Consider the following 44,602-nt stretch of genomic DNA (forward strand, 5'->3'; position numbering starts at 1 on the left):
TGCATAGCAAGTGGTTTTCTAAATACAAAAAAGATTGTTACAAACATATTTGTTTTGTAACAATCTTTAAAACTTCTATTCGTATAGTAAATCCTTTATATCATCGTCATCCATGTTGTCTTTATTATACCATTTAGATCCAGTATCTGTATCAGAAACTGTTTCTCCCTTATATGCTTTATATGCAAGAGCAACAGCATCATAACCAATTTGGTATGGATCTTGTGTAACTGATCCTAAGAACCAACCATTTCTAACAGCTGTAATTTGACCTTTACCTGAATCAAATCCAACGGCAACTATATCTTTATATTTTCCAGTTTCTTTATCGAAATCTTTACCATCATTAGACGCAGCTAATATACCATCAACTCCACCTTGATTAGAACCATATACTGCAATTAAATTATTTGTTGATAATACAGATTGAGCTGCATTTTGAACATCTGTAGCAGAAGTTGTTGGGGGAACATTTACAACGATTTTAACTATTTCATCTCCTGTAGCTGCTACATTATATGTTTCATGTCCTGAAACACTTACATTTCCTTCTCCTACTATCTCTTCACATTTAGCTTTCATTTCATCTATAAATCCTTGAGTTCTATCAATTAATGATGCACTTGTAGCATCTTGAGAAACTACCCCTATGGCAACCGGATTATCCTTAGTTGCAGCCTTTATCTTACCTAGTATATCTTCATCTTCAATTAACTTTTGAGCTGGAATTTGTGCTGCCTTATAGTTATCTGTTGATGCAGTAGCCGCAACTTGTCCATCTGGAGCTCCTGGAATACCTGAGTCAAATCCTATTACAGGAATACCTTGACTTTGAGCATCTGATAACTGTGATGATAATGATTTAGTATCAAGTGCTGCTATAGCTAAAGCTTGTGGTTTTTTTGCAAGTGCTGCATTAACCATATTTACTTGATCATTAATATCACTTTCAGATGCTGGACCTTCAAAAGTAATATCAACATTAAATTCCTTAGCTGCATCTTCTGCACCTTTTTTAACTACTTGCCAAAATTGATGTTGAAATCCCTTAGATATAACAGCTATATACGGTTTAGAACTTGTATCAGTTGTTTCTTCCGTTGTTGTATTATTAGTGTCTGACGTATCACTTGTGTCTTTTGAGTTTGATGAGCTACAACCAGCAATACTAGCTACTAAAGCAAGAGATGCCGCTAAGCAAACCATTTTTTTAATTTTTTTCATTGTAAAATCCCCCTTAAATTTTAATTTTATTACTAAGCAGTTTACTGCTCTAAAACTTTATTAACACTTTTACTAGCACTACTTTCAGTCTTATTATCTAATTTAATTTCATTTGATTTTTTATTTCTATAAATATCTAATAATACAGCGCAAATAACAACTATTCCTGTAAAAAATGTTTGCCATTGTCCTTGAAGATTCATTGACATTAATCCATTTTTTAATACACTCATAATATAAACACCTATCATAGTACCTACTACTGAACCAACTCCACCAGATAATGAAGTTCCTCCAATAACAACTCCTGCAATAGCTAATAATTCCAACCCATTTCCAGTACCTGGTATTATAGTTGTATACGCAGCTGCATAAACTATACCTGCAAGCCCAGCAAAAAATCCACTAATAACATAAACCATCATTTCCCATCTATCTACTCTTACACCTGAAAGCCTAACAGCCTCTTTATTACTTCCTATTGCAAAAGTATATCTACCTATACGAGTTTTATTTAAAATAACATATGCAAGCATAAAAAATATTAATAAGAATATTATTCCTGTTGGAAATCCATTTTCTGTCTTAAAAAATACAGATTTAAACCATCCAGCTTCTTCATAAGCTGTTGGAAAACGTTGTGTTTGAACTTTTGCAATAATTGCACCTAGACCTTGAGAAACTAACATTGTACCTAATGTTGCTATGAATGGAGGTAATTTTAACTTTGCTATTAAAATACCATTAATAAGACCAAATATTGTTGCGATAACTACTATTAATAATAAAGCTAGTCCAATTGGCCATCCCCATGAATTATGAGCAAGTCCACCAATAAGCGTAGCACACATCATTACTGTTCCTATTGAAAGATCAATCCCACCTGTAATTACTACAAAGGTAACACCAATTGCCATAAATCCAATATAATATGATGAATCTAGTATATTTATAAATGTAGCTTTACTAAAAAAGTTCTGTCCTAATAGTGAAAATGCTAATATTAATATTACTAATGCAGCTAACGAAAAAAACTTTTGTAATCCTTTTCCTTTGATATTTTCTTTTATCTTCCCCATTTAATATCCCTCCTACTTTCTATCTGTAGCATATTTCATAATTACTTCTTGATTAGCATCTTCAATATTAAGTATCTTTGTGAGTCTACCTTCACACATAACTACTACTCTATCACTCATACGTAATATTTCTGGCAACTCTGAAGATATCATTATTATCGATTTTCCTTCAGCAACAAGTTCATTCATTAAATTATAAATTTCACTTTTTGCACCAATATCAATTCCACGTGTTGGCTCATCGAATATTAATATATCAGCATTTCTAATTAGCCATTTCGCTATTACAACTTTTTGTTGATTTCCTCCCGATAAATTTTTAATTAATTGATTAATTGTTGGAGTTTTAACTTTAATTTTATCAACATATTTTAAGGTTTCTATTTCAACTTTTTTATCATCAATCAGTAGTCCTGATTGAAAATCTTCAAGGTGAGCTAAAACTGAATTTTCAGATACAGAAAGTCCAGTTGCTAAACCAAATCTTTTTCTATCCTCTGAAAGATATCCTATTCCTGCATTAACAGCATCACTAGTATTCTTAACATCAATCTTATTTCCCCTAACAAATATTTCTCCTGATATTTTAGGATCTGCTCCAAATAAAAGCCTAGCTGCTTCAGTTCTCCCTGCTCCCATTAATCCAGCAAAACCTAAAATCTCTCCTTTTTTAAGATCAAAGGATATATCCTTAACTACATGAGATTTAAGGTTTTTAACCTCTAATATTGTTTCTGCATCTTTTTTTACATTACTTTTTTCCTTTTTTTCTGTTGAAACATTTCTTCCTACCATAAGTTTAATTATTTCATTTAAATTTGTATCTTTAGTTTTTACTTCTTTTATAAATTCACCATCTCTCATTACAGTTATTCTATCTGTAATCTTAAATATTTCATCCATTCTATGAGATATATAAATCATCCCAACGCCCTTTGTTTTTAGTTCATTCATAATCCTAAATAACTCTTTTGTTTCTGATTCTGTTAATGCAGCTGTTGGTTCATCTAAAATAAGAATATTTGACTTAAATGAAATAGCTTTTGCAATTTCTATCATTTGTTGTTTTCCAACAGAAAGATTACCTACTATTTCTGTTGGTTTTATATTTAGTTTTAATTCCTTGAATAATTCAGCGGTCTTTTTATTTATAATTTTATCATTCAAAAAAAATCCATCTGATTCTCTTCCAATGAAGATGTTTTGTGCTGCTGTAAGATGATTCATTAAATTTAATTCTTGGTGAACAATAGCAATACCAGCTTCTTGAGCTTCCCTTGGATTCTTAAATACCACACTGTTGCCATTGTATGTAATCTCACCTTCATCTCTTTGATAAATTCCTGTAAGTATCTTCATCAAAGTAGATTTACCAGCTCCATTTTCTCCTGCTAAAGCATTAACTTCACCTTTTCTAAGGCTTAATGAACACCTCTTTAATGCATGCACCCCTGGAAATCTTTTATCAATTCCTTTCATTTCTAATACTACAGTTTCGTTCATGCAATCACTCCCTCCACCCATTTTTTATTTGTTTTTGTTGTTTTATTTTGTTTTTGTTTTTGTTTACGATTTCATTATACACAGATAATTTGGTTTATTCAAGTAATTCTTCCATATTCTTGATATATTTGGTTAATTATGTTAAACTTTAATAAAATCTACTTCATAAAGGAGATGTTATTTATGTTGAAAGGTATACCTCCAATTTTATCACCTGATTTATTAAAAATACTTATGGAAATGGGACACGGAGATAAGTTAGTTATAGCAGATGGTAATTTCCCATCTACTAGATGTGCTCAACGACTAATAAGACTTGATGGACATGCTGTACCAGAAATTTTAGAGGATATTTTAAAGTTATTTCCTTTGGATACTTACTCTAAAAAACCTGTTTCTCTAATGAGTATAGTCCCTGGTGATACTGTTGTTCCGACAATTTGGGAAACCTATGAAACTATTATCAAATCAAGCTTTAACACCTTTGATTCATTTGGTTTTCTTGAAAGATTTGATTTTTATGAAGAAGCGAAATCTTCATATGCAATTATAGCTACTTCTGAAAAATCTCTTTATGCTAACATAATTTTAACAAAGGGAGTTATTTAACTCTTATAAAATAAACATTTTAATAAAATCAACTTATTAAAGTCAAAAAAGTGACAATATAAAATTAGGATAATTTATATAATTATCCCCATTTTAAACTATCACTTTTTTACTTTAAATTTTAGCTTTCTAAAAACTTTTATTTTAAATTTTTACTAATATTTCATTTATATCTTCGCTAACCTTAATTCTTTCATTATAAACCCACTCAGCATCAAATTTTAAATTAAATATTTTAGAGAATGAATAGTACATATTAATTTTTTGATAATAAATTTCTAAGTCATCAAGATTTCCTGTAAAACAACTAGGTTTTGTTAATTCTTTAAGTTTAGCAATAAATACCTCATCAACATACTCTAAGAATTTATCCATTAATTCTTCATTTGAAACATCAAAAGGAACCTTTAGTAAATCCCACTGATCTTCTTCCTTTAATTTATATCTTTTTATTTTATCTAATATTAAAAGATATTCACTTATATCCATCTTTCTATAATAATCAATTTTTTCTTCTCTAGTTCTCCTAAGTACTAATTTTTCATTTAAAGGTAAAACTCTTAATAGTAAGTATAGCTTCTGATGGACCTATAACTGCCTGCTTTATTACTTCATCTTTTTCTTCAAGCTTTCTACTTATTATATTATGTGTATCAGAAACTCCTGCAACATATCCAATATCATATATACCTTTTCTACCTGCTCTACCTGCAACTTGTTTAATTTCTTGAGATGTTAATTCCCTGACCTCTTCCCCATCAAACTTTCTTATGGACATGAATATTATTCTTCTAATTGGCAAATTAACTCCCATGCCTATTGCATCTGTTGTTACTAAAACCTTATTTTCTTTATTTATAAATTGTTCATATTGCATTTTTCTAACTTCCGGTGGTAAGTCACCATAAATAATACTTGTCTTAACATTATTATTAGAATAACTTTGAGCTATTTCCAACACTCTCTTTTTAGAGAAAACTACTATAGCATCGCCTTCTTGAACATCATTATAACTAAAGTTTTTAGTTTCAACTTCTAAAGGAATATTTCTATGATATTCTTTAATCTCATAGTCATCTTCGCAATCATCTAACATTTTAATTAATAATTCTTTAGCATTCATTGCTCCACAAATATGAATTTCATTACATCTAAGACCAAGTACAGCTCTACTCCAAGCAATACCTCTTTGATTATCATTAATCATTTGAATTTCATCAATAACTGCAATATCATAATTTTGCTTTAAGTTTACCTTTTCTATTGTACAAGATATATGCGTAGCATTTTCCTTAATAATCTCTTCTTCACCTGTCATTAAATCACAAACTACACCTTCATTATTTAGCTTTTCATAATTTTCTAATGCAAGTATTCTAAGTGGCGACAAATAAACTCCTTTTTTAGCAGTTTTAAGCCTTTCTACTGCATTATAAGTCTTACCTGTATTAGTATCACCTAAATGAATATAAATCTTTCTTTTCATTCTTCTAGTTATCATATATTCATCTTTAGGATTATCAGGAAATGCTTCTTCAAAAGCCTCTCCAATTAATTTAGGTATATGTTGCTTTGTAAGCACCGTCATAAAACCTGAATTTAAAAATGTATTATAATTCCCTCTAACTACTTCATAAAAATCAAAATCTGTGTTGTTTTTCTTATTATAATCTTCAAGCATTCTCTTAGAAACATCTTCTAATAGCTCCTCATATCTTTCACACACAAATTCATATTCCTTGAATCCCTCTTTCTCCATTTCCTTTAATAGTCTAATTTTTTTTCTTATTGATGTTTCCTGTTCTATAAGTGCCCCTACTTTTGAATGATGTACTATTTCTTCTATTTGATTTATTTGACTCTTCAGCTTTTTAAATTCTCTAAGTGCTGCATTCTTTTTCATATATTACCTCCCATTAGTTCACTATTGATTTTGCCCATTTTGATACTTTTTCCAAACACTCTTCTTTATTACTATTAATAGCTCAAAAAAATCTATTTCACCTATAAATTTATTATTTGGAATTTTTTCTTTTATATTATTGTAAAATTTCAAAGCACCTCCACCACCATGACATGCAAATAGAGCTATTTTTTTATTCTGTATTTTATATTTTTCTAAAAAAGTATTATATGCTGGTGCGTATGTTCCTACCCATATAGGAGTTCCAATAAAAATATTTTCATAACTATTTATATTTTTATCTATTTCTTCAAGTTGTGGTTTTACCTTAAATAAAACGTCTTTACCACCAAAAAAATACTTTCTAAATCCTTTATCATAGTATTTCTTTTTAGTCCTTACCTCTAATATGTCTGCATTTATAGTTTTTGCTATCGTATTAGCTATTAATCTTGTATTTCCTTCTAAGGAATAGAATATAACCAAATTTTTCATAAATTCTCCTCCAAATTTAATTGCACTTTAATTTATTTTCCTTATAATACTAATACATTTTAATCTTTTATACATTCTACTATAACCTTATTATAAGTCACTTTACATTATTACCCAAAGCTTTTATTACAGATATCTATTTAAAATTTTAATTATCAATTGTAACAAAATTGACAAATTACTATAGTATACTATTACTTGTAGATAGATAAAAAATAATTTTCCTCTTAAAATAAAAGTTCCGAGAATACTACCTTCCCCCGGTAATATTCTTGGAACTTTTATTTTTACTTATTAATTGAAATAATTAAATTTCTGCTTATAAAAAATAAGGTCGGCTTACACCAACCTTATTTAAATGTTTAGTTATCAATTTTAATTAAAAGCTTGTCTTTTTCTATTCTATGCTTTATTTTGACAACCACAAACTTGTATTTTTTCTTTTACAAACTTCTTAACTTCTTCAAGCCCAGCTTTATTGTACTTTTTAGGATCTATTTCATTAGGATTACTCTTTAAATATTCATTAACCCCATGTGTAAATGCTATTCTAAGTTCTGTAGCATAATTCACTTTACATATTCCTCTATTTATAGCTTCTTGTACCTTTGAATCTGGAATTCCTGATCCACCATGTAATACAAGTGGAACTGATACTACTTCTCTTATTTCTGATAATCTTTCTAAATCTAATTTAGGTTCTCCCTTATACATACCATGAGCTGTACCTATAGCTATAGCTAATGAGTCAACGCCTGTTCTTTCAACGAATTCTCTAGCTTCTTGTGGATCTGTATATGCATCTCCTTCTCCACCATCTAAATCATCTTCTTTTCCTCCAACTTTTCCAAGTTCAGCTTCAACTGCAACTCCTGAAGGTTTACACATATCTACCACTGCTTTAGATACAGCTATATTATCTTCAAAACTTTCATGAGAACCATCTATCATAATTGAAGTATATCCTGCTCTTAATGCTTGTGCTGCTAAATCAAAGCTTGACCCATGATCTAAATGCATAACTACTGGTACACTTGCTCTACTTGCTGCAACCTTTACATTTGCTAAGAAATAATCTAATCCTGCATATTTTACTGTAGATGGAGTAGTTTGCATTATTACAGGTGCATTCATTTCTTCTGCTGCACTTATAACTGCCATTACCATTTCCATGTTTTCAACATTAAAAGCACCTATTGCATAATGTCCTTCTTGAGCCTTTTTTAATATGTTTTTTGTTGTAATTAGTTCCATAATAATTCTCCTTTTCCCATTAAATTTATCTTAAATAAAAATGTTTTTTATTTATTTTTCATTTTACTAAAAGCCACACCATTAATTATTGCTGAATAAATTCCATATATAGCCACTATGATACTTAAAGTCATAAATATCATATTATAATTTTGTTGTATAGCATTTATAACTATAAGTATGCTTAAAAGTACATAAGCACACAATTTCATCATAGTTTTCTCTTTTGCCTTACTATTAATAATAATCTCTAATTTTGAAAGCTTTCTTTCCCTTTTAAAATCTTTTATAGATTTTAATTTTTTCAGAAATATTACTCTAAAATATAATTCTGCTATAACCGTAGCTGCAACACCAACTAAAAGTGTGCTTTGAAATGTTTTAAAATAATCTCCTAATAAAATTAGAGCTATTATGATAATAGAATACCTATAATAAATTACTCTAAATTTTTGTCAACTTGTGGAGATATAATATATCCTTTTTTATCAAATGCGTTATAATAAACTGTATCTCCATACATATCTAGATAAATATTTTTGCCTGCTAAAGCTACAGTATTTTTATTCATTTACAACATCGCCTTCCCTAAACAATAAGTTTGATGAACTGAGTAATCATCATTAAGTACTACTAAATCACTATCATATCCAACACCTATTCTACCTTTACGATTATCAATCCCTAAACATTTTGCTGGATTAATAGTTCATGCATTTATAGCATAATTAAACGGTACCATAGCTTTTTCAACTAATATTCTAAGACCTTCATTCATTCTTAATGTTGAACCTGCTAATCCTTTTGTGCTAACTAAATGAGCACTACCATCTTCATATATTTCAATTTCATTTCCACCAAAAATGAATCTTGAACCTGGTTCAAATCCTTTTGCCATTAATGCATCAGTAACCATAATTCCATAATCAGGTCCCTTAGCATTAAAGAAATTATATAATGCTGCTGGAGTAGAATGGTTACCATCACAAATAATTTCCCCATACATTCCATTAACTCTTAAACTAAACCCAACTAGTCCATTTTGTCTATGATTAAATGGAGTCATACCATTATAAACATGAGTTTGAGATCTAGCTCCATGAGCAAAGGCAAATACTGCTTCTTCATAAGTAGAAGCTGAATGTCCTATACTTACAACTATTCCATTATCATATAAATATTCTGTTAATTCATAATCTTCATCTGCTTCAGTTGCTAAAGTAACATATTTTATTAATCCTTTTGCAGCCTTTTGATAAGTTTGAAATTCTTTAACTGTAGGTTTTGCTATAAACTGTTTTGGTTGTGCACCTTTATATTCCATATCAAGATATGGTCCTTCAAAGTGTATCCCTAATATTTCTGCACCTTCATATCCATCTTCAACAACTTTTGCTACATTAGCTACAGCATTAGTTAAAACTTCCCTACTTTGAGTTATAGTTGTTGCTAATAATGCTGTAACACCTTCATTTGGTATTTTCTTAGTCCAATTTCTAAGGCCTTCATCATTAGCATCATTTGTATCAAATCCATATGCACCATGGCAATGAATATCTATAAATCCAGGGACAATCTTCCTATTTCCATAATCATATGCCCCATCTTTTTCATTATATTTGTAGATATTTGTTATTTTACTATCATCAATTTCAATTTGAGCTGAAATAAACTGATCTGCAATCCAAACATTCTTGCTTTGTATTAACATATTATCCCTCCTTTTTCAACATTATCTTTATTATACATAAGATTATTGTTACAATATTTGCACTTTTTAACATAGATATTATATCTTTTAGTACCTACATTGTATTTGTACGAGTCTTCATTATAATTAGAATTAGTAAAGCTTTTGATAGCTATAATAAATATGGAGGGGATGAATTTATGAATATTTTTAATATCAACGAAAGTCAAATGAAAGATACTAAATCAACATTTAATTTAAATGAAATCTTTCAACAACCTAAAACATGGATAAAAACTTTAGAACAAATTAAAGCTAATAAAAGTTCTATACAAGCATTTATAAATAATGTAATAACTAAAGAGGATTATGATGTAATATTAACTGGTGCAGGTACTAGTGAATTTGTTGGTAATGCATTATATTCTCATTTAAATACATTGCTTAATTATAAAGTTAAATCTTATGGTACAACTGATATAGTTGCAACACCTGAGAATTATTTATCTAGAACTAAACCAACATTACTTATAAGTTTTGGTCGCTCTGGTAATTCTCCTGAATCAATCGGAGCCGTTGAAGCTGCTAATGTTGTTTGTGATAATATTTATCATTTATTTGTTACTTGCAATAAAAATGGTGCTCTTTCAAAAATGGCTGAAGAGTTAGATAATTGTTATGCAATAAACCTTACTGATGAAACTCATGATCAATCATTTGCAATGACATCTAGTTTTAGTAATATGTACTTAGCTACATACCTTTGCTTTAATCTTGATAACTTAGATGAAAAATCAAAAGTAATCACTAATATTTGTTCATCTACTCAAAGATTCTTAGATGAAGGTTATGACGTTGTAAATAAAATAGTTAATGAATATAACTTTGAAAGAATTGTTTATTTAGGAAGTAATACTTTAAAAGGAATATCACAAGAATCTGCATTAAAAATGCTTGAATTAACAGCTGGAAAAACAGTTGCTGTATTTGATACTCCACTTGGATTTAGACATGGTCCAAAGTCAATTATAGATGATTCTACATTAACAGTAGTATATGTAAGTAATGATGAATTCACTTATAAATATGAATTAGATTTAATAAAAGAAATAAGTTCTCAAAGAAAAGGAAATAAGCTAGCTGTTGTATCAGATAAACATTCTGATGAATTATCATCTTTAGCTGATTACTACTATGCTTATAATACTGGTAATAATTCAAATAATGTTGAATTAGGTTTAGCTTATATTACATTTGCTCAAACTTTATCAACATTAAAATCTTTATCAATGGGAATAACACCTGATAATCCTTGTCCATCCGGAGAAGTTAACCGTGTTGTTAAAGGTGTTACATTATACAACTATACTCGTAAATAAATAACTAAAATAATTTTTCAGCTTACGGAAGAGAGGATAATAATATGATAGGAATAATAATTAGTGGACATGGAAATTTTGGTACTGGCTTACAAAGCTCTTTAAAATTAATTGCTGGTGGCCCTGCAAATGTTGAATATGTTGATTTTTTAGAAACAGATTCTACAGAAAGTTTAAAAGAAAAATATAAAATTGCATTAAATAATTTAAATGGTTGTAATGATATTTTAGCTCTTACAGACTTAGCTGGTGGTTCACCATTCAAAACTTTAGTTGAATTAAATACTGAAGTTGAGCAGTCAATTCAAGTAGTAGGTGGAACAAACTTACCTATGGCACTTGAAATAACTATGACTAAAGATATTATTGATGACTTATCATCTCTAGCAGATTCAGCTTTAGAGGTTGGTAAAAGCGGAGTTGTTAAATTTGAACTTATAGCACATGAAGAAATTGAATGTGAGGATGGTATTTAATTATGATTAATTGGGAAGTTATTATTTGGACATGCATTACAATAGGAGTTCTACTTGGAATAGCCGCATTAATTTTAACATTTATATCAGCAAGAAATATTAAAAAGAAAACTTCCGAACTTAAAACTCTACATTCTGATTTAAAACCTGGAATGAAAGTTATGTTCTGTGGTGCAGTTTACGGAAAAGTAATTAAAGTTAAAGATGATATCGTAGAAGTTGAAATTGCTAAAAATGTAATAGTTTCAGTATCTAGATATGCAATTCAAAGCGTAGCTTAATTTACAATATATAGAATTTATACAATGACAAAATATAAATGGCAAATTAAAGACATATATAAGCATCTATGCTCTATTTGCCATTTATATTTAATTTATTTATTAAACATTTATATATCCTTTTGATATAGCTTCTTTAAAATTTAAAATATTACTACATATTATTTATTAATTAAATACAGTTTGCGCATATTCGCTAGGACTTATTTCATAATGTTGAGTAAATGCTCTAGAAAAATAATGTATAGAACTAAATCCTAACATAAATGCAATTTCACTAATAGTATATTTATTTTCCTTTATCAATAATTTACTCTTTGCCAATTTTAAATCATTTATATACTTCTTTGGAGTTATGTTTAAATTATTTTTAAATAACATTTGTAGTGAAGATCTAGAAACAGCAAATTTACTACAAATATCTTCTATAGCAATTGGTTCACAAATAGTTTCATCTATATATGATAGTATGTCCTCTAATAACTCATCTTGAAAATGTTGATGAGATTCTTTAGGCAATTTATCATTTTCATGTCCTAAATAATCATATTGAAATAATCTAATAATTATTTCGTGAAAATTACTTAAAATTAAGTTTTGAGAATATGGTGCTGTTGAAGATAAATTTTTCGCAAAATTCCTTACTATCTTATAGAGTTCTTTTCTACAATGAAATACCCTATTACATATAGCACTATCATCATCACATTCCATATCAAATAATACTGTTAAATATGAACAAGATGAATCACTATTTACTGTTTGAGTATGGAATTGATTTTTTCCATAAATAATTAAATCATATGAATCTAATTTATAATTAACATCATCTATTGTTGTATCTAAACTTCCATTATCTACGAACGTTAATTCATACACATTATGTTTTTCTCCCTTAAATTTATAATTTGGACTTTTAATAGTATAATAATATGCCATTATTTCTGGAATGTTTATAGTTGGTAATATTCTATTATATACATATGGAGGATTTAAAAACTCCAGTTTAATATTATAGTTACGAGAAATTATTAAATTAAATGTAACTTCTTTAGTCATTGGAATTATATTGAAATACATATTAGGCTTTATTTCTAGATTTCTATGTACTCCAAATAGCTTGAAATCTCTATCACTATGCTCACTTATCAATATATAAGCCATTCCTTCTTCAATTTCAACATATACTGGCTCTGAAAATTTATATAGGCTTGAAATTACCCTATCACTAGTAATAACTTTTTTCCTTATGAGTTCTTCACTAGATATGTCTTTTGATTCTTCATAAACTCCCCCATATTTCCCAAATTCAGCGCTAGATGTTTTATCATACATAGCAAATTCCCCCTCTTAAATAACATTTTCTTAATATTTCATTAATATTAACTTGTCCTCATATACCATCTTATAAATATAAAATATTTTATATTCACATTTATATTTTAATCTATCTAAATCATTTGTCAAACATTCAATTTAATAACATTTTTTCAGTACAATTACATTTTTATATTATATTTTAATTTTAGTTACATATATAATTAATGTAGACCTAATTATTTTTAGTCTTCGTGTAAACGTTTTGTTAAAAAACATAAAACAAATGTTAAAAATTCTAAAGATTCTATATTATGTAATATCTATAATATTATTGTAGAGTCGATTACAAAAAACATAAAAACAACTTATAAGGAGGTGAATATTATGCCAAACATTGTTTTAACAAGAATAGATAACAGATTAATTCATGGACAAGTTGCTACTCAATGGTGTGGATCTATTGGTGCAAACTTAATCCTAGTTGCAAATGATGTTGTTGCTGGTGATAAACTTAGACAAGGTCTAATGGATATGGCTGCTCCAACTTATGCTTCTACTCGTTATTGGACAATCGAAAAAACTATCAACACTATTCACAAAGCTAGCGAAAGACAACTTATATTCATAGTATGTGAAACTCCTGCTGATGTTTTAAGACTTGTTGAAGGTGGTGTGCCAATAAAAAAGGTAAACATCGGAAATATGCATATGGCTCAAGGTAAGAGACAAGTTGCTGGATCTGTTGCTGTAGACGATAAAGACGTTGAAGCGTTCAGAAAACTAAAAGATTTAGGTGTGGAGCTTGAAATTAGAAGAGTTCCTACTGAAGGTACAGAAAATATTGATAAACTTTTCAAATAATTATAATCAATAATTACAATTAAATAATTACGAAAGGAGATTTGTGATATGGATTTTAATTTTATTCAAATTCTTTTGGTTGCAGTATTTGCATTTATCGCAGGTATAGACCAATTTAGTTTCTTGGAATCATTATATCAACCAATTGTATCTGGTGCTGTTATCGGTGCAATTCTTGGTGACTTACAAACTGGACTTATCGTTGGTGGTACTTATCAATTAATGACAATCGGAAACATGCCTGTAGGAGGAGCTCAACCTCCAAATGCTGTTATCGGTGGAATAATGGCAGTTGTATTCGCTGTTTCTTCTAACTTAGAACCAGCTGCTGCTGTTGGACTAGCTGTTCCATTCGCATTAATAGGACAATATTGTGTAACTTTATTATTTACAATTATGTCTCCATTAATGTCAAAGGCTGATAAATATGCTGAAGATGCTGATACAAAAGGTATCGAAGGCCTTAACTACATGGCAATGGGTCTTCTAGGATTATTCTTTGCAATAGTAGTTGTTATAGGATTAATCGGTGGTGCTGCTGCTGGTAATTGGTTATCAGAAATGTCAGAAAAATTTGCTTGGTTCATGAGTGGACTTTCTGCTGCTGGTGGAATGATGCGTTATGTTGGATTTGCAATACTTTTACGTATCATGTTATCAAACGATTTATGGGGTATTTACTTCGCAGGTTTTGCTCTAGCTACTATCATAGGAAAGATAGATGGTCTAAGTGGTTCAGCTCTATTAATAATCGCATTTATTGGATTTGCTGTTGCTATTTACGACTTCCAAACTAATGTAAAAATGAAGAGCAGTGCTGCGTATGCACCTGTAGGAGGAGGAGATGACGAAGATGGAATTTAATTCAACTCAATATAAAGATTTAACTCCAGCTAAACAACTTGATAAGAAAACTTTAAATCAAATGGTTTGGCGTTCATTATTCTTACAAGCTTCATTTAACTACGAAAGAATGCAAGCTGCAGGATGGTTATACGGTATATTACCAGGATTAAAGAAAATTCACACTAATAAAGAAGACCTTTCTAAGTCTATGCAACACAACTTAGAATTCTTCAATACTCACCCATTCCTTGTAACTTTCGTTATGGGTATAATTCTTTCTTTAGAGCAACAAAAGGCAGATACAAACACTATCAGAGCCGTTAGAGTTGCTGCAATGGGACCTTTAGGTGGTATCGGAGATGCGATCTTCTGGTTTACACTAGTTCCAATTACTGCTGGTATAACTGCTAATATGGCTATAAATGGTTCCTTAGCTGGACCAATATTATTCTTATTAATTTTCAATGCTGTTCAATTTGCTATAAGATATTGGTTAATGCACTGGTCTTATAGTTTAGGTTCTAAAGCAATTGATATACTAACTAAGAATGCTAAAGAATTTACTCGTGCTGCTTCTATGCTAGGTGTATTCATAGTTGGTGCTTTAACTTCTAACTATGGTGCAACTAAATTAGGAATCGTAATACCAAACGGTGAAGCTCCTATCGATATTCAAAATATATTAGATGGTGTTTTACCACAAATGATTCCTCTAGCATTAACATTATTACTATTCTTCTTACTTAAGAAGAAAGGTTGGAAGCCAGTTACTTGTATACTTCTTTTACTTGTAATAGGTATCGTTGGTGCATTAATTGGTCACTTATGTGGCTTCACAATGTGGGGATAATACAAATTAATTTAAGAGGCTGGATTCTTCCAGCTTCTTTTTTTATATATTAAAATATTTATTTATATTATTCCCTAAATTATTTATTTTATTCATTAATATGTTTTAAAATATAATTATTAATATGTTGATTTTTTCTAACTACAAATTCTTCTATCTCTATTAATATATTTTCTTTAATATATATTTTTTACTTACTCTCAAAATCAAATAATATTTTTACAATCTAAACTTTATTGAAACAAAAAATGTATATCTACATTTCCTTATATAATGTAGATATACATTTAATACTATAATATTCTAAGAGATTGCATAGATATAATCATCTATATATTCACCTATCTTATCCTTTAATAATTCATATGGATCTAGCTTTAATTTATTTTCTCTTACCTTTACATATTGACTATGCATATATTGACTAAGTAATGGTAATGGTATTTCTACATTTGATAAATTATCTAGTAATTTTTGTAAAGCAAATTCTACATCTTCATCCGGCATATAATATCTGCATCTATCTGATAAACTATATTTTCTTTCAAATTTTATCTTTTCTAATGAACCAATATAATGTTTTTTCCACTGATTAGGATTTTTCATCATTACAAAATCTAAAATTTCTCTAAATCTAGATGTTTCAAACTCTGGATGATACTGTACTAACTCTTCCTCTATACTATTCAATGCAAAAGCAGCTTCTCTAAAGCCAAATGTTAATGCAGGTCCAACCTTTAATATTATATATCCATCCTCGACCATTTTTCTTAAAGACTCTTTAGTTTGGTAATCAGTAGAATGTGCTTCAAAAACTAAATTATCATGATTTTTTATAGCTGCTGATAATTCTTTTGCACTTTCTCTATCATATGACCATACACTATCTGAACCAAATTCAACACCTGGTTGAACAACTACTGCTATTACATACTCTAAAGCTTCTGAAAGATTATAGCTCATAAAAATCTCTTTAAATGATCTTACTGTATTTTCAAAATTTGAAACACTTGTAACTTGTATATGATTCTCCTCTTCTTGAGCTCCTCCTGGAATTGGAACTTCACTTCCTACTACATATACAGGATGAATTGCTAAAGGATTTTCCTTTAATAATTCAGCATATGCCTCTTCTGCTACTTTACAAAGTCTAGCAGCTCTATCAGCTATGACATTATCTCCAAAATCTCCACTTTCTTTATCTCCAAGCAATTGCATACTTGTATCTATATGAATCTTAGTAAATCCTGCTAAAACGTATTGCCTTATTAATTCCATTGAATTTTCCATAGCTTTTTCTGGTTGTAGGTTTGTCCATGTTAATGGTCCAAGATGATCTCCACCTAATATTATTCTTTCTTTAGGAAAATTGTTTTTATCACAAAGCTCATATATAAAATCTTTATAATCTTTAGGCGTCATTCCTGTATATCCACCAAATTGATCTACTTGATTAGCTGTAGCTTCTACAAGTAAATACTTGTCTCCATCTCTTAATCTATCCATAGCAGCTTCTATTACATATTTGTTTGAAGTACAAACTGAAAAGATTCCACTATTTTTTCCTGCTTTATAGTCTTTTATTATTCTCATTAATTCATGCATTTAAATTCTCTCCTCTCATTCACTTTATTGAATAAAATACCCATATTTATATTTTATTATTATAGCTTGTTAAAGAGAATACCTTTTCGCTTTTCATAATATTTTGGCCCACTTATCATACATATTCTATAAATAAAAAGATACAAGTTATGTAACTTGTATCTTCTTATTTAAATATATCACATTATATGTTATATTTATACTGTAATACAAGTATTTTGAAAGTTAGGAGGTGGATTAATTATGAAAAGTCAACCATTATATATGAATATATATGATGATATTTTATTTAAAATAAAAAATGGAATCTTTTCAGAAAACTCTCCTCTACCATCTGAAAGAGAGTTAGGCCTTAACTATAATGTTAGTAGATCAACTGTAAGAAAAGCTCTTAATACTCTTCAAAACAATGGCTTTATCTATAAAATCCAAGGACAAGGAACATTTATTAAACCACAAGTATTTGAACAACCTTTGTATAACTTCTATTCATTTACAGATGAATTAAAAAAAGATGATAAAACTATTAGAAATAGTATTCTCCAGTTATGAACAATTTCAACTAGACTCTTCATTATCTTCTAAACTAAATAAACCCAAAGGAGAAATTTTTCATAAAATTGTAAGATTACGTTCCGCTAAAAATTATCCTTTAATGATAGAAATAACCTATCTACCTAAAAATAGATTTTTTAATATAAGTACAGATATTTTAGAAGAAAAATCTCTCTATTCATACTTATCTTCTAAATATTCTTTATCAGTAGATAAAGCTGCTGAAACATTTAGACCGATTATTCCTAATAGTGAAGAATGCTCTTTACTAAAAATATCTTCTAAAATCCCTTGTATATTACTTGAAAGATTTAGCTACGAAGAAAATGAACTTGTTGAATATACTCAATCTATAGTTAGAGGTGATAAGTACGTATTTAAAGTTAATTTATCAACTTATTAACAATTTTTCATACTAACTAAATAATAAAAACTTATGAATTAATTTTAATAATAAAGTACAAATAGCAAATTATATTAGACTAATCTATCACTTACTATTTGTACTTTTCAATTTAAGATTTCTATTTTGATACAGTTTCTTTTACTTAGCTATACCAATATATTTATTTTATTGTTCCATAAATATCTTTAAATCATTCTCAACATTAGTTATTCCAGCTATACCAAAGTTCTCAACTAAAACCTTAGCTACATTTGTTGAAAGGAATGCTGGAAGTGTTGGCCCTAAATGAATATTTTTTACTCCAAGATATAATAATGATAATAATACTATTACAGCTTTTTGTTCATACCAAGCGATATTAAATGCTATTGGTAATTCATTAATATCTTCTAGTTCAAATACTTCCTTTAATTTTAACGCTATTAATGCTAATGAGTATGAATCATTACATTGACCAGCATCTAAAACTCTTGGAATTCCATTTATATCTCCAAGATCTAATTTATTATATTTGTACTTAGCACATCCTGCTGTTAATATTATAGTATCTTTTGGAAGTGCTTTTGCAAAATCAGTATAGTAATTTCTTGATTTAGCTCTACCATCACATCCTGCCATAACAAAGAACTTCTTAATTGCTCCAGTTTTAACTGCTTCTACAACTTGATCAGCTAATGCTAATACTTGTGCATGTGCAAATCCACCAATAATTTCTCCACTTTCTATTTCAGTTGGAGCTTTGCACTTCTTAGCTTGTTCTATAATTACTGAGAAATCTTTTACTCCATTTTTATCAGCTTCAATATGAACACATCCTTCAAATCCAGCTGCACCAGTTGTATACATTCTTGATTTATAGCTTTCATTTTTTGGTGGTACTATACAGTTTGTAGTCATAAGGATTGGACCATTAAAGCTTTCAAATTCTTCTCTTTGCTTCCACCATGCATTACCATAGTTACCTACTAAATGCTTGTACTTCTTTAAGTTAGGATAATAGTGCGCTGGTAACATTTCAGAGTGAGTATACACATCAATTCCTGTTCCTTGTGTTTGAATTAATAATTGTTCAATATCCTTTAAGTCGTGTCCAGATACTAATATACCTGGATTTTTACCTACTCCTATATTAACTTTTGTTATTTCTGGATTTCCATAAGTAGTAGTATTAGCAGTATCTAATAATGCCATGCCATCAACCCCTACTTTACCAGTTTCTAAAGTTAATGTTATTAATTCATCTACATTTAATGAATCATCTAAAAGTTTAGCTAAAGTTTCTTGCATAAATGCATCTATCTCTTCATTATCATAGCCTAATGCATTAGCATGCTTTGAATATGCTGATAAACCTTTTAATCCATATGTTATTAATTCTCTTAAAGATCTTATATCCTCATCCTTAGTTGCAAGAACACCAACTTCATCTGAATTTGATTTCTCTTTTAATATTAAATTTAAAGATTTAGCTTCCTTTACTTCCAGCTACAGCATTTTTAATTTTTTCTAACAAGCCTGCTTTTTTATGCATATCTTCATTAGAATTTGCATTCCATAAAGCTGCTTCTGATAGATTTTCCTTATTGCCTAATTTATCTATTAATTCTTCTTTGATTCTTAAAGTTTCCTTTACTCGACTATAAAAAACTTCATTATCAAAATTTGCATTTGTAATAGTTGTAAAAAGATTTAAAGTAATAAAGTGATTTAACTCTTTTTCTATCTTCTTACCTTCTCTTCTTAATCTTGTAGTTACTTCTGATAATCCTTTAGTTACATATATTAATAAATCTTGCATGTTAGCAAGCTCTGGGCTTTTTCCACACACACCAAATTTAGTACATCCTGTGCATCCTGCTGTTTCTTGACATTGAAAGCAAAACATTTTATTTTCCATTATTAAAATCTCCTTCTTAAAATACTTATTTAATATTTACTAACTCTATGTGACTATTTTATCTTCTTATAAAAAAAGAATCTGTAACATATGTTACAAACTCTTTTTTAATTAAATAATTCTTCTTCTAAACTTTCAATATCAATTACACTTATACTTCTTCTACTAAAATTAATATATCCATTATCTCTTAAATAAATTAATTCTCTTGATAAGGATGGTCTTGGAATTCCTAAACTAGCCGCAATTTCTTCCTTAGTGTTTTTTAAAATTATGTTTTTATTTTTTTGCTCTCTAACTTCATCTAGTATAAAATTAATTACTCTCTGCCTTATACTTTTAAAAGATATACTTTTAATTTTAGAATTTAGTATAAAAACTTTATCGCTTAATAAAGATATAAAATTTTCTAATATTTTTTCTTCCGTAGAACATAATTTTAATACATCTTCCTTATCGATAAAAAATATACTACTTTCACTTAAAGACATAACCGTAGCTGGATATGTTTTTGCTTTTGAAAATACTAAAGCTTCTCCAAAAACATCACCTGTACTTAATCTTTTTAATACAATATATTTTCCATTTGAATATAACCTCTGTATCTCTACACTACCATCTAATACTAACGATAATGTTGTACATACATCATCTTCATTAGCTATTATTTCATTTTTACTATATCTTTTTATTGAATATTTTATTTTATTAATAACATTTTCTATTTTTTCAGCACTAAGGCCTTTAAAAAGTTCATTTTTTTGTAATTGATTAATTATAATTTCCATATTCTAAGCCCTTTTTATTAATTAATATTAAAACACTTTAACATTAATATTTAGTATTACCTAAAATTCTCTATGTACTATACTTTTTATAAATATAAAGTATTAACTAATTGGTAAAATAATAATAAATTCACTTCCCTTATTCTTTTCACTTATTACACTTATTTCACCATTATGAAGATTAATTAAGTTTTTAGTTAAAGTTAATCCTAAGCCACTTCCTCCAAGTTCTTCTGATACTTCATTATAAACTTGTCCAAATCTATCAAAAATACCCTCACAATATTTTTCCTCTATTCCTATACCTGTATCCTTAACACTTATTTTAATACTATTTTCTAACTCAACAATACTAACTGTTATATTTCCCCCCGGCTCAGTAAACTTTATTGCATTTCCAATCAAATTAATAATGCATCTTTCTATATCTAATTTATCGCAACTTATAATTTTCTCTTCTATCTCTGGATCAATTACAAGTTCTAGCCCTTTTACTTCTGCAAGATTAACCATAGATAAAGTTACATCTTCAACCAACTCAACTATATCAACATCTTCCTTATCTAATCTATATGCACCTGAATCAATTTTTGATGTGTCTATTATATTATTTATTAAATTTAAGAGCCTCTTTGAATTTCCCTTTAAAGTCTCCATATAATCTTCCATCTTTTCATAGGTTATATTCTTTCTAGATTTATTTAAGGAACTTATTAATTGCTGAACAGATAAAATCACATTTAGTGGTGTTCTAAGTTCATGTGATAAATTAACAAAATAATTATTTTTATATTTTTCTGCTTCTATGAGCTTTTGATATAACTTTTTGTTTTCTTCTAATTTTTCTTCTAATTCTTGAGTTCTTTGGATAACTAATGCATCTAATATTTTAACTTGATTATATACAATATATATTATTAATAAAATTATAGTTATATATATTGTGTATGCTAACGGAGTTTTCCACGGATAATTTTTAACTTTAATATTTATTTCTGATATATCTGACCAAGCGCCATTATAATTTCTTCCTACTATTAACATTTTATATTTTCCAGATGAAAGACTTGCATATCTTGCATAATTTTCATTACCTGCAAATGTCCATTCCGAATCCATGCCCTCAAGCTTATATGCATATTGCATTTGATTTATATTTTTATACTCTGGAATAAAAAACTTCACATATAGTTCTCTTGAATCATAGTTCAATACTATATTATCTTTTTCTTTTATTTCTACTCCACCACTAGTTTTAATTGTATCTATTATTACATTGCTAGCAGCAACCTTATTTTCCATATTTTCTGGATTAAATTTAGTTAATCCATTTACTCCGCCAAAATATATATCTCCATCTTTACCCATATGATAAGAAAATCCATTAAATTCATTTGTAGCAAGTCCATCTTCCTCATAATATCTTATAAATTTATCATCATCTTGATCATACATAGAAACACCATAGTTAGTACTACACCATATATTATCATCACTATCTACAATTACACCATAAATATAGTCATTAGATAGTCCATCAGTATATGTGTATGATTTAAACTTTCCAGTATTCACATCTAATTTGTTTAATCCATTTTGAGTCCCTAACCATATATTTCCCTTACTATCTTCAGAAATAGCTCTTACCGTATTTGAACTTATAGCATTAACATCCTCTTCATCTGCTAAGTAATTTATCATTTCACCTGTTTCAGGATTATATTTAACTAACCCTCCATCATTACCAAGAGCAAACCACATTATTCCCTTAGAATCTTCATGAATATCTGAAAACGTCTTTTGATATATGTTATTTTCTTCAAATAGACTATTATATGATGTAAATGTTCCTTTTCTATCAAAAGTACATAACCCACCTCTAGTACCGATCCAAAGTATACCATTTTTATCAATAAATAATGTTCTAATTTCATTATTTACTATACTATTTTCATCGCTAGATGTTTTATATACAGTAAATTTATCTGTATTTTTATCATATTTGTTTAATCCATTATCGGTAGCTATCCAAATTTCATTATCTATTCCAATAATATCTTTAATTCTATTACTACTTAATGAATTTTTATTATTTGTATCATTATAATACCTTGTAATAATATCATTTTTTTCATCTATTCTATTTATTCCAGAATTAAATGTTCCAACCCATATATGACCCTCATTATCTTCATATATTCCACAAACACTACTATTACTTATAGAATTTTCATTAAAAGGATTATTTCTATAGATTGTAAATTTATTATTATTGGAAAATCTACTTATTCCATTAAATGTTCCTACCCAAATTGTACCTAGTCTATCTTCAAATAAACTAACAATATTATCATCTGTAATGCTATATTTATTTGTATCACTTTTATATGTATAAAACTTTTCACTTTCTTCATTGAAGTATGCTAGTCCTTGATCAGTGGCTAACCAAAGTTTACCCTCACTATCCTTTAATATGTATCTAATCAAATTACTCGGTATTGAATTTTTATCATTTGAATCATGTTCATACTTTTTAATACTATAGTCCTCTAAGTTAATTACATTTAATCCACTATTTTTAGTTCCTAACCACACTTTATTCCCACTACTATATACACTAAAAATATTATTTTCACTAATAGAATTTTCATCTTTTTCATCATAAAAAAAGCTCTTTACCTCATCTGCATTTTCATCATACATAAACAAGCCTTCTCTAGTTGAAATCCATATACGATTCCTATAATCTTCAGTAATTCCTTGAACTCCTCTATCTTTTATATAAGGCTCCAAAACTTTATCAAATTTATCATTTTCGCTATCATATAAATTAATACCTTCAATTGTCCCTACCCAAAGTCTACCTTTATGGTCTATAAGTAATTCATCTACAACATTATTAGAGCTTGCCTTATCTTCATCAGAGTTTAAGTATCTAGTTATTTCACCTGTGATTAAATTTATTTTATTTAATCCATCATCTGTACCAACCCATAAATTTTTATAGTTATCTTCAACTATGGAACTAATACTGTTATTACTAATACTATTCTTATCATTTTTTATATTTTTATATACCTTAAATTCATTTCCATTATATCTATTTAATCCATCATTAGTTCCAATCCACATATATCCAAAACTATCCTGATATATATATTCTGCTAATGATTGAGATAATCCATCTTCTATATTTATATTTTGAAAATTAATATTGTTGTTTTCCATTGCATATATTCTTTTATAATATATACAACTTACTATTGCTATAACCAGTATAGTTACCCTTATTATTTTTTTCATATTGCTCTCAAATTTCAACCTCATTCTACTCCCCCCCTTAAATAAATAGTTAACTATCTAATTGGCAAAATTATAATAAACTCACTGCCTTTACCCTTTTCACTTATAACACTTATATCTCCATTATGTAAATTAATTAAATTTTTAGTTAAAGTTAATCCTAAGCCACTTCCTCCAAACTCTTCTGATACATCATTATAAGCTTGTCCGAACCTATCAAAAATGCTTTCCCAATATTTTTCTTCTATCCCTACTCCCGTATCCTTAACAATTATTTTTACATGACTTTCTAAAGGAATAATTCTAACGGTTATATTCCCTCCTGGTTTTGTAAATTTTATTGCATTTCCAATTAAATTAATAATACATCTTTCTATCTCTAACTTATCGCAAGTTATTATCATTTCTTCTATTTCAGGATCAATTATAAGTTCTAATTTATTAAGCTCTGCAAGCTCTACCATAGATAAAGCTGCATTCTCTACTAAGCTGACTATATCAACTTCCTCTTTATCAAGCCTATAAGATCCAGAATCAATTTTTGATGTATCTATTATGTTATTTATTAAATTTAAAAGTCTCTTTGAATTTCCTTTTAACGTCTCCACATAAGACTGCAGTTTTTCAGGTTCTATATTTTTTCCTGAACTATTTAAAGATGTTATTAACTGTTGAACAGATAAAATTACATTTAATGGTGTTCTAAGTTCGTGTGATAGATTAATAAAATAATTATTTTTATACTTTTCTGTTTCTATAAGCTTTTGATATAGCTTCTTATTTTTATCTAAGTTTTTCTCCAATTCATTAGTTCTCTGAATAACTAATGAATCTAGTATTTTTACTTGATTCCATATATAAAATACAAGTACAACTATTATTAATATATAAGTAAAATATGCAATTGGCGTTTTCCAGGGAGAATTTTTAACTTTTATATTTATTTCTGTAATTTCTGACCATGTTCCATTATTATTTCTTCCCTTAATTAGCATTTTATATTTACCAGGTTCTAAACTTGCATACCGCACATAATTTTGATTTCCCAAAAACACCCATTCATCCTTTATACCTTCCATTTTATATGCATATTGAATCTCATTTATACTTTTATAATCTTGAATAAAGAATTTTACAAATAACTCTCTTGAATCATATTCCAAAGTTATGTTATCATCTATATCAATTTTCACTCCACCACTTGTATTAATACTATCTATAACTACGTTTGATATAGATGTAGTATTTTCTATTTTTAAAGGATTAAACTTTGTTAGTCCATAAACTCCACCAAAATACATTTCCCCATTTTTATTTTTATAATAAGAAAATCCATTAAATTCATTTGTTGCAAATCCATCAGTAATATAATATCTTTTAAAGTTATTTTGTTTTGAATCATACATTGACATTCCATAATTTGTACTAGCCCAAATATTATTATTATCATCAACTAATACGCCATAAATAAAATCATTTGATAAACCATCACTTGTTATATATACTGTAAATTCTTCTTTTATTTTATCAAACTTATTTAAACCGCTTTGAGTTCCAACCCAAATATATCCATTCTTATCTTCAGCTATACTTCTTATAACATTTGAACTTAATGAATTTTTATTATTCGGTTCCGATTTAAACTTTTTCATTTCGCCTGTTTCTCTATTATACTTTACAAGCCCAGTATTACTCCCTATACCAAACCACATTATACCGTCACTATCTTCAAAAATATCATAAACTACTTTTTCATAAATTTCATTTTCCTCAAAAATGGAATCATATCTTGTAAATGTACCGTTTCTATCAAAAGTACAAATTCCGCCCCTAGTCCCTATCCATAGTAATCCATTTTTATCAATATATAAACTTCTAACACTATTATCACTTAAACTATTTTTATCACTTGAACTCTTATAAACTGTAAATTCCCCTGTGATTTTATCATATTTGTTTAACCCATTATCAGTAGCTATCCAAATTTCATTATCTATACCTGTTATTTCTCTAATATTATCATTACTTATAGAATTATTAAATTCACTATAAGTATGTCTTTTAATAATATTATTTTTTTGATCTATCTCATTTATTCCGGAACCAAAAGTCCCTACCCATATTACTCCATCTCCATCTTCATAAATCCCACACACACTATCATTACTTATTGAATTATCATTTAATAAATCATTTCTATAAGTTTCAAAATTATTATCACTCTTAAATATATTTGCCCCATTATATGTAGCAACCCACATTACTCCTGAATTATCCTCATATAATTCAATTATATGACTATCACTTATACTATACTTACTAATACTTTTTTTATAAGTAGTAAATGTGCCATCCTCATTCATTGCCGCTAATCCATCATTAGTAGCTACCCATAAAATATCATTTCTATCTTTAATAATATCCATTACACAATTAGTTGGAAGTGAATTTGCATTTTCAGGATCATGCATATACCTTTCTATACTATAATCATTAGTATTTAATTTATTTAATCCACCCTCTAAAGTTCCAATCCATAATTCATTATCACTATAATATATATTCCAAATAAAATTATCACTTATAGAATTAATATCATTGCTATCATAAAAGAATTTCGTTACTTCTCCAGTAACTTCATCATACATATTTAATCCATTCTTAGTAGCAATCCATAATCTACCTTTAGAATCTTCTTGGACATCTTGTATTTGTTCATTAGATAATTTTCCTTCTAAAACACGTATAAATTTATCTTCCTCATAATCATACATATTTAATCCCTTATCTGTGCATATCCATACTCTTTCTTTGGAATCTATAACTATTCTATGTATATAATTTGATGAAATACTCCCTGCTGTATCTGAATTTAAATACCTAGTTATCTTTCCTGTATTTAAATCCATCCTATTTAATCCATTATATGTTCCTATCCATAAATTTCCATTTACATCTTCTACTACCTCTGAAATACTATTATTTGAAATACTATTTTCATCATCCTTATTATTTCTATATACTACAAATTCGCTACCATTATATCTATTTAAACCATCTCCAGTTCCAAGCCATATATATCCTCGACTATCTTGATATATTGTTTCTACTAGCGATTGAGATAATCCGTCATCTATAGTTATACTTTGAAAATTAATCCCATTATTTTTCAAAGCATAGGTATCATAACTAAATATAGTTATTAATATAAATATTATTGTTGTATTTATCATTAAAATTTTTTTCATTTTCTACCATATCCCCATTTTTTATACTCATACATTATATCAAATTTTACATAATAATTATATATTTCTACTTTTTTTTGCATAAAACATATTTATATACGATTTATTTTAAGTATTTTTATAACTAATTAAAGATATACTAAAATATAAAGTTGAAATTATTATAAATATTGGAGGATATCAAATGAATAGTAAACATATAGATTTGTTTAATACTTTAATTGAAGCTTACTATAATGGTAACTTTGATGAAACACTTAATAAAATAATCACATGCCATGAAAAATCCCCACAAGAAACTTTTGCTATAATTACTTCTTTATGTGGCGTTAATATTGAATTTGATAACAATTATGTTTATAACTTAAAAAAAGCAATTACTAATTATAATGTTAATAAAAAAATAGTTGAAAAATTAGAATGCTCTTCTGCTAATTGCCAAGCAGATAAACAAAGCATGTACACTTGCCAAAAGGCATGTCCGTTTAATGCAATAAAATTTGATGCTAAAAATAATACAACTTTTATCGATAATGATGCTTGTATAGACTGTGGACTTTGTGTTGATTCTTGTAAAAATGGTCGTATACTAGATAAAGTCGAATTTATTCCTATTATGGATCTCATAAAGAATAACAAAACTGTTATAGCTGCAGTTGCTCCTGCAATTATGGGACAGTTCGGTGATGATGTAACTATGGATCAATTAAGAGCAGCTTTTATAAAGATTGGCTTTACAGATATGATTGAAGTGGCCTTTGCCGCTGATATGCTAACAGTTAAAGAAGCAGTAGAATTTAATAAACATGTAAAATCTCCAAATGATTTAATGATAACTTCTTGTTGTTGCCCAATGTGGGTTGGTATGCTAAAAAAAGTCTATAAAGAACTTCTACCTAACCTATCACCTTCAGTATCCCCAATGATTGCTGCTGGTAGGGTAATTAAAGAAATTAACAAAGATGCTAATGTAGTATTTATTGGTCCTTGTATTGCTAAAAAGGCTGAAGCAAAAGATAAAGATATTGCAGGTGCAATAGATTTTGTATTAACCTTTGAAGAAGTCAATGATATTTTTAAAGCCTTCGGATTCCACCCTAGAGATTTAGAAGGAATCCCTACAATTGAATATACATCTAAAGGCGGAAGATTATATGCTCGTACTGGTGGAGTATCACTTGCTGTTAAAGAAGCTGTAGAAGAACTTTATCCTTCTAATTTAAAGAACTTTAAGGCTGTTCAGGTAGAAGGAGTTAAACAATGTAAGGAAATTCTTAATTTAGCTTTAAAAGGTGAGGCTAACGCTAGTTTTATTGAAGGTATGGGATGCATTGGTGGTTGTGTTGGTGGTCCTAAAATTCTTGTTCCTCCATCTCAAGGAAAAACTGCTGTTGATAACTTTGCTTATGACTCTTCAATAAAAGTAGCTGTTCATAGCAATGTTTTGGATGATATTCTAGAAAAGTTAAATATCACTTCTTTAAAAGACTTTGAAGATCCAAGCAAAATATCTATTTTGGAAAGAGAATTTTAATAAACTTTAACTATTAATTTAAATATAAATTAAGAATTGCAAATATCAAATTTGATATTTGCAATTCTTTTATATGAAATAAATTTAATCAAATGATAGCTTTTATTATTCTATAATCAGTTATTTAAACAATTACTATACTTAAAGCATATATTATATTGATATCCAAAATAAATCCACTACAAAAGATTATGAGGTAAGAAATATGAGATTAAAATCACATGATTATTTTCCTTCTAAACCTAATGCAGAATATATTTACACTAATTCAAATAATACTGCTCTAAAATTTAGTAAGTATGAAGATTTTAATAGTGATTCAAAAATACAATTACGATATAAAAGTAATAAAAGTACTATAATAAACTTATATGAATACGACTCTTTCGGAGTTAAACAACTATTACTCAAAGAAAATTATACTACTAGAGAAAACTTTTTAAATTCAACGTTACCCTCAAATAATTATCTAATTAAGGAACCTATACTAGTAGGTACTACTTGGATATTACCTAATGGTAGTACACGAAGTATAACTTCCACTAATTCAGTAGTAAAAACACCTTATAAAATTTTTAAATCATCATTAGAAATTACAACAATATCTAAAAATAATTATATGAGCATAGATTATTACGTTGAAAATATTGGTTTAGTAAAGACTATATATTATAGTAAATCTTCAGGTGTACTATTTTCTACTTTAGACGATATTATAGAAAATACCCCCTATAGTCAAAATGTAAAATTATATTTTCCCGATAAAAATTTAGACTCAATTTGGTATACTAATAAAACTATTAACTTCTACACTAATGACATTACAATTATAAATTTTGAAAAAGAATTAAAAAATGCTCCTAATGGATTATTGCCAGTTATAAATTCTAATACCATTATTAATGATATTGATTTTGATGAATCTAAAAGTAGCATTAGTATAGATTTTTCTAAAGATATTTTAAAGGATACAAATTCGTTCTATAATACCCTGTCATTACAATCTATTTGTAATACAATTAAAGATTATTATAATTTAAAAGAAATAACTTTAACTATAAATAAAACTATACCACTTTATCCATTTTACAAAAACTCATCTCTCACTACTTTAAATAATATATTAAATAATAATCACCCCCTTCATGAATGGCGTATAAGTCAGTGCAAATTTCCTTTAACTTATATTATAAAAGACAATGACACACTAATTAAAATAGCAAGGGATTTCGATACAAACTTTGACAAGTTAGCAAAGTTAAATGATATAAAAAATCCTAATATAATTAATAAAGGTGATATAATTCAAATTTGCTCTTGTGGTATATATAAAATTAAACCACAAGATACTATAGATGAAATATGTAACAAATTTCATTTAACTTATGATGAAATACTGAAGTTTAATAAAGTTAATAATTTATCTAACTTATTACCTGGGCAAACCTTAAAGCTTTATTAATTTTTTAGTATTTATAAAAACAGCAAAGGACATTAAAAAATTATCCTTTGCTGTTTTCAATTTAATTAAGCTTCTTTGTCTTCAAATTGACTATTATATAAATTTGCATAGAAACCATTTCTAGCTAATAATTCTTCATGCTTTCCTTGTTCTACTATATCTCCATCCTTCATAACAAGAATAAGATCTGCATCTCTAATTGTAGATAATCTATGAGCAATTATAAAACTTGTTCTTCCATGCATTAAGTTATCCATAGCTTTTTGTATTAATACTTCAGTTCTTGTATCAACAGAGCTTGTTGCTTCATCAAGTATTAATATCTTAGGATCGGCAAGTATTGCACGAGCTATAGTTAATAATTGCTTTTGACCTTGTGATACATTACTTGCTTCTTCATTAAGTTCCATATCATATCCATGTGGTAATGTCTTAATAAAGCTATGAACATGAGCAGCTTTAGCCGCAGCTTTAACTTCTTCATCAGTAGCATCTAATCTACCATAACGTAAGTTATCCATAATAGTTCCATTAAATAACCATGTATCTTGAAGAACCATTCCAAACATCTTTCTTAAATCATTTCTTCTAAAGTCTTTAATATTGTGTCCATCTATTAATATAGCTCCATCATTAACATCATAGAATCTCATTAAAAGCTTAACCATAGTTGTCTTACCCGCACCTGTTGGTCCAACTATCGCAACTCTTTGTCCTGACTTAATATGAGCCGTAAAATCATTGATAATAGTCTTTTCTGGATTATATCCAAAATGAACATCCTCAAAATCTACTTTTCCAATTATCTCTTCAGTACTTACTGGATTTTCAACATCTAATTCTTCTTCTTCTTCATCTAAAAATTCGAATACTCTTTCTGCTGCAGCTGCAGTTGATTGAAGAACATTTGCTATTTGAGCTGTTTGACTAATTGGTTGCATAAATGATCTTATATATTGAACAAATGCTAATATATCACCAACTTCAATAACATTTTTAATAGTAAGCCATCCACCAAGTATTGATACTATTACATATCCTAAATTACCAACAAAAGTCATTATAGGCATCATCATACCTGATAAAAATTGTGATTTCCATGCACTATTATAAAGAGTGTCATTAAGTTCAGTAAATTTTTTAACTTCTCTTTCTTCTGCATTAAAAGCTTTCATTACATTATGACCAGAATAAACTTCTTCAACCTGACCATTAACATACCCTAAATATTCTTGTTGAGTTTTAAAGTATTTTTGAGATTTTTTAACAACAAGTGTAATTAATGCAGCTGATATTGGAATTATAACTAATGAAGCTATTGTCATTATCCAATTTATTGAGAACATCATTATAAGTACACCAATAAGTGTAGTTGCTGCTGTTAACATTTGTGATAAACTTTGATTTAAAGTTTGGCTAACAGTATCAACATCGTTTGTAACTCTTGATAACACTTCACCATGTGTTCTAGTATCATAATACTTAAGTGGCATCCTATTAATTTTCTCTGATATTTCTTTTCTCATATTATAAGATACTTTTTGTGCAACACCTGACATTACCCAACCTTGTATTAATGAGAAAACTACACTAACTAAATATAATCCTACTAAGAATAAAATTATTTCACCTATACGAGTAAAATTAATTCCTTCAGCATTGGTAGTTGTAACCTTTTTAACTAGTCCATTAAATATTTCTGTAGTTGCATTTCCTAATATTTTTGGACCTACAATTGAAAATGCAGCAGAACCAATAGCAAATATTATAACAATTATTATTGATAAGCTATAAGGCTTCAAATAATTTGCAAGAGTTTTCATAGTCTTTTTAAAATCTTTAGCCTTTTCGCCGCCTCTTCCCATTCCGCCCATAGGACCTCCACCCATTGGGCCTCTCATTTTATGCTTACTCATTTGAAAGCTCCTCCTTTGAAAGTTGTGATAGAGCTATTTGTTGATAAACTTCACAGTTTTCCATAAGCTCTTTATGAGTTCCTTTACCTACAACCTTACCTTCATCAAGAACTATAATTTGATTTGCATTCATTATAGTACTTATTCTTTGAGCAACAATTAAAAGTGTACTTTCTTTTAATTCAGCATTTATTGCTTTTCTAAGCTTAGCATCTGTTTTAAAGTCTAATGCAGAGAAACTATCATCAAACACAAATATCTCTGGATTTTTAGCCATAGCACGTGCAATTGCTAATCTTTGCTTTTGACCACCAGAAACATTTGTTCCACCTTGTGCAATTTCTGACTTAAATCCTTCTTCCTTGCTGTTTATAAATTCGCTTGCTTGAGCAATTTCAGAAGCTTTTATCATATCTTCATCAGTTATATATTCCCCACCATATTTTAAATTGCTTTCAATTGTTCCTGAGAATAAAAGTCCCTTTTGAGGAATAAACCCTATTTTTTCTCTTAAATCATGTTGAGATACATTTTTTATATTTACACCATCAATTAATATTTCACCTTCTGTTGCATCATAAAAACGAGGAATTAAATTAATTAATGTTGATTTACCGCTACCTGTACTACCTATAAATGCTGTAGTTTCTCCTGGAAGAGCTTTAAAACTTACATTACTAATTACATCTTCATCAGCACCTGGATATCTAAATGAAACATTTTTAAATTCAATAGTTCCTTTTTCATCGTGATTAAACATTTGTAATTTTTCTGCATCTTTAATAGCTACATCAACACTTAAAACTTCAGATACACGTTGAGCAGAAACCATTGCCCTTGGTAATATAACTGAAACCATAGATATCATTAAGAAGGCCATAATTATTTGCATAGTATATTGCATAAATGCCATCATCGTACCAACTTGCATAACACCTTCATCAATTCTGTGAGCTCCAACCCATACAATTAATAATGTTATTGCATTCATAATAAACATCATTAATGGCATCATTGTTGTCATTATTCTATTAACAAAAAGATTTGTTCTTGTTAAATTTTTATTTGCAATTTCGAACTTGTCTTCTTCATACTTTTGAGTGCTAAAAGCACGAATAACAAGCATACCAGTTAAACTTTCTCTTGTAACAAGATTTAATCTATCAACAAGTTTTTGCACACTTTTGAATTTTGGCATAGCAAAACTAAATAATACAATTACTAAAAGTAATATTGATATTACTGCAACTCCAATTACCCATCCCATTGATGCTCCAGTATTAATAACTTTAATAACTCCTCCAACACCTAATATTGGTGCATAGAATACAATCCTTAATCCCATTACAACAAGCATAATAATTTGTTGTATATCATTTGTTGTTCTAGTTATAAGAGATGCTGTTGAAAATTTATCAAATTCTGTGTTTGAAAAACTGACAACCTTATTAAATACATCTTTTCTTAAATTTCTACCTAATGCAGCACCAACTCTAGATGCTATAAAACTTACAACTACTGTGGCAAGCATACTTATTAAAGCTATACCAACCATTTTAACTCCAGCTATAACTACGTAATTAGATTGAAGTCTATTAGTATCTATTCCTATATTTTTATATTGTAGTTTCACATAAGATGTAGCTGACTGAGTTATCATGCTATCTGGCATAGCTTCTAATTTTTCATCTACACCTGATAATATTTGATCTATTTGTTCTTGAGGCATCATTTTTAATACTTCAAAAGGATCCATATTGGATAAATCTACTCCATCTGGTACTTGTACCATTTGTGACATCATATCGCCATTATTAGAAATCCCATTTAATCCTTGTGTTTCTAACATATATACTATAAGCATTGGTTTGCTAAATATATTATTTAATTCTTCTATTTTTTTATCATTTGTACTATCCAACTTATAAATATTTTCATTTTCTAAGCTTGGATATTTCTTTAAGTATTTACTATATTCTTCACTACTTAGCGTATCTTTACTAAGTAATGTATAGTTCTCATCAATAAACTCCTTATCCTTATCACTCATAAAGATAAATAATTTATCAAGCTCAGAAGCTTGAATTACTTTAGGAACAGCATTTTCTACTCCCCCTTGTTGAATTCCGACATTAACTATATCAGACATATAATCTGGCAATGATAAATCACATATAGCTTGAACAAACAAAAGCAATATCGCAACTATCATATAACCAATGAAGGGTTTTAGATGTTTTAATAATTTAAGCATACGCTCTCCTCTCCTTATTTAAATATTATTAAATTCTAATTTTATAATAATTATATTTTTATAACTATTATCTGTCAATAAAGATTTGTAATATTTTTATAATTATTATGTTTTTATAACTGTTATGTTTTTATAATTATAATGTTGTAAAGTTTTTTTTTTTGAATTATAATGATGTTAAATATAAGTGTAAGGAGCTATATTATGAAAGATTTACAATTAAATAATATATCTGATAACTTGTATATATTATTATTATCTCTTAATAGACAAATTTTTAATCCTAATGATTTAACAAAAAAATTTAATGTCCCACATTCTCATATAAAAGTATTATTTTATTTAATTCATAATAGTCCTACCTCTATTTCTAAAATGGCAAAAGATTTATCTATATCAAAGCCAAATATGACTCCAGTCTTAGATAAACTTGTAAATGATGGACTTGTAAATAGATATTATGATCCAAATGATAGAAGAGTCATTAGAATTGAAACGACACCTAAAGCCTGTGAATTCTTAAAATCATGTGAAACACATGTTAAATCTATAGCTACAGAGAAACTTTTAACTTTAAATGAAGAAGATTTAAATGATTTGTCAAATTCATTAGAGACTATAATTTCAATAATACGTAAATTTTAATTAGTGGTGACAACTATTAGGTAACAAGTTATTTAGAAAAATTACAAATTCTTCTTATAAAAAAAATAAAATAGGCTGTGCATTCTAATTGCACAGCCTATTTTATATAAATTCTATAATGTTATATAAATATAAACTTTAATACAAATACTACTCCAACTATTACAGTTGCAAGACTTATTTCTTTCCACTTACCAGCAAATAATTTTATTAGTATATAAGATACAACTCCAAACACTATACCATCTGATATAGAATATGAAAATGGCATCATTATTATTGTTAAAAATGCTGGAATTGCTTCTGTATAATCTGTTAAATCAATTTCTTTTATAGTTTCTATCATAAATAATCCCACTATAACTAATACAGATGCAGTTACTGCCGGAGTTATTATTCCAAATAATGGAGATAAGAATAATGCTAAAAAGAACATTACTGCTGTAGAAACAGAAGTTAATCCTGTTCTTCCACCTTCTGCTACACCTGCTGCACTTTCAACAAATGTACTAACTGTACTTGTTCCAAGGCAAGCTCCTAATGTTGTTCCTATAGCATCAGCAAAAAGTGCTTTTTTAATATTCGGTACCTTTCCATCTTTATCTAACATATTTGCCTTCGTTGCAACCCCAACTAAAGTTCCTATAGTATCAAACATATCCATAAATAATAATGTAAATAATACTATAACCATATCTATTGAAAATATATTATGCCACTCAAATTGCATAAATGTTGATTTAATTGATGGTGGCATACTAACTATTTTTTCTGGTAAATCTATAATTCCCATAGGTATACCGATTATAGCTGTAATTATCATTCCTAAGAATAATGCACCTTTAACATTTCTTGCAACTAATATTCCTGTTATAACTATTCCTATAATAGCTAAAAGTCCTGGACCCTTTATTATTTCTCCTAATGCAACTATAGTTCCCCCATCAGCTGGATGAACTACTACACCTGCTGCTTCTAATCCTAATAATGCTATAAATAATCCTATCCCAACTGAAATTGCTTTTTTTATATTAACAGGAATTGAATCTACTATAGCTTCTCTTACGTTAAATATTGTTAATAATATAAATATTATACCTTCTAATAATACTGCTGTTAAAGCAAACTGATAAGAATAACCCATAGATAAGACTACTGTATATGCAAAAAAAGCATTTAATCCCATCCCTGGCGCTTGTGCAAATGGTAATTTAGCATAAAGTCCCATAATTAATGTAGAAATTACTGCTGATAACGCTGTAGCTGTAAATACAGCCCCAGAATCCATTCCTGCCGCCGAAAGAATTGTTGGATTAACAATCAATATGTATGCCATTGTCATAAATGTAGTAATTCCAGCTACGATTTCTCTCTTAACATTCGTACCATTTTCAGTAAGCTTAAAAAATTTATCCATATACTTCACCTTTTTCTCTTTCGTTTTTTAGATACTTTTATATAATAACAGAAATATTTAAAATTCCAATACCTTTTACGAACTTTTTTTCACTTTTTTAAATTTTCATTCAGATATTAAGATAACATATGTATTTTTTATTTTCCTATTAAATACTTTTAATCTTAAATTTATCATTTTATTTAAAATGCTATTTACTTTTATCATAAAAATAGTATAATACTATTATAATTGAAAATTATTATCATTCGATTTTAGGAGGACAAGTATGAAATCAAAATTATCCAAACTTCTTTTATTAGTATTAACAACTTCCTTGCTATTTATAGGCTGTACCAATACTAATAATTCAACAAATTCTCAATCTGATAATGAATTAAATATAGTTACTTCGTTTTACCCAATGTATATATCAACTTTAAACATAGTTAAAGATATTCCAAATGTTAATGTTACAAATATGACTAAAGCTCAAACTGGTTGTCTCCATGATTATCAACTTACCCCTCAAGATTTAAAGACTTTAGAAACTGCTGATATTCTTGTTATTAATGGTGCAGGAATGGAATCATTTTTAGATAGTATTATTTCACAATATCCTAACTTACAAATCGTCAATGCCAGTGAAGGTCTTGAATTGTTAGAAGAAAGTGACGATGATCATGACCACCATTCAGAAACTGATGAAGAACACGATGATCATGACCACGATCATGAATACAATGCTCATCTTTGGGTTAGTATAGATGGTAACATAGCACAAGTTGAAAATATAGCTTCACAATTATCAAAGATTAATCCTGAAAATGCTTCACAATATTTTGCTAATTCTAATGAATATGTTGCTAAACTTGAAGATTTAAGTACTGAAATGCATACTGAATTAGATAACTTACCAAATAGAAACATAATCACTTTTCATGAAGCATTTCCTTACTTTGCTAAGGAATTTAATTTAAACATAGCTGGCGTTATTGAAATAGAACCAGATTCAGAGCCTTCCGCTAAAGATGTTGAAGAAATTATTCAAATTATAAAGGATAAAAATATAACTTCATTATTTACAGAACCACAATATTCTTCAAAAATAGCAAACACTATTGCTAATGAAACTGGTACTACTGTATATGAATTGGATCCAATAGTAACTGGTGATGCTACTCCAGATGCTTACGACGATTATATTAATAAAATGAAAGAAAATCTTAATGTTTTAAAAGAGGCGTTAAAATAATGATAAAAAAAGCTAATTTTAATAAAAATAATAAGTGGCAACAATTTTTGTTGCACTAAAATTGAAAACTTTTCTGTTACTTTAGGTAATAATGAAATTCTTAAAGATGTAAATCTTCATATTCATTGTGGAGAACTTACATCTATTATCGGTCCAAATGGAGCAGGTAAAAGTACTCTACTTAAAGCTCTACTTGGCGAAGTAAAACATCAAGGAGATTTAACTTTTATAGGCGAAAATAATAATAAATTTAATGAACCTATAATTGGATATGTTCCTCAATATTTAACTTTCGACAAGAATACTCCTATTAGCGTTCTTGATTTATTTGTTTGTTGCAAATCTAAAACACCTTCATGGATTAGACCGAAAAAGAAAATACGTGAAGAGGTTCTAGAAAATTTGAAAAGAGTAAAAATTCCGCATTTAATAGATAGACAACTAGGAGCTTTATCAGGTGGAGAACTCCAAAGAGTTTTATTAGCTTTGGCTCTTGATCCTATGCCCAATATACTTTTATTAGATGAACCTGTATCTGGTGTTGATCAAAATGGATTAGAATTGTTCTATGAAATACTAATGGATATCAAAAAGAATTATGATTTATCAATAATTTTAGTTTCTCATGATTTAGATTTAGTTTATAAGTACTCTGATAGAGTTGCGCTTGTTAATGGTACTATTGTTTGTTCTGGAACTCCACAACAAGTATTCAATAATCCTGAAACCAAAAAAATATTTGGACTATCATTTGGTAATTCAAAAGATGAATCATCTAAAACAGGGGGACTTTAAAAAATGTTTGATATTATTTATAATTTTATAGATTTAATTTTACCATTTCAGTGGCTATCTCATAACTTTATGAAAAATGCTTTATTAGCTATTTTAATAGTTACTCCACTATTTGGTATACTTTCTACAATGGTTGTTAGTAACAAAATGTCCTTCTTTGCTGACTCATTGGGACATGGAGCTTTTACTGGAATAGCTCTTGGAATACTTTTAGGTGGAATTGATCCTATGTGGGGAGCCACTTTATTTTCAATTTGTTTTGCTATAGCTATAACAATTATAAAAAATAAAGGAACTTCATCTACAGATACAATAATAGGAGTATTTTCTTCTAGTGCAATAGCTCTTGGATTAGTGCTTATGAGCTTCTCTAGTAGCCTAAGTAAATTTTCATCATATCTAGTTGGAGACTTACTTAGCATAAGTAAAGGTGAAATTGTGTTATTGTTATTTGTTTTTATTATAGTTATAGTTCTTTGGACTTTAATTTTTAATAAACTTCTTATAACAAGTTTAAATACTTCATTAGCCAATAGTCGTGGTATAAATACATTATTAATAGAAATTATATTTACTTGTACTTTAGCCGTTATTGTTACTTTAACAGTTAGATGGGTTGGACTATTAATTATTAACTCTCTTTTAGTTCTTCCAGCAGCTGCGGCACGTAATATATCTAAAAACGTAAGACAATATCATTTATTTTCTGTTTTAATTGCTGTCTTTTCAGGTATAACAGGACTTATTGTTTCTTATTATTTAAATACAGTGACTGGTGCTACTATAGTACTTATTTCATCACTTATATTCTTTATTACTTTAATATTAAGACGTAAATTTGTATAATATTATTATAAACATCTTAGTGGAGGTAATATCACTTTGAGTAATGAAACTAATTTTAATGAAATTCTTAAATCAAATGGCTTAAAAATTACAAAACATAGAACTTCCGTACTTAAAATTATAAGTAGAAGTGATAAACCTATTACAGCTGAAGAAATATATTTAAATTTAAAAGATGACAATATTTCTATTAACTTGTCATCAATTTATAAGATATTAGATTCACTATGTAATAAGAATATTATATCAAAATGTGTATTAGGTGTAGATAATAAAACTTCCTATGAAATGACCTCTTCAGAACATAAACATCATCTAATTTGTAAAAACTGTAAGGGAGTATTTTATATAGGTAATTGTCCAATATGCGAATACGAAAAATCATTACATGAAAATATGGATTTTGATGTTACTGAACACAGACTTGAAATATACGGTTATTGCAAAAATTGCAAAATGAAAAGGCTATAGATATTGCTCTATAGCCTTTTTACTTATAAATAACACAATAACTTTTACACACAAAAAAATATTTTTTAACTTTAAAAAAATTCACATTTCGCATTTTAATATTTATTTCTTAAATCTTAATTAATAACTTCTAATTTATATATAGTTTTATGTTTATACATTTCACCAGCTTTTAATAGTACACTAGGGAAATTATTATGATTTATACTATCTGGGAAATATTGTGTTTCTAAACATAATCCTTGTCTTGCATTATATTTAACTCCACCTTTTCCTATTTCATTTTCATTTAAAAAGTTCCCTGTATAAAATTGAACACCTGGTTTCGTAGTATAAACTTCTAGCTTCCTACCGCTATTATCACTAATAACTTCAGCAGCTATTTTTATTTCTCCTGTATAATCATCTAAAATCCAGTTGTGATCATATCCATTAGCAAATATAAGTTGATCATATTCAGCATTTATATCTTTCCCAACTTCTTTAAATTCAGTAAAATCTAATGGTGTTTTAACTATACTTCTTATTACTCCTGTTGGTATACTTTCTTCATTTGCTTCCGTTATATTTTTAGCATAAATTTTAACTTTATGTTTCAAAATATTACCTGATGCATGTCCATCTAAATTGAAATATGAGTGGTTTGTTAAATTTACAACTGTATCTTTATCAGATTTTGCATAATACTCTACAAGTAATTCGTTATCTTCATTTAATTTATAATTAACAATAACATTTAAATTTCCTGGATAATTCTCTTCTAAATCCTCACTAAAATAAGAAAGTTTTAAATATTGTCCATTATTATCTTCTACTATCTCTGAATCCCATACAACTTTAGAAAAGTTTTTATTCCCTCCATGAAGGTGATTTTTCCCATTATTTATAACCAAATCATATTTTACTCCATCTATCTCCATAGAACCCTTAGCTATTCTATTAGCACATCTTCCTACTAATGCTCCTAAATAAGCTGTTGTAGTTTTATAGTCATCAAAGTTTTCATACCCTAAAACTATATCATCTATCTTTCCATTTTTATCTGGCATTAATATAGATAAAATAATTCCTCCATAATTAGTTACTCTAACAGTAACATTATTATTGTTGCTTAAAGTATATAAATATACTTCTTTTCCTTCTATGTTATCTATATTTCTTTCTCTTAAAATGCCCATTTATACCTCCCCTTCATCTTTTTGTAATTTTTAATCCACCTTTATTATACCAATACTCACCCTAATTGTAAACATTATCACTTGCCTATATTAGATTTTCTCCTTGCAATAATGTATCTAAATTCAACATAATATTGTTAATATTATCTACTATTTCTTCATTGCAAGTGCTCAAACTTTTTAAAAGTCTTTCTATGTCATCATCTATTTTTTCAGGAAGCTTTTCGCATGTCTTTTTTGCAATATTAATAAGTCTTTTTTCTCCTGGATGTGGTAATTCATTAATAGCAAAAATAATATCGAAATAACTATCTAAAAAAGCTGAAACTCTATTGTTTAAATTTACAATATCATTTCTTTTTATAGCTTTTTCTATCTGATTGTAATATGATGAAAGATTTTTCTTCAATATAGGATAATTCATTGATATTATATTTTTCTTTAACTGTAATGGGTATTCTATGGTATATTTTTTTTGAAAACTTTCAAACTCACCATCTTTATCATATATAATCATCGCATTTATAACATTATGCCAAAAACATGTACTATATCCTATAGTTGCTTCATTTTTCTCTAATAAACTTACTAATTTTTCTTTCAACCATTTAAAATCAAAATAAGCTATATCCACTTGTATTGATGAATTTCTCATTATAAATTCATCACTAGTCCCCCAAAAATTATTATCAATTTCCATTATATCTGAAAATTTTTTTATTATACTTTTTCTTTCATTTGCAGGTATTTCTTTTAATGTAATAATATCTATATCTATATCCGAGTAATTATCTTTTCTTCCAGTAGCACCAGACCCTGCTAAAACTATAGCAGTTATATCTTCAAGCTTCTTAAATTCATTTACTATTTGATATACTATCATATTCATTCCCATAACATCAATCCCACCCCTCTATTTATTTATACTTATTATAACTAAATATTATTAATCCACACTTATAGTTTTATCCATATAAATACATCTCACTTATCCATATTCCCAGAATTAATAATATATGCTATAACCTACTTCATTAAAACCTTATTTTAAAATATTTTCATTTTTAATAAAAATAAAGAGTTAAAAGTCATAAATAAACTCTCTAAATGAGACTCTATAAAAAACTTTTAACTCTTCTATCTTTTAAGATTCTATTTTTATTGATTATGCTCTCCATTAGGTTTTTCAGTTTCAACTTCTAAATCGCTATCTGTTTCACTATCTTCTCCAGTATCTACATCATAACCTTCATCAGATCCATCAGTTGGATTACCACCTGAACTTCCATGACTTCCTTCTTCATTATTTATACCATTATTATAATCTGAATCTATTCCTTCATCTTCATTTTCATCCGGACTACCATCTAAATCTAAATTATAATCAATGTCTACGTTATTTAATGGCACTTCAAATTCCTCTATAGATGGAATTATTCCATATATTCTTTCATACTCTAATTGTCTTGCTTCATAATCTGCAACAACAGAGTATAATGAATAATAATCAAACTCATCTTCATTTGGTAATTTATCCTCAAAAATAAAATCATGTAGTACTTGTGCATTTTGTTCTCTATCTATTATGAATACAGAACCAATATTTTTATAATCCATAGTATATGACAAATTAGTTTGTGGTATTTGTAATTGCTCAGTTTCTAATGTTGGAAATTTAAATATAGTGTATGCTAAATTTAACGCTTCCATTGGCGTTATATTAGTACTAATATAATCTAACATCTTATTCATTATTCCAAGATACTTACTCGGTTTAGTTTCTTTAAGCTTTTCTGCTACTTTAAATAAAACTTCTCTTTGCCTTTCCGTTCTTTCATATTCATCTCCAACATTATATCTTATTCTTGCATAAGACAATGCTTGCTTTCCATTCAATACCTGTAAACCAGCTTCTGTCACAGGACAATCATTTCCTCCTGTTGATTCCCCTATGTATTTATTCAATTCTTCAATTTGATAATCCTTTACATCAATCTCAAGACCACCTATTTGATCAATTATGGCTTCAAATCCCCAAAAATTTATTATTGCGAACTTATCTAAATATATATCATAGGTTTCACTTATTGTTTCAATTAATAATTCCTTTCCGCCAATAGCCATTGCAGCATTTAATTTTGCTTCTCCATAACCTGGTATATCTACTAATGTATCTCTAAAAAGAGAAGTTAATTTAATCTTTTTACTATTACTATCAAGCGTTGCAATTATTATAGAATCAGCTCTTGCATCTTCATCTAGTTCTCGTGCATCTGTACCAATTAACAAAATATTAGTTATTCCATCAACTACATCATATTCTACCTCTTTTTCTGTATTGTCTACTTGTGTAGTCTTTACAGGCGGTGTATATTCTGCATAAGTCTTATTTTTTATATAATTATAATAAAATGTACATGTTCCTGATATCATAACAATTAAACTTATTATAATTGATAATATAATTTTCTTTCTAAGTGACATTTTTTTTATCCAATTACCCATATGCTTCACCTTTTGTTTTAAAGTTTTCACCATATCCCCCCTTATCTTTACATTTTCAATCGTAATAATTTTACCATATTTTATATTAAAAAAACACATATTACTATTATTATTAACAATAATTCATATATTTTTCACTTTTCACTATAGTATTACTTTTATTAATTTTTCACATACTAAATTAAATTATAATAAAGGAGGAATATCTTAGTGAAGAAAGTAACTATTCTTATATTTCTTATTTCACTACTATTATTAAATGATTTTATATCTCCATTAGCCTTTTCCGCCTCACAATATTATCCTTGTTCTTGTGGAGATTCTAATGATCCAGCTTGTCAACTCGAACATAAAAGACATAATAAAGATAACAACTTTTGGAATGATGAAAATATAAGCTTATTAAGTAATTCTCAAAAAGAACAACTTTATAAACTTCAAGATAAAATTAGTAACGGAAATACCTTAACTAATGATGAAAAATCAGAAATGCTAAGCCTAAAAGATTATGTAATTAAGATAAAATTAGGGGATGATGACTATATAAAATTTAAAGAACTTTTAGAGAAAAGGCAAAGCGGGATAGAACTTAGTAAAAGTGAAAATAAAAAATTAGAATCCTACTTTAAAAAAATAAGATAATATAAAAAGACTATAAGAGAAACTCTTATAGTCTAAAAAACAAAATTACTTTCTGTTGTTTTGTGCTTTTCTTGCTCTTCTGCATTCAACGCATCTTACTGGTTCGTTATCGAATCCTTTTTCTTTGTAGA

36 protein-coding genes and 3 pseudogenes are annotated in these 44,602 nt (G+C 27.9%); 17 read left to right on the forward strand and 22 right to left on the reverse strand.

Annotated elements, in window-relative coordinates; all coding sequences use genetic code 11:
- Nucleotides 1-75 precede the first annotated feature (75 nt).
- Genes HMPREF0216_RS02580 through HMPREF0216_RS02590 form a run of 3 tightly spaced genes read right to left on the reverse strand, consistent with a single transcriptional unit; the run spans nt 76 to nt 3,806 of the window.
- The gene (locus HMPREF0216_RS02580; RefSeq protein WP_005210796.1) at nt 76-1,224 is read right to left on the reverse strand and encodes an ABC transporter substrate-binding protein; all 1,149 of its coding nucleotides are present in this window, start codon (nt 1,222-1,224) and stop codon (nt 76-78) included.
- A 41-nt stretch (nt 1,225-1,265) separates the two neighbouring features.
- The gene (locus tag HMPREF0216_RS02585) at nt 1,266-2,303 is read right to left on the reverse strand and encodes an ABC transporter permease (RefSeq protein WP_005210798.1); all 1,038 of its coding nucleotides are present in this window, start codon (nt 2,301-2,303) and stop codon (nt 1,266-1,268) included.
- Nucleotides 2,304-2,315: 12 nt separating this feature from the next.
- Nucleotides 2,316-3,806, reverse strand: coding sequence for a sugar ABC transporter ATP-binding protein (locus HMPREF0216_RS02590; protein ID WP_040418646.1), 1,491 nt, complete (start codon nt 3,804-3,806; stop codon nt 2,316-2,318).
- 183 nt (nt 3,807-3,989) lie between these two features.
- Between HMPREF0216_RS02590 and HMPREF0216_RS02595 the strand changes: the two genes are divergently transcribed.
- A complete protein-coding gene (locus HMPREF0216_RS02595) occupies nt 3,990-4,415 on the forward strand; it encodes an RbsD/FucU family protein (protein WP_005210801.1) in 426 nt (141 codons plus the stop codon).
- Nucleotides 4,416-4,559: 144 nt separating this feature from the next.
- Here the strand turns inward: HMPREF0216_RS02595 and HMPREF0216_RS02600 are convergent.
- From HMPREF0216_RS02600 to nagA, 6 genes and pseudogenes are all read right to left on the reverse strand, one after another.
- A pseudogene (locus HMPREF0216_RS02600) lies at nt 4,560-6,318 on the reverse strand (helicase-related protein).
- A 21-nt stretch (nt 6,319-6,339) separates the two neighbouring features.
- Nucleotides 6,340-6,813, reverse strand: coding sequence for a flavodoxin family protein (locus HMPREF0216_RS02605; protein WP_005210806.1), 474 nt, complete (start codon nt 6,811-6,813; stop codon nt 6,340-6,342).
- Between the two features lie 402 nt (nt 6,814-7,215).
- The gene (gene fba / locus HMPREF0216_RS02610) at nt 7,216-8,067 is read right to left on the reverse strand and encodes a class II fructose-1,6-bisphosphate aldolase (protein ID WP_005210809.1); all 852 of its coding nucleotides are present in this window, start codon (nt 8,065-8,067) and stop codon (nt 7,216-7,218) included.
- Nucleotides 8,068-8,114: 47 nt separating this feature from the next.
- Nucleotides 8,115-8,282, reverse strand: coding sequence for a hypothetical protein (locus tag HMPREF0216_RS16990; RefSeq protein ID WP_005210811.1), 168 nt, complete (start codon nt 8,280-8,282; stop codon nt 8,115-8,117).
- A gap of 224 nt (nt 8,283-8,506) precedes the next feature.
- Nucleotides 8,507-8,638, reverse strand: coding sequence for a hypothetical protein (locus tag HMPREF0216_RS17865; protein ID WP_005210813.1), 132 nt, complete (start codon nt 8,636-8,638; stop codon nt 8,507-8,509).
- Nucleotides 8,639-9,778, reverse strand: a pseudogene (gene nagA / locus HMPREF0216_RS02615) (N-acetylglucosamine-6-phosphate deacetylase).
- A 179-nt stretch (nt 9,779-9,957) separates the two neighbouring features.
- Between nagA and HMPREF0216_RS02620 the strand changes: the two are divergent.
- The 3 genes from HMPREF0216_RS02620 to yajC are packed head-to-tail and all read left to right on the forward strand — an operon-like array spanning nt 9,958 to nt 11,893.
- Nucleotides 9,958-11,136: an SIS domain-containing protein gene (locus tag HMPREF0216_RS02620; RefSeq protein WP_005210816.1), complete on the forward strand. Its 1,179-nt coding sequence runs from the start codon at nt 9,958-9,960 to the stop codon at nt 11,134-11,136.
- Between the two features lie 44 nt (nt 11,137-11,180).
- Nucleotides 11,181-11,612, forward strand: a complete 432-nt coding sequence (gene agaF / locus HMPREF0216_RS02625; RefSeq protein ID WP_005210818.1) for a PTS galactosamine/N-acetylgalactosamine transporter subunit IIA — start codon at nt 11,181-11,183, stop codon at nt 11,610-11,612.
- Nucleotides 11,613-11,614: 2 nt separating this feature from the next.
- Nucleotides 11,615-11,893, forward strand: a complete 279-nt coding sequence (gene yajC, locus HMPREF0216_RS02630; protein WP_005210820.1) for a preprotein translocase subunit YajC — start codon at nt 11,615-11,617, stop codon at nt 11,891-11,893.
- A 168-nt stretch (nt 11,894-12,061) separates the two neighbouring features.
- Here yajC and HMPREF0216_RS02635 read toward each other — a convergent pair whose 3' ends face one another.
- A complete protein-coding gene (locus tag HMPREF0216_RS02635; RefSeq protein WP_005210822.1) occupies nt 12,062-13,228 on the reverse strand; it encodes a helix-turn-helix transcriptional regulator in 1,167 nt (388 codons plus the stop codon).
- Between the two features lie 369 nt (nt 13,229-13,597).
- Between HMPREF0216_RS02635 and agaV the strand changes: the two genes are divergently transcribed.
- Genes agaV through HMPREF0216_RS02650 form a run of 3 tightly spaced genes read left to right on the forward strand, consistent with a single transcriptional unit; the run spans nt 13,598 to nt 15,770 of the window.
- Nucleotides 13,598-14,074, forward strand: a complete 477-nt coding sequence (gene agaV, locus HMPREF0216_RS02640; RefSeq protein WP_005210824.1) for a PTS N-acetylgalactosamine transporter subunit IIB — start codon at nt 13,598-13,600, stop codon at nt 14,072-14,074.
- Between the two features lie 48 nt (nt 14,075-14,122).
- Complete coding sequence (locus HMPREF0216_RS02645) at nt 14,123-14,938, forward strand: PTS mannose/fructose/sorbose/N-acetylgalactosamine transporter subunit IIC (RefSeq protein WP_005210827.1); 816 nt, start codon at nt 14,123-14,125, stop codon at nt 14,936-14,938.
- Nucleotides 14,928-15,770, forward strand: coding sequence for a PTS system mannose/fructose/sorbose family transporter subunit IID (locus tag HMPREF0216_RS02650; RefSeq protein WP_005210830.1), 843 nt, complete (start codon nt 14,928-14,930; stop codon nt 15,768-15,770). The genes HMPREF0216_RS02645 and HMPREF0216_RS02650 overlap by 11 nt, the downstream gene beginning before the upstream one ends.
- A 303-nt stretch (nt 15,771-16,073) precedes the next feature.
- Here HMPREF0216_RS02650 and HMPREF0216_RS02655 read toward each other — a convergent pair whose 3' ends face one another.
- Nucleotides 16,074-17,375, reverse strand: a complete 1,302-nt coding sequence (locus HMPREF0216_RS02655; RefSeq protein ID WP_005210832.1) for a class II D-tagatose-bisphosphate aldolase, non-catalytic subunit — start codon at nt 17,373-17,375, stop codon at nt 16,074-16,076.
- A gap of 243 nt (nt 17,376-17,618) precedes the next feature.
- Between HMPREF0216_RS02655 and HMPREF0216_RS17595 the strand changes: the two genes are divergently transcribed.
- Nucleotides 17,619-17,927, forward strand: a complete 309-nt coding sequence (locus tag HMPREF0216_RS17595; protein WP_005210834.1) for a GntR family transcriptional regulator — start codon at nt 17,619-17,621, stop codon at nt 17,925-17,927.
- On the forward strand, nt 17,890-18,333 hold the full coding sequence (locus HMPREF0216_RS17600; RefSeq protein WP_005210836.1) for a UTRA domain-containing protein: 444 nt from the start codon (nt 17,890-17,892) through the stop codon (nt 18,331-18,333). Before HMPREF0216_RS17595 ends, HMPREF0216_RS17600 begins: the two co-directional genes overlap by 38 nt.
- A gap of 168 nt (nt 18,334-18,501) precedes the next feature.
- On the opposite strand, the pseudogene hcp reads toward HMPREF0216_RS17600, so the two are convergent.
- From hcp to HMPREF0216_RS02680, 4 genes and pseudogenes are all read right to left on the reverse strand, one after another.
- Nucleotides 18,502-20,233, reverse strand: a pseudogene (hcp, locus tag HMPREF0216_RS02665) (hydroxylamine reductase).
- Between the two features lie 107 nt (nt 20,234-20,340).
- On the reverse strand, nt 20,341-21,021 hold the full coding sequence (locus HMPREF0216_RS02670; RefSeq protein WP_005210842.1) for a Crp/Fnr family transcriptional regulator: 681 nt from the start codon (nt 21,019-21,021) through the stop codon (nt 20,341-20,343).
- A gap of 102 nt (nt 21,022-21,123) precedes the next feature.
- Entirely contained in the window at nt 21,124-24,348 is a 3,225-nt protein-coding gene (locus HMPREF0216_RS02675) for a ligand-binding sensor domain-containing protein (RefSeq protein ID WP_005210844.1), read from the reverse strand.
- A 29-nt stretch (nt 24,349-24,377) separates the two neighbouring features.
- Entirely contained in the window at nt 24,378-27,572 is a 3,195-nt protein-coding gene (locus tag HMPREF0216_RS02680) for a ligand-binding sensor domain-containing protein (RefSeq protein WP_005210846.1), read from the reverse strand.
- A gap of 184 nt (nt 27,573-27,756) precedes the next feature.
- Here HMPREF0216_RS02680 and HMPREF0216_RS02685 point away from each other — a divergent pair, with 184 nt between their 5' ends.
- Nucleotides 27,757-29,106: a [Fe-Fe] hydrogenase large subunit C-terminal domain-containing protein gene (locus HMPREF0216_RS02685; RefSeq protein WP_005210847.1), complete on the forward strand. Its 1,350-nt coding sequence runs from the start codon at nt 27,757-27,759 to the stop codon at nt 29,104-29,106.
- A 205-nt stretch (nt 29,107-29,311) separates the two neighbouring features.
- Entirely contained in the window at nt 29,312-30,568 is a 1,257-nt protein-coding gene (locus HMPREF0216_RS02690; RefSeq protein ID WP_005210849.1) for a LysM peptidoglycan-binding domain-containing protein, read from the forward strand.
- Nucleotides 30,569-30,633: 65 nt separating this feature from the next.
- Here the strand turns inward: HMPREF0216_RS02690 and HMPREF0216_RS02695 are convergent, their stop codons facing one another.
- A complete protein-coding gene (locus HMPREF0216_RS02695; RefSeq protein WP_005210851.1) occupies nt 30,634-32,484 on the reverse strand; it encodes an ABC transporter ATP-binding protein in 1,851 nt (616 codons plus the stop codon).
- The gene (locus HMPREF0216_RS02700) at nt 32,477-34,738 is read right to left on the reverse strand and encodes an ABC transporter ATP-binding protein (protein WP_005210853.1); all 2,262 of its coding nucleotides are present in this window, start codon (nt 34,736-34,738) and stop codon (nt 32,477-32,479) included. Before HMPREF0216_RS02700 ends, HMPREF0216_RS02695 begins: the two co-directional genes overlap by 8 nt.
- 204 nt (nt 34,739-34,942) lie before the next feature.
- Here HMPREF0216_RS02700 and HMPREF0216_RS02705 point away from each other — a divergent pair, with 204 nt between their 5' ends.
- On the forward strand, nt 34,943-35,383 hold the full coding sequence (locus tag HMPREF0216_RS02705; RefSeq protein ID WP_005210856.1) for a MarR family winged helix-turn-helix transcriptional regulator: 441 nt from the start codon (nt 34,943-34,945) through the stop codon (nt 35,381-35,383).
- A 121-nt stretch (nt 35,384-35,504) separates the two neighbouring features.
- On the opposite strand, the gene HMPREF0216_RS02710 is transcribed toward HMPREF0216_RS02705, so the two are convergent.
- On the reverse strand, nt 35,505-36,800 hold the full coding sequence (locus HMPREF0216_RS02710) for an NCS2 family permease (protein WP_005210857.1): 1,296 nt from the start codon (nt 36,798-36,800) through the stop codon (nt 35,505-35,507).
- 268 nt (nt 36,801-37,068) lie between these two features.
- On the opposite strand from HMPREF0216_RS02710, the gene HMPREF0216_RS02715 reads away from it, so the two are divergent.
- From HMPREF0216_RS02715 to HMPREF0216_RS02730, 4 genes are read left to right on the forward strand one after another with little or no spacing between them, the layout of a single operon-like run.
- Entirely contained in the window at nt 37,069-38,034 is a 966-nt protein-coding gene (locus HMPREF0216_RS02715) for a metal ABC transporter substrate-binding protein (protein WP_005210860.1), read from the forward strand.
- A gap of 15 nt (nt 38,035-38,049) precedes the next feature.
- On the forward strand, nt 38,050-38,829 hold the full coding sequence (locus tag HMPREF0216_RS02720; protein WP_040418650.1) for a metal ABC transporter ATP-binding protein: 780 nt from the start codon (nt 38,050-38,052) through the stop codon (nt 38,827-38,829).
- A gap of 3 nt (nt 38,830-38,832) precedes the next feature.
- Nucleotides 38,833-39,675, forward strand: coding sequence for a metal ABC transporter permease (locus HMPREF0216_RS02725; protein WP_005210864.1), 843 nt, complete (start codon nt 38,833-38,835; stop codon nt 39,673-39,675).
- A 36-nt stretch (nt 39,676-39,711) separates the two neighbouring features.
- Nucleotides 39,712-40,146, forward strand: a complete 435-nt coding sequence (locus HMPREF0216_RS02730) for a Fur family transcriptional regulator (RefSeq protein WP_005210866.1) — start codon at nt 39,712-39,714, stop codon at nt 40,144-40,146.
- Between the two features lie 116 nt (nt 40,147-40,262).
- On the opposite strand, the gene HMPREF0216_RS02735 is transcribed toward HMPREF0216_RS02730, so the two are convergent.
- The 3 genes from HMPREF0216_RS02735 to HMPREF0216_RS02745 form a co-directional block, all read right to left on the reverse strand.
- Entirely contained in the window at nt 40,263-41,324 is a 1,062-nt protein-coding gene (locus HMPREF0216_RS02735; protein ID WP_005210868.1) for an aldose epimerase family protein, read from the reverse strand.
- Nucleotides 41,325-41,409: 85 nt separating this feature from the next.
- Nucleotides 41,410-42,219 carry a DUF4037 domain-containing protein gene (locus HMPREF0216_RS02740; protein WP_005210869.1) on the reverse strand — a complete coding sequence of 270 codons (810 nt, stop codon included), beginning with the start codon at nt 42,217-42,219 and terminating at the stop codon, nt 41,410-41,412.
- A 263-nt stretch (nt 42,220-42,482) separates the two neighbouring features.
- Nucleotides 42,483-43,859 carry an LCP family protein gene (locus HMPREF0216_RS02745; RefSeq protein WP_051040654.1) on the reverse strand — a complete coding sequence of 459 codons (1,377 nt, stop codon included), beginning with the start codon at nt 43,857-43,859 and terminating at the stop codon, nt 42,483-42,485.
- A 180-nt stretch (nt 43,860-44,039) separates the two neighbouring features.
- On the opposite strand from HMPREF0216_RS02745, the gene HMPREF0216_RS02750 reads away from it, so the two are divergent.
- The gene (locus tag HMPREF0216_RS02750; protein WP_005210871.1) at nt 44,040-44,471 is read left to right on the forward strand and encodes a hypothetical protein; all 432 of its coding nucleotides are present in this window, start codon (nt 44,040-44,042) and stop codon (nt 44,469-44,471) included.
- Nucleotides 44,472-44,516: 45 nt separating this feature from the next.
- On the opposite strand, the gene HMPREF0216_RS17605 is transcribed toward HMPREF0216_RS02750, so the two are convergent.
- On the reverse strand, nt 44,517-44,602 hold an 86-nt coding region (locus HMPREF0216_RS17605; RefSeq protein ID WP_040418652.1), incomplete at its 5' end, for a zinc-ribbon domain containing protein.

Source organism: Clostridium celatum DSM 1785 (assembly GCF_000320405.1).
Classification (GTDB): Bacteria; Bacillota; Clostridia; order Clostridiales; family Clostridiaceae; genus Clostridium; species Clostridium celatum.

Bases quoted from the DNA above. Each gene is read 5' to 3' on its own strand.
- HMPREF0216_RS02580 (WP_005210796.1), bottom strand. From the start codon at position 1,224: ATGAAAAAAATTAAAAAAATGGTTTGCTTAGCGGCATCTCTTGCTTTA.
- HMPREF0216_RS02585 (WP_005210798.1), bottom strand. From the start codon at position 2,303: ATGGGGAAGATAAAAGAAAATATCAAAGGAAAAGGATTACAAAAGTTT.
- HMPREF0216_RS02590 (WP_040418646.1), bottom strand. From the start codon at position 3,806: ATGAACGAAACTGTAGTATTAGAAATGAAAGGAATTGATAAAAGATTT.
- HMPREF0216_RS02595 (WP_005210801.1), top strand. From the start codon at position 3,990: ATGTTGAAAGGTATACCTCCAATTTTATCACCTGATTTATTAAAAATA.
- HMPREF0216_RS02605 (WP_005210806.1), bottom strand. From the start codon at position 6,813: ATGAAAAATTTGGTTATATTCTATTCCTTAGAAGGAAATACAAGATTA.
- fba (WP_005210809.1), bottom strand. From the start codon at position 8,067: ATGGAACTAATTACAACAAAAAACATATTAAAAAAGGCTCAAGAAGGA.
- HMPREF0216_RS16990 (WP_005210811.1), bottom strand. From the start codon at position 8,282: ATGATGAAATTGTGTGCTTATGTACTTTTAAGCATACTTATAGTTATA.
- HMPREF0216_RS17865 (WP_005210813.1), bottom strand. From the start codon at position 8,638: ATGAATAAAAATACTGTAGCTTTAGCAGGCAAAAATATTTATCTAGAT.
- HMPREF0216_RS02620 (WP_005210816.1), top strand. From the start codon at position 9,958: ATGAATATTTTTAATATCAACGAAAGTCAAATGAAAGATACTAAATCA.
- agaF (WP_005210818.1), top strand. From the start codon at position 11,181: ATGATAGGAATAATAATTAGTGGACATGGAAATTTTGGTACTGGCTTA.
- yajC (WP_005210820.1), top strand. From the start codon at position 11,615: ATGATTAATTGGGAAGTTATTATTTGGACATGCATTACAATAGGAGTT.
- HMPREF0216_RS02635 (WP_005210822.1), bottom strand. From the start codon at position 13,228: ATGTATGATAAAACATCTAGCGCTGAATTTGGGAAATATGGGGGAGTT.
- agaV (WP_005210824.1), top strand. From the start codon at position 13,598: ATGCCAAACATTGTTTTAACAAGAATAGATAACAGATTAATTCATGGA.
- HMPREF0216_RS02645 (WP_005210827.1), top strand. From the start codon at position 14,123: ATGGATTTTAATTTTATTCAAATTCTTTTGGTTGCAGTATTTGCATTT.
- HMPREF0216_RS02650 (WP_005210830.1), top strand. From the start codon at position 14,928: ATGGAATTTAATTCAACTCAATATAAAGATTTAACTCCAGCTAAACAA.
- HMPREF0216_RS02655 (WP_005210832.1), bottom strand. From the start codon at position 17,375: ATGCATGAATTAATGAGAATAATAAAAGACTATAAAGCAGGAAAAAAT.
- HMPREF0216_RS17595 (WP_005210834.1), top strand. From the start codon at position 17,619: ATGAAAAGTCAACCATTATATATGAATATATATGATGATATTTTATTT.
- HMPREF0216_RS17600 (WP_005210836.1), top strand. From the start codon at position 17,890: ATGATAAAACTATTAGAAATAGTATTCTCCAGTTATGAACAATTTCAA.
- HMPREF0216_RS02670 (WP_005210842.1), bottom strand. From the start codon at position 21,021: ATGGAAATTATAATTAATCAATTACAAAAAAATGAACTTTTTAAAGGC.
- HMPREF0216_RS02675 (WP_005210844.1), bottom strand. From the start codon at position 24,348: ATGAGGTTGAAATTTGAGAGCAATATGAAAAAAATAATAAGGGTAACT.
- HMPREF0216_RS02680 (WP_005210846.1), bottom strand. From the start codon at position 27,572: ATGAAAAAAATTTTAATGATAAATACAACAATAATATTTATATTAATA.
- HMPREF0216_RS02685 (WP_005210847.1), top strand. From the start codon at position 27,757: ATGAATAGTAAACATATAGATTTGTTTAATACTTTAATTGAAGCTTAC.
- HMPREF0216_RS02690 (WP_005210849.1), top strand. From the start codon at position 29,312: ATGAGATTAAAATCACATGATTATTTTCCTTCTAAACCTAATGCAGAA.
- HMPREF0216_RS02695 (WP_005210851.1), bottom strand. From the start codon at position 32,484: ATGAGTAAGCATAAAATGAGAGGCCCAATGGGTGGAGGTCCTATGGGC.
- HMPREF0216_RS02700 (WP_005210853.1), bottom strand. From the start codon at position 34,738: ATGCTTAAATTATTAAAACATCTAAAACCCTTCATTGGTTATATGATA.
- HMPREF0216_RS02705 (WP_005210856.1), top strand. From the start codon at position 34,943: ATGAAAGATTTACAATTAAATAATATATCTGATAACTTGTATATATTA.
- HMPREF0216_RS02710 (WP_005210857.1), bottom strand. From the start codon at position 36,800: ATGGATAAATTTTTTAAGCTTACTGAAAATGGTACGAATGTTAAGAGA.
- HMPREF0216_RS02715 (WP_005210860.1), top strand. From the start codon at position 37,069: ATGAAATCAAAATTATCCAAACTTCTTTTATTAGTATTAACAACTTCC.
- HMPREF0216_RS02725 (WP_005210864.1), top strand. From the start codon at position 38,833: ATGTTTGATATTATTTATAATTTTATAGATTTAATTTTACCATTTCAG.
- HMPREF0216_RS02735 (WP_005210868.1), bottom strand. From the start codon at position 41,324: ATGGGCATTTTAAGAGAAAGAAATATAGATAACATAGAAGGAAAAGAA.
- HMPREF0216_RS02740 (WP_005210869.1), bottom strand. From the start codon at position 42,219: ATGGGAATGAATATGATAGTATATCAAATAGTAAATGAATTTAAGAAG.